56 protein-coding genes and 1 tRNA gene (2 of these 57 running past the window's edge) are annotated in these 56,622 nt (G+C 66.0%); 22 read left to right on the plus strand and 35 right to left on the minus strand.

Annotated elements, in window-relative coordinates; genetic code table 11:
- On the minus strand, window positions 1–602 hold the 5' portion of the coding sequence (selD, locus tag ACRCUN_RS02915; RefSeq protein WP_462140172.1) for a selenide, water dikinase SelD. It extends 391 nt beyond the left edge of the window; the window shows 602 of its 993 coding nt (coding positions 1–602); its start codon is at window positions 600–602; its stop codon lies beyond the left edge, outside the window.
- A gap of 39 nt (window positions 603–641) precedes the next feature.
- On the opposite strand from selD, the gene ACRCUN_RS02920 reads away from it, so the two are divergent.
- From ACRCUN_RS02920 to nrfD, 6 genes are all read left to right on the plus strand, one after another.
- Window positions 642–736 (plus strand) — tRNA-Sec (locus tag ACRCUN_RS02920).
- A 54-nt stretch (window positions 737–790) separates the two neighbouring features.
- Entirely contained in the window at window positions 791–2,068 is a 1,278-nt protein-coding gene (gene selA / locus ACRCUN_RS02925; RefSeq protein ID WP_462140173.1) for an L-seryl-tRNA(Sec) selenium transferase, read from the plus strand.
- Window positions 2,059–3,738 (plus strand): SelB domain-containing protein, encoded by a 1,680-nt coding sequence (locus ACRCUN_RS02930; RefSeq protein WP_462140174.1) that lies wholly within the window; start codon window positions 2,059–2,061, stop codon window positions 3,736–3,738. The genes selA and ACRCUN_RS02930 overlap by 10 nt, the downstream gene beginning before the upstream one ends.
- A gap of 84 nt (window positions 3,739–3,822) precedes the next feature.
- Window positions 3,823–7,089, plus strand: coding sequence for a formate dehydrogenase (gene fdh / locus ACRCUN_RS02935; protein WP_462140175.1), 3,267 nt, complete (start codon window positions 3,823–3,825; stop codon window positions 7,087–7,089).
- On the plus strand, window positions 7,086–8,003 hold the full coding sequence (locus tag ACRCUN_RS02940) for a 4Fe-4S dicluster domain-containing protein (RefSeq protein WP_462140176.1): 918 nt from the start codon (window positions 7,086–7,088) through the stop codon (window positions 8,001–8,003). The genes fdh and ACRCUN_RS02940 overlap by 4 nt, the downstream gene beginning before the upstream one ends.
- Window positions 8,004–8,035: 32 nt before the next feature.
- Window positions 8,036–9,034 (plus strand): NrfD/PsrC family molybdoenzyme membrane anchor subunit, encoded by a 999-nt coding sequence (nrfD, locus tag ACRCUN_RS02945; protein WP_462140563.1) that lies wholly within the window; start codon window positions 8,036–8,038, stop codon window positions 9,032–9,034.
- A 68-nt stretch (window positions 9,035–9,102) separates the two neighbouring features.
- Here nrfD and ahcY read toward each other — a convergent pair whose 3' ends face one another.
- From ahcY to ACRCUN_RS02975, 6 genes are all read right to left on the minus strand, one after another.
- Window positions 9,103–10,572, minus strand: coding sequence for an adenosylhomocysteinase (ahcY, locus tag ACRCUN_RS02950; RefSeq protein WP_462140177.1), 1,470 nt, complete (start codon window positions 10,570–10,572; stop codon window positions 9,103–9,105).
- Between the two features lie 71 nt (window positions 10,573–10,643).
- A complete protein-coding gene (locus ACRCUN_RS02955) occupies window positions 10,644–11,186 on the minus strand; it encodes a TetR/AcrR family transcriptional regulator (RefSeq protein WP_462140564.1) in 543 nt (180 codons plus the stop codon).
- Window positions 11,187–11,308: 122 nt separating this feature from the next.
- The gene (locus ACRCUN_RS02960; RefSeq protein ID WP_462140178.1) at window positions 11,309–11,491 is read right to left on the minus strand and encodes a rubredoxin; all 183 of its coding nucleotides are present in this window, start codon (window positions 11,489–11,491) and stop codon (window positions 11,309–11,311) included.
- The gene (locus ACRCUN_RS02965) at window positions 11,488–11,661 is read right to left on the minus strand and encodes a rubredoxin (protein ID WP_085147138.1); all 174 of its coding nucleotides are present in this window, start codon (window positions 11,659–11,661) and stop codon (window positions 11,488–11,490) included. Before ACRCUN_RS02965 ends, ACRCUN_RS02960 begins: the two co-directional genes overlap by 4 nt.
- Window positions 11,658–12,815 carry an alkane 1-monooxygenase gene (locus tag ACRCUN_RS02970; protein ID WP_462140565.1) on the minus strand — a complete coding sequence of 386 codons (1,158 nt, stop codon included), beginning with the start codon at window positions 12,813–12,815 and terminating at the stop codon, window positions 11,658–11,660. The genes ACRCUN_RS02965 and ACRCUN_RS02970 overlap by 4 nt, the downstream gene beginning before the upstream one ends.
- Window positions 12,816–13,039: 224 nt before the next feature.
- Complete coding sequence (locus tag ACRCUN_RS02975; protein ID WP_462140566.1) at window positions 13,040–14,515, minus strand: amino acid permease; 1,476 nt, start codon at window positions 14,513–14,515, stop codon at window positions 13,040–13,042.
- Between the two features lie 61 nt (window positions 14,516–14,576).
- Between ACRCUN_RS02975 and ACRCUN_RS02980 the strand changes: the two genes are divergently transcribed.
- On the plus strand, window positions 14,577–15,962 hold the full coding sequence (locus ACRCUN_RS02980) for an FAD-dependent oxidoreductase (RefSeq protein ID WP_462140179.1): 1,386 nt from the start codon (window positions 14,577–14,579) through the stop codon (window positions 15,960–15,962).
- 11 nt (window positions 15,963–15,973) lie between these two features.
- Here ACRCUN_RS02980 and manA read toward each other — a convergent pair whose 3' ends face one another.
- From manA to ACRCUN_RS03000, 4 genes are all read right to left on the minus strand, one after another.
- A complete protein-coding gene (gene manA, locus ACRCUN_RS02985; RefSeq protein ID WP_462140180.1) occupies window positions 15,974–17,200 on the minus strand; it encodes a mannose-6-phosphate isomerase, class I in 1,227 nt (408 codons plus the stop codon).
- Window positions 17,201–17,204: 4 nt separating this feature from the next.
- Window positions 17,205–18,275, minus strand: a complete 1,071-nt coding sequence (locus ACRCUN_RS02990; protein ID WP_462140181.1) for a TobH protein — start codon at window positions 18,273–18,275, stop codon at window positions 17,205–17,207.
- Window positions 18,272–19,660, minus strand: a complete 1,389-nt coding sequence (locus ACRCUN_RS02995) for a phosphomannomutase/phosphoglucomutase (protein ID WP_462140182.1) — start codon at window positions 19,658–19,660, stop codon at window positions 18,272–18,274. The genes ACRCUN_RS02990 and ACRCUN_RS02995 overlap by 4 nt, the downstream gene beginning before the upstream one ends.
- An 86-nt stretch (window positions 19,661–19,746) precedes the next feature.
- Window positions 19,747–20,166: a DUF3499 domain-containing protein gene (locus ACRCUN_RS03000; RefSeq protein WP_462140183.1), complete on the minus strand. Its 420-nt coding sequence runs from the start codon at window positions 20,164–20,166 to the stop codon at window positions 19,747–19,749.
- A gap of 131 nt (window positions 20,167–20,297) precedes the next feature.
- Here ACRCUN_RS03000 and ACRCUN_RS03005 point away from each other — a divergent pair, with 131 nt between their 5' ends.
- Window positions 20,298–20,720, plus strand: a complete 423-nt coding sequence (locus ACRCUN_RS03005; RefSeq protein ID WP_462140567.1) for a metallopeptidase family protein — start codon at window positions 20,298–20,300, stop codon at window positions 20,718–20,720.
- Between the two features lie 9 nt (window positions 20,721–20,729).
- Here ACRCUN_RS03005 and ACRCUN_RS03010 read toward each other — a convergent pair whose 3' ends face one another.
- Window positions 20,730–21,119, minus strand: a complete 390-nt coding sequence (locus ACRCUN_RS03010) for a WhiB family transcriptional regulator (protein ID WP_067854759.1) — start codon at window positions 21,117–21,119, stop codon at window positions 20,730–20,732.
- A gap of 293 nt (window positions 21,120–21,412) precedes the next feature.
- Between ACRCUN_RS03010 and cofD the strand changes: the two genes are divergently transcribed.
- The 3 genes from cofD to ACRCUN_RS03025 are packed head-to-tail and all read left to right on the plus strand — an operon-like array spanning window position 21,413 to window position 24,281.
- Window positions 21,413–22,405, plus strand: coding sequence for a 2-phospho-L-lactate transferase (gene cofD / locus ACRCUN_RS03015; RefSeq protein ID WP_462140184.1), 993 nt, complete (start codon window positions 21,413–21,415; stop codon window positions 22,403–22,405).
- Complete coding sequence (locus tag ACRCUN_RS03020; RefSeq protein WP_462140185.1) at window positions 22,402–23,745, plus strand: coenzyme F420-0:L-glutamate ligase; 1,344 nt, start codon at window positions 22,402–22,404, stop codon at window positions 23,743–23,745. The genes cofD and ACRCUN_RS03020 overlap by 4 nt, the downstream gene beginning before the upstream one ends.
- Complete coding sequence (locus ACRCUN_RS03025; RefSeq protein ID WP_462140186.1) at window positions 23,742–24,281, plus strand: NUDIX domain-containing protein; 540 nt, start codon at window positions 23,742–23,744, stop codon at window positions 24,279–24,281. The genes ACRCUN_RS03020 and ACRCUN_RS03025 overlap by 4 nt, the downstream gene beginning before the upstream one ends.
- Here the strand turns inward: ACRCUN_RS03025 and manB are convergent.
- From manB to rfbD, 3 genes are read right to left on the minus strand one after another with little or no spacing between them, the layout of a single operon-like run.
- On the minus strand, window positions 24,278–25,369 hold the full coding sequence (gene manB, locus ACRCUN_RS03030) for a mannose-1-phosphate guanylyltransferase ManB (RefSeq protein ID WP_462140187.1): 1,092 nt from the start codon (window positions 25,367–25,369) through the stop codon (window positions 24,278–24,280). The genes ACRCUN_RS03025 and manB overlap by 4 nt on opposite strands.
- On the minus strand, window positions 25,366–26,268 hold the full coding sequence (locus ACRCUN_RS03035; RefSeq protein ID WP_462140188.1) for a glycosyltransferase family 2 protein: 903 nt from the start codon (window positions 26,266–26,268) through the stop codon (window positions 25,366–25,368). The genes manB and ACRCUN_RS03035 overlap by 4 nt, the downstream gene beginning before the upstream one ends.
- Window positions 26,265–27,143 (minus strand): dTDP-4-dehydrorhamnose reductase, encoded by an 879-nt coding sequence (rfbD, locus tag ACRCUN_RS03040; RefSeq protein ID WP_462140189.1) that lies wholly within the window; start codon window positions 27,141–27,143, stop codon window positions 26,265–26,267. The genes ACRCUN_RS03035 and rfbD overlap by 4 nt, the downstream gene beginning before the upstream one ends.
- Window positions 27,144–27,210: 67 nt before the next feature.
- Here rfbD and ACRCUN_RS03045 point away from each other — a divergent pair, with 67 nt between their 5' ends.
- The 3 genes from ACRCUN_RS03045 to ACRCUN_RS03055 all read left to right on the plus strand — a co-directional run bounded on the left by ACRCUN_RS03045 (window position 27,211) and on the right by ACRCUN_RS03055 (window position 29,896).
- On the plus strand, window positions 27,211–28,695 hold the full coding sequence (locus ACRCUN_RS03045; protein ID WP_462140190.1) for an LCP family protein: 1,485 nt from the start codon (window positions 27,211–27,213) through the stop codon (window positions 28,693–28,695).
- Window positions 28,683–29,399 carry a TIGR03089 family protein gene (locus ACRCUN_RS03050; RefSeq protein WP_462140191.1) on the plus strand — a complete coding sequence of 239 codons (717 nt, stop codon included), beginning with the start codon at window positions 28,683–28,685 and terminating at the stop codon, window positions 29,397–29,399. The genes ACRCUN_RS03045 and ACRCUN_RS03050 overlap by 13 nt, the downstream gene beginning before the upstream one ends.
- Window positions 29,400–29,548: 149 nt before the next feature.
- Window positions 29,549–29,896 (plus strand): hypothetical protein, encoded by a 348-nt coding sequence (locus ACRCUN_RS03055; RefSeq protein WP_462140192.1) that lies wholly within the window; start codon window positions 29,549–29,551, stop codon window positions 29,894–29,896.
- 89 nt (window positions 29,897–29,985) lie between these two features.
- Here the strand turns inward: ACRCUN_RS03055 and ACRCUN_RS03060 are convergent, their stop codons facing one another.
- The gene (locus ACRCUN_RS03060; RefSeq protein WP_462140193.1) at window positions 29,986–31,155 is read right to left on the minus strand and encodes an acyl-CoA dehydrogenase; all 1,170 of its coding nucleotides are present in this window, start codon (window positions 31,153–31,155) and stop codon (window positions 29,986–29,988) included.
- A gap of 135 nt (window positions 31,156–31,290) precedes the next feature.
- Here ACRCUN_RS03060 and ACRCUN_RS03065 point away from each other — a divergent pair, with 135 nt between their 5' ends.
- Entirely contained in the window at window positions 31,291–31,944 is a 654-nt protein-coding gene (locus ACRCUN_RS03065; RefSeq protein ID WP_462140194.1) for a TetR/AcrR family transcriptional regulator, read from the plus strand.
- Between the two features lie 17 nt (window positions 31,945–31,961).
- Here the strand turns inward: ACRCUN_RS03065 and purE are convergent, their stop codons facing one another.
- The gene (gene purE / locus ACRCUN_RS03070; protein WP_462140195.1) at window positions 31,962–32,483 is read right to left on the minus strand and encodes a 5-(carboxyamino)imidazole ribonucleotide mutase; all 522 of its coding nucleotides are present in this window, start codon (window positions 32,481–32,483) and stop codon (window positions 31,962–31,964) included.
- Window positions 32,473–33,678: a 5-(carboxyamino)imidazole ribonucleotide synthase gene (locus tag ACRCUN_RS03075; RefSeq protein WP_462140196.1), complete on the minus strand. Its 1,206-nt coding sequence runs from the start codon at window positions 33,676–33,678 to the stop codon at window positions 32,473–32,475. Before ACRCUN_RS03075 ends, purE begins: the two co-directional genes overlap by 11 nt.
- Before the next feature lie 123 nt (window positions 33,679–33,801).
- On the opposite strand from ACRCUN_RS03075, the gene ACRCUN_RS03080 reads away from it, so the two are divergent.
- Window positions 33,802–34,467, plus strand: coding sequence for a GtrA family protein (locus ACRCUN_RS03080; protein ID WP_462140197.1), 666 nt, complete (start codon window positions 33,802–33,804; stop codon window positions 34,465–34,467).
- Here the strand turns inward: ACRCUN_RS03080 and ACRCUN_RS03085 are convergent.
- The 3 genes from ACRCUN_RS03085 to ACRCUN_RS03095 form a co-directional block, all read right to left on the minus strand.
- Window positions 34,422–34,940, minus strand: coding sequence for a PH domain-containing protein (locus tag ACRCUN_RS03085; RefSeq protein ID WP_462140198.1), 519 nt, complete (start codon window positions 34,938–34,940; stop codon window positions 34,422–34,424). The genes ACRCUN_RS03080 and ACRCUN_RS03085 overlap by 46 nt on opposite strands.
- Before the next feature lie 9 nt (window positions 34,941–34,949).
- Window positions 34,950–35,753, minus strand: coding sequence for a biotin--[acetyl-CoA-carboxylase] ligase (locus tag ACRCUN_RS03090; RefSeq protein ID WP_462140199.1), 804 nt, complete (start codon window positions 35,751–35,753; stop codon window positions 34,950–34,952).
- A gap of 426 nt (window positions 35,754–36,179) precedes the next feature.
- Window positions 36,180–37,628 (minus strand): sugar transferase, encoded by a 1,449-nt coding sequence (locus ACRCUN_RS03095; protein WP_462140568.1) that lies wholly within the window; start codon window positions 37,626–37,628, stop codon window positions 36,180–36,182.
- Window positions 37,629–38,140: 512 nt separating this feature from the next.
- Here ACRCUN_RS03095 and ACRCUN_RS03100 point away from each other — a divergent pair.
- Genes ACRCUN_RS03100 through ACRCUN_RS03110 form a run of 3 tightly spaced genes read left to right on the plus strand, consistent with a single transcriptional unit; the run spans window position 38,141 to window position 41,430 of the window.
- Window positions 38,141–39,499: a nucleotide sugar dehydrogenase gene (locus ACRCUN_RS03100; RefSeq protein WP_462140200.1), complete on the plus strand. Its 1,359-nt coding sequence runs from the start codon at window positions 38,141–38,143 to the stop codon at window positions 39,497–39,499.
- A complete protein-coding gene (locus tag ACRCUN_RS03105) occupies window positions 39,492–40,481 on the plus strand; it encodes an NAD-dependent epimerase/dehydratase family protein (protein WP_462140201.1) in 990 nt (329 codons plus the stop codon). Before ACRCUN_RS03100 ends, ACRCUN_RS03105 begins: the two co-directional genes overlap by 8 nt.
- 7 nt (window positions 40,482–40,488) lie before the next feature.
- Window positions 40,489–41,430, plus strand: coding sequence for an NAD-dependent epimerase/dehydratase family protein (locus tag ACRCUN_RS03110; protein ID WP_462140202.1), 942 nt, complete (start codon window positions 40,489–40,491; stop codon window positions 41,428–41,430).
- A 4-nt stretch (window positions 41,431–41,434) separates the two neighbouring features.
- Here the strand turns inward: ACRCUN_RS03110 and ACRCUN_RS03115 are convergent, their stop codons facing one another.
- From ACRCUN_RS03115 to ACRCUN_RS03140, 6 genes are all read right to left on the minus strand, one after another.
- Window positions 41,435–42,664 carry a glycosyltransferase family 4 protein gene (locus tag ACRCUN_RS03115; protein ID WP_462140203.1) on the minus strand — a complete coding sequence of 410 codons (1,230 nt, stop codon included), beginning with the start codon at window positions 42,662–42,664 and terminating at the stop codon, window positions 41,435–41,437.
- A complete protein-coding gene (locus ACRCUN_RS03120) occupies window positions 42,661–43,221 on the minus strand; it encodes an LbetaH domain-containing protein (protein ID WP_462140204.1) in 561 nt (186 codons plus the stop codon). The genes ACRCUN_RS03115 and ACRCUN_RS03120 overlap by 4 nt, the downstream gene beginning before the upstream one ends.
- A gap of 60 nt (window positions 43,222–43,281) precedes the next feature.
- A complete protein-coding gene (locus tag ACRCUN_RS03125) occupies window positions 43,282–43,668 on the minus strand; it encodes a hypothetical protein (RefSeq protein WP_462140205.1) in 387 nt (128 codons plus the stop codon).
- Window positions 43,665–44,063, minus strand: coding sequence for a hypothetical protein (locus tag ACRCUN_RS03130; RefSeq protein ID WP_462140206.1), 399 nt, complete (start codon window positions 44,061–44,063; stop codon window positions 43,665–43,667). The genes ACRCUN_RS03125 and ACRCUN_RS03130 overlap by 4 nt, the downstream gene beginning before the upstream one ends.
- On the minus strand, window positions 44,063–44,635 hold the full coding sequence (locus ACRCUN_RS03135; RefSeq protein ID WP_462140207.1) for a YdcF family protein: 573 nt from the start codon (window positions 44,633–44,635) through the stop codon (window positions 44,063–44,065). Before ACRCUN_RS03135 ends, ACRCUN_RS03130 begins: the two co-directional genes overlap by 1 nt.
- A 69-nt stretch (window positions 44,636–44,704) precedes the next feature.
- Window positions 44,705–45,934, minus strand: a complete 1,230-nt coding sequence (locus ACRCUN_RS03140) for a lipase family protein (protein WP_462140208.1) — start codon at window positions 45,932–45,934, stop codon at window positions 44,705–44,707.
- Window positions 45,935–46,371: 437 nt separating this feature from the next.
- Between ACRCUN_RS03140 and ACRCUN_RS03145 the strand changes: the two genes are divergently transcribed.
- Both ACRCUN_RS03145 and ACRCUN_RS03150 read left to right on the plus strand, forming a co-directional pair.
- Complete coding sequence (locus ACRCUN_RS03145) at window positions 46,372–47,469, plus strand: lipopolysaccharide biosynthesis protein (RefSeq protein WP_462140209.1); 1,098 nt, start codon at window positions 46,372–46,374, stop codon at window positions 47,467–47,469.
- Window positions 47,466–48,518 carry a polysaccharide pyruvyl transferase family protein gene (locus tag ACRCUN_RS03150; RefSeq protein ID WP_462140210.1) on the plus strand — a complete coding sequence of 351 codons (1,053 nt, stop codon included), beginning with the start codon at window positions 47,466–47,468 and terminating at the stop codon, window positions 48,516–48,518. Before ACRCUN_RS03145 ends, ACRCUN_RS03150 begins: the two co-directional genes overlap by 4 nt.
- Here ACRCUN_RS03150 and ACRCUN_RS03155 read toward each other — a convergent pair.
- The 6 genes from ACRCUN_RS03155 to ACRCUN_RS03180 are packed head-to-tail and all read right to left on the minus strand — an operon-like array spanning window position 48,515 to window position 53,724.
- Complete coding sequence (locus ACRCUN_RS03155) at window positions 48,515–49,234, minus strand: SGNH/GDSL hydrolase family protein (protein WP_462140211.1); 720 nt, start codon at window positions 49,232–49,234, stop codon at window positions 48,515–48,517. The two genes, ACRCUN_RS03150 and ACRCUN_RS03155, sit on opposite strands and share 4 nt — an antisense overlap.
- A 15-nt stretch (window positions 49,235–49,249) precedes the next feature.
- Window positions 49,250–49,990: a class I SAM-dependent methyltransferase gene (locus ACRCUN_RS03160; protein ID WP_462140212.1), complete on the minus strand. Its 741-nt coding sequence runs from the start codon at window positions 49,988–49,990 to the stop codon at window positions 49,250–49,252.
- A 55-nt stretch (window positions 49,991–50,045) separates the two neighbouring features.
- Complete coding sequence (locus tag ACRCUN_RS03165; RefSeq protein ID WP_462140213.1) at window positions 50,046–51,113, minus strand: HTTM domain-containing protein; 1,068 nt, start codon at window positions 51,111–51,113, stop codon at window positions 50,046–50,048.
- A complete protein-coding gene (locus tag ACRCUN_RS03170) occupies window positions 51,110–51,637 on the minus strand; it encodes a hypothetical protein (protein ID WP_462140214.1) in 528 nt (175 codons plus the stop codon). Before ACRCUN_RS03170 ends, ACRCUN_RS03165 begins: the two co-directional genes overlap by 4 nt.
- On the minus strand, window positions 51,634–52,956 hold the full coding sequence (locus tag ACRCUN_RS03175) for an O-antigen ligase family protein (RefSeq protein ID WP_462140215.1): 1,323 nt from the start codon (window positions 52,954–52,956) through the stop codon (window positions 51,634–51,636). Before ACRCUN_RS03175 ends, ACRCUN_RS03170 begins: the two co-directional genes overlap by 4 nt.
- Before the next feature lie 9 nt (window positions 52,957–52,965).
- Entirely contained in the window at window positions 52,966–53,724 is a 759-nt protein-coding gene (locus ACRCUN_RS03180; protein WP_462140216.1) for an SGNH/GDSL hydrolase family protein, read from the minus strand.
- Between the two features lie 405 nt (window positions 53,725–54,129).
- Between ACRCUN_RS03180 and ACRCUN_RS03185 the strand changes: the two genes are divergently transcribed.
- The gene (locus ACRCUN_RS03185) at window positions 54,130–55,506 is read left to right on the plus strand and encodes a tyrosine-protein kinase domain-containing protein (protein ID WP_462140217.1); all 1,377 of its coding nucleotides are present in this window, start codon (window positions 54,130–54,132) and stop codon (window positions 55,504–55,506) included.
- Window positions 55,507–55,510: 4 nt separating this feature from the next.
- Here the strand turns inward: ACRCUN_RS03185 and ACRCUN_RS03190 are convergent, their stop codons facing one another.
- Both ACRCUN_RS03190 and ACRCUN_RS03195 read right to left on the minus strand, forming a co-directional pair.
- Entirely contained in the window at window positions 55,511–56,077 is a 567-nt protein-coding gene (locus ACRCUN_RS03190; RefSeq protein WP_462140218.1) for an SGNH/GDSL hydrolase family protein, read from the minus strand.
- Window positions 56,078–56,282: 205 nt separating this feature from the next.
- Window positions 56,283–56,622 carry the final stretch of a UDP-glucose dehydrogenase family protein gene (locus tag ACRCUN_RS03195; RefSeq protein WP_462140219.1) on the minus strand. The gene runs 989 nt beyond the window's last position, so 340 of the gene's 1,329 nt are visible here — the last part of the coding sequence; its start codon lies beyond the right edge, outside the window; the stop codon is at window positions 56,283–56,285.

The raw sequence follows: 56,622 nt of genomic DNA on the forward strand, positions 1-56,622 counted from the left end.
TCGATTGCCTGGGGGAAGATCTCCCCGGTGTTCTTGTGCCTGCTGTTGAGCACGCCGACACCGAGCGGCTTGGTGAGTGACAACGGGACACCGGCCTTGCCGAAGTCATTGCGCAGCAACCGGTTCGGGTCCGCGATGCCGGTGACAGCCAGGCCGTACTTGGGTTCGGGATCATCGACGCTGTGTCCACCGGCGAGGTGACAGCCCGCGGCACCGCAGACGTCGAGCCCACCGCGCAAGGTTTCAGCTGCCAGTTCGAACGGCAGCACCTCACGCGGCCAGCCGAGCAGATTGACCGCGACGACAGGCCGCCCACCCATGGCGTAGACGTCCGACAGGGCGTTGGCGGCGGCAATACGGCCCCATTCGTACGGATCGTCCACGACAGGTGTGAAGAAATCCGTCGTCGCGATCAGCGCAGTCCCACCCTCGATGCGCACAGCCGCCGCGTCATCGCCGGCATCGAGGCCGACGAGCAACTCACCCAGCGGATCCCGGGGTTCCGCGTGGGTCAGCCCGCGAACGACCTCCTCCAACTCGCCGGGCGGAATCTTGCATGCGCAGCCGCCACCGTGGGCGTATTGGGTCAGTCGGTAGGCCATGAACCCCATGGTGCCTGTCATGATGGGGCGATGGGTCAGGGAGGCGTATCCGGTCTGGTGACCGGCACGGTCTTCAAAATCGCTGAGCGGCAGTTTCTGCCGCTGGCGGGTTCGATTCCCGTCCGCCTCCGCCATATTGCTCCTCACGTCCGCCTCCGCCATATTGCTCCGCACCCCCCACCCGCCACATGACCGACCCTCGCCGTCGGGTGCCCCGCACCGACACGCTGCTGGCCGATCCGCGTCTCGCCGAAGCCGAGCGGACATTGGGCCGCGCATTGGTGAAATCGGTGATCGCCGAAGCACAGCAGAAGGCACGCAGTGGGGAGATCTCTCCCGACCGCGTCGCCGATTTCGCTGTCGCGGCACTGCCGTCGAGCGCCTCGAGCCTGCGGCCGGTGATCAACGCCACGGGTGTCGTCGTGCACACCAACCTCGGGCGGGCGCCGTTGTCGACCGCGGCGATCGACGCCGTGGTGACGGCGAGCGGCGCCACCGACGTCGAATTCGACCTCAGGACGGGCCGTCGTGCGCGCCGGGGCCGCGGTGCGATGGCCGCCCTGGCGCGGGCCGTCCCCACCGCGGGCGGCGTCCATGTGGTCAACAACAATGCGGCCGCGCTGCTGCTGACCGCGATGACGCTGGCACCCGGCAAGGAGATGATCGTCAGCCGGGGTGAGCTCATCGAGATCGGTGACGGATTCCGCCTTCCGGCGTTGATGGAATCAACCGGCTCCCGCATCCGTGAGGTCGGCACCACCAACCGCACCCATCTGCGTGACTACGCCGACGCGATCGGGCCCGACACCGGCTTCGTCCTGAAGGTTCATCCGTCGAACTATGCGATGAGCGGCTTCACGTCATCGGTTCCGGTCGCCGAACTCGCGACGCTGGACGCGCCGTTGGTGGTCGACATCGGCTCGGGATTGCTGACCCCGCACCCGCTCCTGCCCGACGAACCGGACGCGACGACTGTGCTGGGCGACGGCGCTGACCTGGTCACCGCCTCCGGCGACAAACTGCTCGGTGGCCCGCAGGCGGGTCTGCTGTTCGGCCGGGCCGAAATGATCGAGCGGATACGTCGGCATCCGGCCGCGCGTGCCCTGCGGGTGGACAAGATGACGCTGGCCGCGCTGGAGGCCACGCTGACCGGTCCACCACCGCCGGTCGCCGAGGCGCTGAGCGCCGACGTGGAAACGCTGCGGGTCCGGGCCGCGCGGCTCGCGGCCCGGCTGCCGGGCGCGGGCGCCGTGGACTGCATCGCCGCCGTCGGGGGCGGTGGTGCCCCCGGCGTCGCGCTACCCAGCGCCGCCGTGAGCCTGCCCGAGTCGTACGCTGCGGCGCTGCGCGTGGGCAACCCGGCAGTGGTCGGGCGGCTCGAGAACGGCCGCTGCTTGCTCGATCTGCGGACGGTGGCTCCGGCCGACGACGACAACTTGGTGCACGCGGTGCTGGCATGTACGTAATCGCGACGGCAGGCCACGTCGATCACGGCAAATCCACCCTCGTGCAGCGGCTCACCGGCATGTGGCCCGACCGGCTCGCCGAAGAGCAGCGCCGCGGACTCACGATCGATCTCGGGTTCGCCTGGACGACGATCGACGGCCGCGACATCGCGTTCGTCGACGTGCCGGGCCACGAGCGGTTCGTCGCCAACATGCTGGCCGGGGTCGGGCCGGTTCCGGCGGTCATGTTCGTCGTCGCGGCGACCGAGGGCTGGATGCCGCAGTCGCAGGAGCATTTCGCCGCGGTGCGGGCACTCGGCGTCGAGCACACGCTCGTCGTGATCAGCAAGGCCGACCTTGCCGATCCGGCCCCTGCCGTGGCGCAGGCGCGGGAACGGTTCCCCGACGCGCGTGTGGTGATCGGCACCGACCTGGATCGGGTACGCACCGAACTGATCTCGCTCGTCGACGGGCTGCCTGTCCCCGACCCCGACGCCGATGTGCGGTTGTGGGTCGACCGGTCGTTCACCGTGCGTGGTGCCGGGACGGTGGTGACGGGAACACTCGGGGCGGGAACGATTCGCGTAGGCGACGAGCTCGAACACGACGGTGGGCGGGTCACCGTACGCGGCCTGCAGTCGCTGGGCCGGGCTGAGAGGACGGTCAGCGGGGTGGCACGGGTCGCGGTGAACCTGCGCGGCGTCGACCGGAACCTCATCGGCCGCGGGCATACCGTGCATACGCCCGGCGCATGGCTGGACACCTCGGAGGTCGACGTGGTGTTGCGGTCGGCGGACAAGCTTCACCAACGGTTGATGCTGCACATCGGGTCGGCCGCGGTGCCGGTGCACGTGCGCCCACTCGACCATACCGCCGCGCGGCTGCGACTGGCGCGTCCGCTGCCCTTACGAATCGGCGATATCGGGCTGTTGCGGGACCCTGGTGAGCACCGGATCGCGGCGGGCGTGCAGGTGCTCGATGTGCGCCCCGCGCCGTTACGCCGACGCGGTGACGCCGGGGCCCGCGCTGCCGAACTCGCCGCCGGACGGGCCGCGCCGCCCGTCTGCGCAACGGCAAAAGAGTTGTACGCCATGGGGTTTGCGGCCGAAGGTGAGCGAATCGGCGACTGGGTGGTCGACGAGCAATGGTGGGCGCAGCGCCGCGAGCACTCGCTCGAGGTCGTGGCGCGCTGGTTCGCCGAGCATGACGTCGCGGCAGGTATGCCGCTGGAAACCTTGCGCTTGCAGGTCGGGTTGCCCACGTTGGAACTGGTTGCCGCCCTGCTCGCCGGCACGGGCCTGCAGGTGCGGGACGGGCTCGTACAGCGGCCGGGCGCGCAGCTGCCACCACGGGTGGACGAGGCCGTGCGAGCTGTGCAGAAGTGCCTGGCGGCAGCGCCTTTTCGGGCACCGGACGCCGACGAGCTCGCCGAGTTGAAGCTGGGCCCCAGGGAACTTGCCGCGGCGGTGCGGGTGGGCCGGTTGACGAGGCTCGCCGAGGGCATCGTGCTCGGTCCGGACGCATTCGACCGCGCCGTCGACGTTCTCAAGACCCTCCCGCAGCCGTTCACCGTCGCCGACGCCAAACGCGCGCTGAACACCACGCGGCGGGTCGCGGTCCCACTGCTCGAACAGCTCGACGCCCACAGCTTCACCCGACGTGGCGACGACGGCACCCGCCACATGCTCTGACGGCTCGCCCACGAACCACGCCGACTCGCAGGCAACAACCAGCCGACGATGGTTTGATTGCGGACAAGTGGGTAGGAGGACGCCATGGACTTCCGGAAGCTGATCGAGTCGTGGCCGGTGTACCGGCAGCTCACCGGCCCCGACAGGTTGGGCCGCGGCCGGGCCGCCCAGTCGAAACGCTCGCTGACACTGACGCCGCGGACCGCCGATGCCGACGAGATAGCGCACTCAGTCTGCCCGTTCTGCGCCGTCGGATGCGCGCAGAAGGTCTACGTCAAAGACGGCAAGGTCACCCAGATCGAAGGCAACCCGGACAGTCCGATCTCACGGGGACGCTTGTGTCCCAAGGGATCTGCGAGCAAGCAACTCGTCACCGGTCCGCAGCGGCTGACGAAGGTCCGCTACCGCGCGCCGTACGCCACGCAGTGGCAGGAACTCGACCTCGACACCGCGATGCACATGGTCGCCGAGCGTGTTCTCGACGCCCGCGACAAGGGCTGGCAGCAGTTCGACGCCGACCGCAACACGCTGCGCCGAACCATGGGCATCGCCAGCCTCGGCGGCGCCACGCTGGACAACGAAGAGAACTACCTGATCAAAAAGCTGTTCACGGCATTGGGCGCGTTGCAGATCGAGAACCAGGCGCGTATTTGACACAGCGCAACGGTTCCCGGTCTGGGGGCCTCCTTCGGTCGCGGCGGGGCGACGGATTATCAGCAGGACCTCGTCAACTCCGACTTCATCGTCGTCATGGGCAGCAACATGGCCGAAGCCCATCCGGTCGGCTTCCAGTGGGTGATGGAAGCCAAGGCGCGCGGCACCGGGGTGGTCCACATCGATCCGCGGTTCACCCGCACGAGCGCGCTGGCCGACCGCCACATACCGCTGCGCGCCGGCAGTGACATCGCGTTCCTCGGCGGGGTGATCAACTACATCCTGTCCAATGACCTGGACTTCCGCGAATACGTCACCGCCTACACCAACGCGTCGTTCATCGTCGACGAACGCTTCCGCGATGCCGAGGATCTCGACGGGCTGTTCTCGGGTTATGACGACGCCACCGCGTCATACGACCCGTCGACCTGGCAGTACGAGCGCACCGACGCCAACGAGGGCGGCGCGGCAGCCAAAGAGCACGGCGCACCGGAGCGGTCCGGCTCTGGTGGTCCGCCGATCGAGGGCGGTGCGGGTGACATCCCCAACGACCCGACCCTGCGCCACCCGCGGTGTGTGTACCAGATCCTCAAACGGCACTACGCCCGCTACACGCCGGAGATGGTCGAGCGGATCTGCGGCGTGCCCGCCGAGCAGTTCCTCGAAGTCGCGCGCAAGTGGACGGAGAGCTCCGGCCGCGAACGCACGACCGCGCTGGTGTACAGCGTCGGCTGGACGCAGCACACGATGGGCGCACAGTTCATCCGCGCCGGGGCGATCATCCAGCTGCTGCTGGGCAACATCGGCCGGCCCGGCGGCGGGGTGTTCGCCCTGCGCGGGCACGCCAGCATCCAGGGCTCTACCGACGTTCCGACGTTGTTCAACCTGCTGCCGGGCTATCTCGCGATGGCGCACGCCGGCCAGGAGACGCTCGCCGACTACCTCGACGACATCAAGAGCCGCAACCAGAAAGGGTTCTGGCACAACGCCGATGCCTACATGGTGTCGTTGCTCAAGGAGTACTGGGGTGAGCATGCCACCGCCGACAACGACTTCTGCTTCGACTACCTACCGCGCATCAACGGCGACCACGGCACGTACCGCACCGTGATGGACATGATCGACGGCAAGGTGTTCGGCTATTTCCTGCTGGGCCAGAACCCGGCGGTCGGGTCCGCCCACGGACGGTTGCAGCGGCTCGGCATGGCCAACCTCGATTGGCTGGTGGTGCGCGACCTCGTCGAGATCGAGAGCGCGACGTTCTGGAAAGACGGTCCGGAAACCGAGACCGGTGAGATCAGTGCGGAGACGTGCCGCACCGAGGTGTTCCTCTTCCCGGCCGCATCGCACGTGGAGAAAGCCGGCACGTTCACCCAGACCCAGCGCATGCTGCAGTGGCGCGAGAAAGCCGTCGAGCCGCCGGGCGATGCCCGCTCGGAGCTGTGGTTCTTCTACCATCTGGGCCGCATCCTGCGCGAAAAGCTGGCCGGTTCCACCGATCAGCGGGACCGGCCGCTGCTCGACCTGTGGTGGGACTATGTGCTGGACGGCGACGAACCTTCGGGTGAAGATGTGCTCCGCCGGATCAACGGCGTCGATCTGACCACCGGGCGAGCCGTCGACAACTATCTGTCCCTCAAGGCCGACGGCAGTACGGCCTGTGGGTGCTGGATCTACAGCGGTGTCTACGCCGACGACGTCAATCAGGCCGCCCGTCGCAAACCGCACACCGAACAGGGGCCATACGATGCCGAATGGGGCTGGACGTGGCCGATGAACCGCCGGGTGCTCTACAACCGCGCGTCGGCCGATCTGGCCGGGAAGCCGTGGAGCGAGCGCAAGAAACTCGTCTGGTGGGATCCGGACACCCGCGAGTGGACGGGTTACGACGTCCCCGACTTCGAGAGGGCCAAACCACCCGACTACCGGCCGCGCGCCGGGGCCGTCGGCGTCGAGGCGCTGCGCGGTGACGACCCGTTCGTGATGCAGGCCGACGGCAAGGCATGGCTGTTCGCCCCGAGCGGGCTGGCCGACGGCCCGCTGCCGACGCATTACGAACCGCACGAATCCCCGGTACGCAACGCCCTGTATCAGCAGCAGGGCAATCCGGCACGCAAAGTGTATGGGCGCGAAGACAATCCGTCGAACCCGTCGTGGCCCGACGCACACGGCGACGTGTTCCCGTTCGTGTTCACCGCGGCCCGGTTGACCGAACATCACACGGCGGGCGGGATGAGCCGGCAGTTGCCGTACCTATCCGAACTGCAACCCGGCCTGTTCGTCGAGGTGTCACCTGAGCTCGCGGAGCTTCGCGGTCTGACGCACATGGACTGGGCGCACGTCGTCACGAGCCGAACAGCGGTCGATGCCAGGGTGTTCGTGACGAGCCGGATGCGCCCGCTGCGAATCGAGAACCGGATGGTGCACCAGATCTGGATGCCCTACCACTGGGGCAACGCCGGCCTCATCGACGGCGACGTCGTCAACGACCTGCTCGGTGTCGTCGCCGACCCGAACGTGTTCATCCAGGAGAGCAAGGTCGCGACCTGTGACATCCAGCCGGGACGCCGGCCGCGCGGGCCACAGCTGCTCGAGTACGTCCGCGCCTACCGTGACCGCGCGCAGATCACCCCGCAGACGGGTACTCACCTGGACACCACGAAGCGCTCGCCGGGCCACACCGAGGAGAAACCATGAGTGAGAACAGCTTCTACGGTCCGCTGGCAGACCCCGCGGGCGACGCCGGCTACGACGAGCATCCACCGCGCGTTGGATTCTTCACCGACACGTCGGTGTGCATCGGATGCAAAGCGTGCGAGGTCGCGTGCAAGGAGTGGAACGGCGTGCCCGAAGACGGCTTCAACCTGCTCGGCATGTCGTTCGACAACACGGGCAACCTGGGTGCCAACTCGTGGCGGCACGTGGCATTCATCGAGCAACCCGCGGATGGGCGAGAAGGCTTGAGCGGCAACCGAAGCGAGCCCGTCGAGCTCGGCATGCCGGGTTTCGAACGCCCGGGCGATGCGATGGGCGCCGATACCCGTCAGGACTTCCGCTGGTTGATGGCATCGGACGTGTGCAAACACTGCACGCACGCCGGGTGCCTGGATGTCTGCCCGACCGGAGCACTGTTCCGTACCGAGTTCTCCACTGTCGTTGTGCAACAAGACATCTGCAACGGGTGCGGCTATTGCGTGTCGGGCTGCCCCTACGGGGTCATCGAACGCAGAGAAGGTGACGGCCGGGCATGGAAGTGCACACTGTGCTACGACCGGCTGCACGACGGCTTGGAGCCGGCTTGCGCCAAGGCCTGCCCGACGGACTCCATCCAGTTCGGTGTGCTCGACGAGCTGCGGGAGCGGGCCGCTCACCGGTTGTCCGAATTGCACGAGCGCGGCGTGACCGAGGCTCGGCTGTACGGCGAGGATCCCAACGACGGGGTCGGCGGTGACGGCGCGTTCTTCCTGCTGCTCGACGAGCCCGAGGTGTACGGGTTGCCGCCCGACCCGGTGGTGCCGACGCGCGACGCCGGCGCGATGTGGCGGTATGCGGGGATGGCGGCCTCGGCGTTGGTGGGCGTCGCGGTATCGGCGTTTCTGGGGCGCTCATGAAGGAAAAGCTCAGCGACACCGACGCTTCGGACATGCATGCGCAGACGCGGCACCGCAGACGAGGCAACGACGACATGGCCGTGGCGCCAGCCGATTTCCGGTCGTACTACGGGCGCCAGATTCTCAAGACGCCGGTATGGAACTGGATGATCGCGGCCTACCTGTTCAGCGGCGGGCTGTCAGCGGGTTCGGCACTGCTGGCCGCCGGTGCCGACCTGACCGGTCGGCCGCGGCTGCGCAAGGTGTCGCGACTCGGCGCCCTGGCAAGTCTGTTGGCCAGCATGTATTTCCTCATCGGCGACCTCGGCAGGCCCGAGCGGTTCCACCACATGCTGCGGGTGGCCAAGCCGAGCTCGCCGATGAGCATGGGGACCTGGCTTCTCGGCGGGTACGGGCCGGGCGCCGGCGTGGCGGCGGTCGCGGAACTGATGCCTGCGCGGTTGCGCCGGACCCGGCTGGGCCGGATGGTGAATTGGGCGGCGCGTCCGGCGGGTCTGGAGGCCGCCGCGGTCGCGCCCGGCGTTGCGTCTTACACCGCAGTGTTGTTGTCGCAGACGGCCGTTCCGGCGTGGCGGGAAGCACACCCATATCTGCCGTTCGTCTTCACCGGCTCTGCCGCGGCGAGCGGGGCCGGTCTGGGGATGCTGCTCGCCCCCGTATCCGAGAGCGGCCCGGCCCGGCGGATGGCGGTGACCGGCGCGGCGCTGGAGGTGGTGGCGTCGCGGACGATGGAGCATCGGCTGGGTCTGGTCGCCGAGGCCTACACGACCGGCAAACCTCACCGGTTGCGGCAGTGGTCGGAGATCCTGACCGTCGGCGGCGCAGTCGGTGCGATGGTGTCCGGTCGCAGGCGATGGGCGGTCGCAGCGTCGGGCGCGGCGTTGTTGGCGGGCAGCGCGCTGCAGCGGTTCGGCGTGTTCGAAGCCGGTGTGCAGTCCACCCGCGACCCCAAGTATGTCGTTGTGCCACAACGCCGGCGACTTGATGAGGGCCGGCCGGCACGAGGCGACGACCGGCACAGTGATCGGTAGGCCCAGACGCGAAAGTCCCCGAAACGCTGGGCAATACCCAGGTTTCGGGGACTTCGCGTGAAGCTAGCTCAGTAGCGGTAGTGCTCGGGCTTGTAGGGCCCTTCGACGTCGACGTTGATGTACTCGGCCTGCTCCTTGGTGAGCTTGGTCAGCTGACCGCCGAGAGCCTCGACGTGGATGCGGGCGACCTTCTCGTCGAGGTGCTTGGCCAGCCGGTAGACCGCGTTGTCGTACTCGTCGTTCTTGGTCCACAGCTCGATCTGGGCGATGACCTGGTTGGAGAAGCTGTTGCTCATCACGAACGAGGGGTGGCCGGTCGCGTTGCCGAGGTTGAGCAGACGGCCTTCGGACAGCACGATGATCGACTTGCCGCTGTCGAAAGTCCACTGGTCGACCTGCGGCTTGATGTTGATCCGCTTGGCGCCGGAACGCTCAAGCGCGGCCATGTCGATCTCGTTGTCGAAGTGGCCGATGTTGCCCAGGATCGCCTGGTCCTTCATGGACTTCATGTGGTCGAGGGTGATGATGTCCTTGTTGCCGGTCGCCGTGATGACGATGTCGGCCTCACCGATGGCGTCCTCGACGGTCCGGACGTCGAACCCGTCCATGAGGGCCTGCAGCGCGTTGATCGGATCGATCTCGGTGACCGACACGCGGGCGCCCTGCCCGGCCAGCGACTCCGCGCAGCCCTTGCCGACGTCGCCGTAGCCGCAGATCAGCACCTTCTTGCCACCGATCAGCACGTCGGTGCCGCGGTTGATGCCGTCGATCAGCGAGTGGCGGGTGCCGTACTTGTTGTCGAATTTGGACTTGGTGACCGAGTCGTTGACGTTGATCGCCGGGAACGGCAACTCACCCGCGGCTTCGAACTGGTAGAGACGCAGCACGCCGGTGGTGGTCTCCTCGGTGACGCCCTTGACCGACTCCGCGATCTTCGTCCACTTGTCCTTCTCGGATTCGAAGCGCTCGCGAATCAGCGCCAGGAACACCTTCCATTCGGCCGGATCGTCGTCCTCGGCGGGCGGAACCACACCGGCCTTCTCGTACTGCGCACCGCGCAGCACGAGCATGGTGGCGTCACCGCCGTCATCGAGGATCATGTTGGCGGGCTCGCCTTCCCAGGTGAGCATCTGCTCGGCGGCCCACCAGTACTCCTCGAGGGTCTCGCCCTTCCACGCGAACACCGGCACGCCCTTGGGCTCGTCGACGGTGCCGTGCGGGCCGACGACGACGGCGGCGGCAGCGTGGTCCTGGGTGGAGAAGATGTTGCACGACGCCCAGCGGACTTCGGCGCCGAGCGCCACCAAGGTCTCGATGAGGACCGCGGTCTGCACGGTCATGTGCAGCGAGCCGGACACGCGCGCACCCTTGAGCGGGGCCACGTCTGCGTATTCGCGGCGCAGTGCCATCAGACCGGGCATCTCATGCTCGGCCAGCCGGATTTCCTTCCGGCCGAAGTCGGCCAACGACAGGTCTGCGACCTTGTAATCGATGCCGTTGCGTACGTCTGCCGTGAGCTTCTGCTCAGTCGTCGTCATGTGATTCCTTACTCTGCGCGCATCGTAATTACTTAGCTAAGTTACACATTAGCTTCGCGGGGTGGGCGGCTCTAATTCTCTTCGATCACACCGTAGCGCTCGGCGAACGGTGTCATCAGTCTGGCCAGGTCACCGGCCACATCATGATCCGCCTCCGGCGGCATGGAGACATAGCTCATCGCAAGCCGCACGATCGCGCGCGCGAGCACGCCGGCATCCTCGTCACTGGCCTTCATCCAGCTGTTCTGGAACGTGCCCGTCAGCCGTTCCGAGCACCGGCTGATGATGGGACCGCTGCCCGTCGTGATGATCTGCAGAAGATCCGGCTTGGACGCGCCCGTCAGCAGCGAGATCACGAGCGGGTCTGAGGCCGACTCGATGAAGAACGACCGAAACCCCTCCAGGAACGCCGCATGCACGTCACCGACGTTGTGGTTGATCGCGTCGTCGACGGCGTCGACCAGCCGGTCGGCCAGCCGCATGGCATATCCCTCGGCCAGGCCCTGGCGTGATCCGAACTCGTTGTAGATCGTCTGCCTGCTGACGCCTGCGGCCTGGGCCACGTGCGACAGCGTGATCGCCGACCAGTCCCGGGTCAGCAGCAGATCCCGCATACCGTCCAGAATCGAATCGCGCAGCAGCACCCTCGACGCCTCTGCGTACGGGATGCGTTGCTTGTCACGCGGACGACTCACACGCGCGACAATATCGCTTCCGAACGCAGAGCAGGCCGCTGTCACGGCCGGGCGACCTCCACCATTTCGAAATCGGACTTGGCCGCACCGCAGTCGGGGCAGCTCCAATCGTCGGGAATGTCGTCCCAACGAGTGCCCGGGGCGATGCCGTCCTCAGGCCAGCCCTTCTCCTCGTCGTACTCGAATCCACACTGCACGCATACGTACAACTTGTAGTCAGTCACCGCGAAACCTCCACACTCTCGAAATCGACCTTCTCCCGCACCGCGCAGTCCGGGCAGCACCAGTCATCGGGCACGTCATCCCACGGCGTTCCGGCCGGAAAGCCTTCGCGCGGTGCACCTTTGGCCTCGTCGTACACGTAACCGCAACCGGGACACCGATAGGCGCTCATCGAGCGGCTCCAGCCGCTCCGTAGCGGGCCAGCACCTTGTCGCGCAGCCGCGGCTGGATGTTGACGCGCGTGATGTCGCCGTCGTAGTGCTCCAGCACCCGGTGGTCCATCACCTTGCGCCACAGCGGCGGCAGGTATGTCAGCCCGATCAGCGAGGCGTAGCCGCTGGGCAGATTGGGAGCACCGTCAATGCTGCGCAACGTCTGGTACCGGCGTGTCGGATTCGCGTGATGATCGCTGTGCCGCTGCAGGTGGTACAGGAACAGGTTGGTCACGATATGGTCGGAGTTCCAGCTGTGCACGGGCGCGCACCGCTCGTAGCGACCGCTCGGCGTCTTCTGCCGCAGCAGGCCGTAGTGCTCCAGATAGTTCACCGACTCCAGCAGGCTGAATCCGTATACGGCCTGGATGACCATGAACGGGATGAGGCCGACGCCGAAGATCGCGATGAGCACACCCCAGAACACCACCGACATCGCCCACGCGTTCAGCACGTCGTTCGACGGATGCCACGGCGACTTGTTCTGCCTGCGCAACCGCGCCGCCTCCAATTCCCACGACGACTTCAGGCTGCCGAACACGCTGCGCGGCAAGAACTCCCAGAAGGTCTCACCGAACCGGGCCGACGCCGGATCCTCCGGAGTGGCCACCCGGACGTGGTGCCCGCGGTTGTGTTCGATGTAGAAGTGGCCGTACCAGGTCTGCGCGAGCGTGATCTTGGACAGCCAGCGTTCGAGCGAATCACGCTTGTGTCCCATCTCGTGCGCGGTGTTGATGCCCACCCCTCCGAGCACACCCACCGACAGCGCAATGCCGATCTTGGCCGGCCAGCCCAGACCGCCCTCGAAGCCGAGCCAGCTCAGGTCCGACGCTGTGAACAGGTAGGCGCCCAGGATCACGCTCGCGTACTGGAACGGAATGTAGACGTAGGTGCAGTAGCGGTAGTACTTGTCGTTCTCCAGCTGCTCCATGACCTCGTCCGGCGGGTTCTGCCCGTCCGGGCCGAACCGCAGGTCCAGCAGGGGAAGTAGTACGTAGAGCAGGATCGGGCCGATCCAGAGCGGGATCTGCGCGGCGATGTGCCAGCCGAGCTGGTTCAGCGCCCACACGAGCGGCAGCATCACGAACATCGCGGTCGGGGCGATCAGGCCCATAAGCCACAGATGCCGCTTCTTGTCCCGCCACTGCGGGGCCGCCGAAGTACCCGGGCCGCCTGAGAGTTCCGCTACCACGTCGAGCCTCCTTTGTGAGAGCCATCACTGCAATGACTTGACTATAGGACGGCATATGTCGTCTGTCTAGACACAGAGCGCCTCTTTGTAAACCAAGGTAGGCCGCCGCGGATCGACGACGACAACAGGAGAAGGGCGCTAAACCGCTAGACGGTGGTCGTCACGTCGCGGTTGGCCAATACCGAATGCCGCCGACCGTAGAGCGCGTACACGACGACGCCGATCGCCATCCAGATGAGGAACCGGATCCACGTCACCCCGGTCAGGTTGAGCATCAACCACACGCACGCCACGATCGCGGCGATCGGCAGCAGCGGCACCCATGGCGCCCGGAAGCCGCGCGGCAGGTCCGGGCGGGTACGGCGGAGGACGATGACGCCTGCCGACACGAGCACGAACGCGAACAGCGTGCCGATATTCACCATCTCCTCGAGCTTGCCCATCGGGAACACCGAGGCGGCGACTGCGACGAGAACGCCGACGATGACCGTGATGCGTACCGGCGTCCCGTGCGGCCCGGTGGTCGCCATCTGCCGCGGCAGCAGTCCGTCGCGCGACATCGCGAACAGCACCCGCGTCTGCCCCAGCATCAGCACGATCACGACCGTCGTGAGACCCGCGAGAGCGCCGATCGAGATGACCTTGGCCGCCCAGTGCACGCCGTTGAGTTCGAATGCCGTGGCGAGATTGGCCGAGGAGCCGTCGCCGCTCTTGAGGTCGAGGTAGGACACCATCCCGGACAACACGACCGCCACCGCGACGTAGAGAACAGTGACGATCGCCAGCGAGCCGAGGATGCCGCGCGGCACATCACGTTGCGGGTTTCGGGTTTCCTCGGCCGTGGTGGCGACGATGTCGAACCCGATGAAAGCGAAGAACACGATGGAAGCCCCGGCCAGCACGCCGTACCAGCCGTAGTGACTGCCCTCGGCGCCCGTCATCAACGAGAACAGTGACTGCTCGGCACCGCCGGCACCTTCCGCCGCCCCCTCGCCGGGCGGTATGAACGGGGAGTAATTGGCCGCCTTGATGTAGAACGCGCCGACGACGACCACGAGCAGCACCACCGACACCTTGATGATGGTGATGGCCAGGCTGAAGCGCGCGGACAGTTTGGTGCCCATCGCCAGCAGGTAGGTGACGAAGGCGATGATCAACAACGCCCCCCAATCCAGCGTCAAGCCCCCGAACTGCGCGGTGCCGCCGCCGAACCCGAACACCGTTCCCAGATAGCTCGACCAGCCCTTGGCCACGACCGCCGCGGCGACCGCGAACTCGAGGATCAGATCCCAGCCGATGATCCAGGCGACGAACTCACCGAAGGTGGCGTAGGAGAACGTGTAGGCGCTGCCGGCCACCGGCACGGTCGATGCGAATTCCGCATAACAAAGGGCGGCGAGACCGCACGCGATCGCAGCAATGATGAACGAGATAGAGATCGCCGGTCCGGTGAGGTTGCCGGCGGTCGACGCGGTGATCGTGAAAATACCCGCGCCGATCACCACGGATACCCCGAAAACGGTCAGATCCCACCAGTTCAGATCCTTTCGCAGCCGGGTCGACGGTTCATCGGTGTCAGCTATCGACTGCTCGACGGACTTGGTGCGCCATCTGCCGTTCATAAGTTGCATCGCCTCCCATTCGTGCCCGCTTCACGTCATGTTCCCACTACCGTGGCGGTCGATGAGTAGGACACGAGAACTCGCCTCCAGAGATGCCGTCGTCATCGGAGGCAGCATCGCCGGCCTCTGCGCAGCCCGCGTGTTGGCGGACCACTTCGACCAAGTGACGCTCTACGAACGCGACGAATTACCCGATCAGCCGGTCAACCGCAGCGCCATACCGCAGGGTCAACACGTCCACCTCCTGATGGCGCGGGGCGCCCAGGAACTCGAGAAGATCTTTCCCGGACTTCTCGACGAGATGGCCGACGCCGGTGTGCCGGTCGTCGAGAACCGTCCCGAGTCGATTCACTTCACCGCCGCCGGGCACGTGCTCGGCACCGGCCAAACCCTTGAGTCCAACTTCACCGCATACGTCCCGAGCCGAGGACAACTGGAATGGCAAGTACGCAAACGCACCCTCGCGCTGCCGAATGTCACCGTGGTGCAGAACGGGGTGGTTCAACCGCAGTTCGACCCGGCCACCGAACGGGTGACGGGGCTGCTCCTCGACAACGGTGACACCGTGCCCGCCGACCTCGTCGTCGACGCATCCGGACGTGGCAGCCGTCTGCCGGTGTGGTTGGAGGAGTGGGGCTTCGAGCGTCCGCGCGAGGATTCCGTGAAGATCGGCGTGACGTACGCGTCGCACCGGGTGCGGATCCCCGACGGGATGATCGCGGAGAAGATGGTTCTGGTGAGCGCCTCGCATGACGAGGGCCTGGGCATGGGCATGCTCTTCCACGAAGACGGCATCTGGACCGTGACCGCGTTCGGAGTCGCCAAGGCCGAGCCACCGCAGGACTTCGCCGGGATCTGCGCGCAAGCCGATACGACCGTTCCGCCGCACATCAGCACGGCACTCCGGGCGGGTGAGCCGGTGGGCGGGATGGCTTTCCACCGCTATCCGGTGGCCAAGTGGCGGCGCTACGACAAATTGCACCGGATGCCCGCCGGAATCTTCCCGTTCGGTGATGCGGTTGCGAGCCTCAACCCCACCTACGGCCAGGGCGTGACGATGACGGCGCTGCAGGCCAGCAATCTACGCAGCGTGCTGTCGAGCGGCAGGCAGAATCTCATCAGGCGCCTCGCCTACAGCACCGCGCGATCGACCTATCCGGTGTGGCTCATGAACGCCGTCGCCGACCACATCGCGCACGGCGCAGAAGGCGACAAACCGCGGTGGTACCGGCCGATGTACGGACTTTTCGATCAGTTCCTCGGCGCGGCCGAGACGGATCCTGTTCTGGCGGAATGGTTCCTACGGCGAACCAGCCTGCTCGACAGCCTGTATCTGGCACCGTCACCGCGCCTGATCGGACGTGCGATCCGGACCAACATGCGAGCCTTCCTGGCCGAGCGCGGCGGGCCGGGCAAGCAGAACGACGAGATCCTCGCCGCGCTCTGAGCCGCAGCCGGCTAGATCCCGACGGTCACCCGGAACAATTTGGTCGGCTCGTCGGCGGTCAGCCGGATCGGGCCGTCGTCAGCGGACACCCACGCGGCCGCACCCCGCGCCAGGGCCAGCCGGCTGCCCTTGCCGTGAACGACTGCCGAGCCTTCGGTGCACAGCAACAGCTGAGGTCCGTCATGCCGCGACTGGGCATCGATTTCGTGACCGAGCTGGTCACCCTCGACACACAGCACCGACACCGCGAACTCCGGCGCAGGCGTCTGGTAGATGAGTTCGGTGCCGTCCCTGACTATTTCGGGACGCAGTCGATCTTCGGGGGTCGGGGTGAAATCCAGTACCCGCAGAAGTTCCGGCACGTCGACGTGTTTGGGTGTGAGTCCGCCGCGCAACACGTTGTCGGAGTTGGCCATCACCTCGACCCCCACGCCGTGCAGATAGGCGTGCAGATTGCCGGCAGGCAAGTACAGGCCCTCCCCCGCCTGCAGGCTGACGCGATTGAGCAACAACGCGGCCAGCACGCCGGCATCGCCCGGGTATCGCTCGCCGAGTTCCAGCACGGTCTTGGCTTCCGCGGCGAATTTCTTTTTGCCCGAACGGATGTACTCGATGGCACCGTCGAGTACCGCGGGCACGAGCACGTCAAGGTCGGGCTGGGGGGCGGTGATCCAGGTGGTGAACAACGCACGCAAACCGTCGCCGTCCGACTGACCCGACAACAGGTTGATGAACGGGTCAAGGTCCGATACAGCCAGCGCCCGCATGAGCTCGACAGTGCGCTCCACCGGGCGGAATCCCGCCAGCGCGTGGAATTGCCCTAACGCAACCAGCAATTCGGGCTTGTGGCTGCGATCGCGATAGTTGCGGGTTGGCGCAGAGATCGGGATCTCCAGCCGATCCTCGCGCTCGAACCCCTCCTGGGCCTGCTGCGCACTCGGATGGGCCTGCAGCGACAACGGTTCGTCGGCGGCCAAGACCTTGACGAGAAACGGCAGCGCATCCCCGAACCGGGCGATCGTGGCGGGGCCGAGTTGGCCCTCCGGATCGTCGTGCACCGCTTCCAGCAGCGACTGCTCGCCGTGCTCGTTCTGCAGCCAAGCCGGATCGCCCGGATGCGCACCGAACCACAGCTCGGCCTCCGGATGTACTGTGGGACTTGGCCTTCCAGTGAAATCGGCAATCGCAGTCCGCGAACCCCACGCATAGGTTCGCACCGCTCCCCGTAGCAGATGCACTTCGTTAACCTCGAACCAGTTTCAAATAGACGGCGGTCATCTCCAAGCGGACCGCCATGATCGCCAGTTGTTGTTCCGGACGTCCTACCGGCAGAGCCGTTCCGGCCAATTCGGGAACGTCCTCGGCGCCGATAACGGAGATGTCGGCGAAACCAGCGATCCGGGCCGCCACATTCGGTCGTTCGACGTCGGTGCTCACCACGAACGTGCGCATCCGGCGCGGCAGCGGTCCGTCGATCTGCTCGTCGTGGAACAGTGATCGTTCAGCGGTCGATCCGGCCGCACCACTGCCTTCGGCAGCCAACACGTCGGCCAGGCCGGCGGCCGCCACCACTTCACCCGCCACCCGCAACATCGTGATCGATCCGTGCCGGGCGAGCGCGAGCGTCGCCGCGGTGTCGCCGGCCAGGACGACGTCACTCCCAGACATCCGCTCCGCCAACGTCTTGGCGGGGTTCGTGAACAGCTCGCGTCCGGCACTGTTGCGCAGCGCCTCGGCGTCGAGCTCGTCGGCCAGCGCCGAGAGATCGACGCGCATGCCCGCATCCAGCACGTGCAGGACGGCCAGGCCGGCAGCCAGGTAACGCGTCAAGCCGAACTCGTCGGGCACCCATAGACGCGGGGCCAGCGCAACGGCCCGTCCGGCCGTCACATCGCGTAACGGACCCTCGTACGGCCCGACCACGAGCACCCTGGCGCCCCGCCGGACGCCGGTGGCCGCGGCATTCACCATTGCCGGATCGCCCGGATCGTCGCCGGCGACGATCAACACGTCGAGCGCACCGATCCACGGCGGGGTCTCGGCGGCGACGACGATCGGGGTCGCCACCGACCCGCCGAGTGCAGCAGCCAGCATCGCGCCCGCGGTCTCGGCCACACCGCGGCCGGCCACCCAGATCACCGTGCGCGGTGGATGGTCGGACCGCAGCGGTTCGAGCGTCCCCTCCGAGAGCGCAGCGGCGGTCGCGCGAACCTGCGCACCGGCCATGGCCGCCGCGCGCAGCAGACCGTTACGGTCGGCGGCGAGAAGTCCGTCGCCGTCGTCGAGATCCACTGTGGCGTCGACGGCGTTCACGTCGCCACCTCACTCACCGTCCGGATCTGGGTAGCGACCTTGTCCACGATCGCCTCGACGTCCTCGGTGGTGCGTGCCTCGACGTTGAGTCTCAACAGCGGTTCGGTGTTGGAGGTACGCAGGTTGAACCAGCTGCCGCCGCCCAGATCGACGGTCACGCCGTCGAGATGGTCGATCGAGTGGATGCCGGAGCCGAAGGACTTGAGCACGGCGTCCACACACGCCGCGGCGTCGGCGACGGTGAAGTTGATTTCGCCGGAGGCCTCGTATCGCTGATAGTCGGCCATGATCTCCGACAGCGGTCGCTCTTGTTCGCCGAGCGCGGCCAGTACGTGAAGTGCGGCGAGCATGCCGGAATCGGCACCCCAGAAATCACGGAAGTAGTAATGCGCCGAATGCTCCCCGCCGAAGATCGCACCGGTGTCGGCCATGAGCCCCTTGATGTAGGAATGTCCGACTCGCGACCGCACCGGCGTGCCGCCGCGCTCGACCACCAACTCGGGAACCGCGCGCGACGTGATCAGGTTGTGGATGACCGTCGCGCCGATCTCGCGGGTGAGTTCACGCGCGGCCACGAGCGCGGTGACCGCCGAGGGCGACACCGGCCTGCCGAGTTCGTCGACCACGAAACAGCGGTCGGCGTCGCCGTCGAACGCCAGACCGATGTCGGCACCCGTCTCCAGGACGTAGGCCTGCAGGTCGACCAGGTTGGCCGGATCCAGCGGGTTGGCCTCATGGTTGGGGAACGTCCCGTCCAACTCGAAGAACAGCGGCAGCACGGTGGCGCCGGGGATGGGACCGAGCACCGCGGGCGTGGTGTGACCGGCCATGCCGTTGCCCGCGTCGACCGCGATGCGCAGCGGCCGTAATTCACTGAGATCGACCAGCGAGCGGAGGAATTGGCCGTAGTCGGCCAGCACATCGCGGTCGGTGACGGTGCCCGCCACGCCGTGGTGGGCCGGTACTCCGTTGATCACCTCGTCGGCGATCACCGACAGGCCGGTGTCCTTGCCGACGGGTTTGGCCCCGGCCCGGCACAACTTGATGCCGTTGTAGGCGGCCGGGTTGTGGCTCGCGGTGAACATCGCCCCCGGGCAGTTCAACTTGCCGGAGGCGAAATAGAGCTGATCGGTGGACGCAAGTCCGATCCGGATGACGTCGAGCCCCTGGGAAGTCACGCCTTCGGCAAACGCCGCGGACAACGATGGCGAACTGGATCGCATGTCGTGTCCGATTACGACCTGTCCTGCGCCCTCGGCCCGGACCAAGCGGGCAAACGCGCCGCCGACATCGGCGACGAAGGCGTCGTCGAGCTCCGTGCCGACCAAGCCGCGGACGTCATAGGCCTTGATGACACTGTGAACAGCCGCTGCTGGCCGAGACATAGAACTCCTTGTGAAACGGGATCGTTGGCGCCAGCCTAACCGTCTTGCGGCAACAACACGTTCACTACTCTTGGCCCGACCGGCTTCTAGTCATTGAGGTCGGGCAACACCCGCAGGTGGCCACGTCGCCGCCCGTTCGATTCCGGCGGCCGCGCCGCCGGTGCCATGACCGCGCCACCGCTGACTCCGGTGGCGGGATCGGAGAACCCGGCAACCACACCGCCGCGCGGTACGGTGCCGGCCTGGCCCTCTCGTACCGCGTCGGCGAGCGCCACCAGATCGTCTTCATCGGGATGTGTCGGCAGCGGGCCGGCATGGCGAACGAGCTCCCACCCGCGCGGCGCCGTGATCCGGCTGGCATGCCCGACGCACAGGTCCCAGGAATGCGGTTCGGAGACCGTGGCCAGTGGACCGACGACAGCTGTCGAGTCCGAATAGACGAAGGTCAGCGTCGCCACGGCATAGTGCGGGCACCCGGGCCGGCAGCAGCGACGGGGAACATTCACGCACCAGAGATTATCTCGGACGATCGCCGCACGCTGCCGGACACGCGCAGCCGCGGGGTGCCCGATCCCGAACCGTTACGATCGTGCCCGTGGCCCAGCGGAACCATTGGCGATCGCGGCGCGGCCGCGATATCCGCGGTCCGCTGCTGCCGCGGTCGGTCCCCGGGTGGCGCAGCCGGGCCGAACGGTTCGACATGGCGGTGCTGGAGGCCTACGAGCCGATCGAGCGCCGGTGGGCCGCTCGGGTCAACGCGCTCGACGTCGCAGTCGACGAGATTCCGCGGATGTCCCCGAAAGATCCGGACAGTGTGCAGTGGCCACCGGAGGTGGTCGCAGACGGTCCCATTGCGCTCGCCCGGCTGATACCGGCCGGCGTTGATGTCAGGGGAAATTCGACCCGGGCGCGAATCGTGTTGTTCCGCAAGCCCATCGAGCGCCGGGTCAAAGGATCCGATGAGCTGGCCGATCTACTGCATGAAATCCTGGTGGCCCAGGTGGCCACCTATCTTGGCGTCGAACCCTCGGTCATCGACCCAACGATCGACGACGAGTGACGCTGCGGCTCAGATGATGCCGCGCTTGAGGCGCCGGCGTTCCCGCTCTGACAAACCTCCCCAAATTCCGAAGCGCTCATCGTGCGCAAGCGCGTATTCCAGGCAGGCGTCGCGAACTTCGCAACCCTGGCAGATGCGCTTGGCCTCGCGGGTAGACCCGCCCTTCTCCGGGAAGAAAGCCTCCGGATCAGTCTGCGCGCACAGCGCGCGTTCCTGCCATTGGTCATCTTCGGTTGCCGGATCAACATCAATTTCATCGGGCACCAAACTCAGTTGGGGACGTCCGGTTGCCCCCATCGGTGTCGGCCCGGTGTTGATGTGCGGTGCGTTGTCTACCGAGCCGAGTAGCCGGCCGTCAAACCGGACCACACGATCGAAATCGCCGCTCTCATAAGACATATCCCCCGCCTCCTCACTCGGTCTCGTAGATCCCTCAGTGGAGCCCACTATTGTGATGTGCGGCCATTCCATTCGAACAAATGATCGAATCACGGTCCGCGACACCGGAATCGGTCACCAACCGAAAAATGACACTGCTGTGATTACACACGTGTTAGCTGCTGGGGTCAAGCGCTGGAACAGGAATTCATACCATCCCGTGATGTCAAATCGGCGCGTCGCAACCTCGGCGTGTCCTGCCCGTGACGACGTCGTTTCCGTGCGCGGCACCTCAACGCCTAGTGTCGGTCGTTGTGAAGATCACCGTTCTGGTCGGCGGCGTCGGTGGCGCACGGTTTTTGCTGGGCGTGCAGAACCTGCTGCGCCTTGGAAGCTTCTCCGACGACCCTGGCAACCCCGGCGAGCACGAACTCACGGCGATCGTGAACGTCGGCGACGACGCCTGGATGCACGGCGTCCGGATCTGCCCCGACCTCGACACCTGCATGTACACCCTCGGCGGCGGCATCGACCCGGAACGGGGCTGGGGGCATCGCAACGAAACCTGGCACGCCAAAGAGGAACTCGCGGCCTACGGGGTCCAACCGGACTGGTTCGGCCTCGGTGACCGCGACCTGGCCACCCACCTCGTGCGCAGTCAGATGCTGCGGGCGGGCTATCCCCTGTCCCAGGTGACCGAGGCGCTGTGTAAGCGCTGGTCACCAGGGGCCCGACTGCTGCCGGTCACCGACGATCGCAGCGAGACACACGTCGTGATCACCGACCCGGCCGACGGCGAGCGGAGGGCCATCCACTTCCAGGAATGGTGGGTGCGCTACCGCGCCAACGTGCCGTCGCACAGCTTCGCGTTCGTCGGGGCCGAGCAGGCAACCGCAGGGCCCGGCGTAACCCAGGCCATCGCCGAAGCCGACGTGGTGTTGCTGGCGCCGTCCAATCCGGTCGTCAGTGTCGGCCCCATCCTGCAGATACCCGGAATCCGGGGAGCGCTGCGCTCGACCGCGGCCCCGGTCATCGGCTACTCGCCGATAATCGGCGGAAAACCGTTGCGCGGCATGGCCGACGAGTGTTTGTCGATCATCGGCGTCGAGTCCACGTCGGAAGGCGTGGGCCGCTGGTTCGGCGCGAAGTCGGGCACCGGACTGCTGGACGGCTGGCTGGTACACGAGGGCGACCATGCCGAGATCGAAGGCGTTGAGGTTCGTGCCGTACCACTGTTGATGACCGATCCCCCCACCACCGCCAAGATGGTCCGGGCGGGGCTCGACATCGCCGGAGTGACACTGTGAATGCCGAGCACGGGTCGGCCGACCGCGTCGAGATTCTGCCGGTGCCCGACCTGCCGGAGTTCCGTCCCGGCGACGATCTGGCCGCCGCACTCGCCGCCGCGGCGCCGTGGTTGCAAGACGGCGATGTGCTTGTTGTCACAAGCAAGGTCGTGTCGAAGTGCGAAGGCCGCATCGTCGTCGCGCCCTCCGACCCAGAGGAGCGGGATACACTGCGGCGCAAGCTCATCGACGACGAGGCCCTTCGCGTGCTGGCCCGCAAGGGCCGCACGCTGATCACCGAGAACGCCATCGGCCTTGTCCAGGCGGCCGCCGGTGTCGACGGTTCGAACGTGGATTCCACCGAACTCGCCCTGCTACCCGTCGACCCCGACGGCAGCGCCGCGGCGCTGCGGGACGGAATCCGTGACCGACTCGGCACGACGGTGGGCGTAGTGATCACCGACACCATGGGTCGGGCTTGGCGGAACGGCCAGACCGACTTCGCAATCGGCGCAGCCGGTTTGACGGTTCTGCACGGTTACGCCGGCGCGCGCGACCGGCACGGCAACGAATTACTTGTCACCGAAGTCGCGGTGGCCGACGAGATCGCGGCTGCGGCCGACCTCGTCAAGGGCAAGCTGACCGCGATCCCGGTGGCAGTGGTCCGCGGACTACGCCTGCCCGATGACGGATCGACTGCGCACACGCTGGTGCGCGCGGGTGAGGACGATCTGTTCTGGCTGGGCACGGCCGAGGCAATCCAGTTGGGCCGCAGCCAAGCTCAACTGCTTCGCCGGTCGGTCCGCAGGTTCAGCGGCGAAGCCGTCCCGCACGAACTCATCGAAGCGGCCGTCGGTGAGGCACTCACCGCACCGGCTCCGCATCACACCCGGCCGGTGCGCTTCGTCTGGGTGCAGGACACGGCGACGCGTACTCGGCTGCTGGACCGCATGAAAGACCGGTGGCGAGCCGATCTCGCCGGGGACGGCAGAGCGCCCGACGCCGTCGAACGCCGGGTCAGTCGCGGCCAAATCCTCTACGACGCACCCGAACTGGTGATCCCCTTCCTGGTGCCGGATGGCGCACACAGCTATCCCGATGACGCGCGCACCGCAGCCGAGCACACGATGTTCACCGTCGCGGTCGGCGCGGCGGTACAGGCGCTGCTCGTCGCCCTGGCGGTACGGGACGTGGGTAGCTGCTGGATCGGCTCGACGATCTTCGCAGGCGATCTGGTCCGAGCCGAGCTGGATCTGCCCGGCGACTGGGAGCCGTTGGGCGCCATTGCGATCGGCTACCCCGATGAACAGCAGCCACCGCGCGACCCGGTGCCCACCGAAGGGCTGCTCCTGTACCGATGAGCCTGCACGCCTCCGCCGTCGATGTGCTCACGCATTGGCGGACAACCGATCCGACGCAGGATTCACTGCGCCACGCGGTGTTGTCGTTTCTGGCTGCCCGGCCCGATGCCTGCATGCGGGAATGCGCGCCTGGACACATCACCGCCTCGGCGCTCGTCCTCGACCACACCGGAACACAGACCTTGCTCACCCTGCATCCACGGTTCGGCCGGTGGCTGCAACTGGGCGGGCACTGTGAGGCCACCGATCCCGACGTGCACGCCGCGGCACTGCGCGAAGCCGCCGAGGAGTCCGGCATCAACGGGCTGACCATCGATGCGGAACTGGCGGCACTGCATGTGCATCCGGTGAAGTGCTCACTGGGCGTGCCGACCCGTCACCTGGACATGCAGTTCTTGGTGCGGGCCCCGGAAGGCGCCGAAATCGCCCGCAGTGACGAGTCTTTGGATCTGCAGTGGTGGCCGCTTGACGCGCTGCCGGCCGACACCGACTTCGGGCTGGCTCAGCTCGCCCGAGCCGCCACCGACGGAAGCTAGACGTCCGTCGAGTAGCGGATGCCGCCGTCGGGAATCGCAACCCCTGGCCACACCCGCGCACCACGCAAGAGCTCGCAGCGGGCACCGATGTCGGCACCGTCGCCGATCACCCCGTCGCGGATCAGTGCGCGCGGGCCGATCCTGGCACCGAAGCCGATGATGGAGCGTTCGATCACCGCGCCGGCCTCGACGCGCACGCCGTCGAAGATCACCGCACCGTCGAGACGCGCGCCTGCACCGATCTCGGCGCCCCGCCCGATCACAGTCCCGCCGATGAGCAGCGCGCCAGGGGCGACCGCCGCACCCTCGTGCACCAGTGACTCACCGCGCTGGCCGTTGAGTGCAGGCGACGATGCGATGCCGCGCACCAGATCTGCCGAACCCCGCACGAAGTCCTCAGGCGTGCCCATGTCGCGCCAGTACGACATGTCTACGTACCCGCAGACGCGCAAGCCGTCGGCCAGCAGGCCGGGGAACACCTCACGTTCGACCGAAAGTGCCCGGCCCCTTGGAAGTTTGTCGATCACCGCCCGCTTGAACACATAGCAGCCTGCGTTGATCTGATCGGTCGGCGGATCCTGGGTCTTCTCCAGGAACGCGGTGACGAGGCCGTCGGGATCGGTCGGAACACATCCGAACGCCCGCGGATCGCCCACCCGAACCAGGTGCAGCGTGACGTCGGCGCGGTGCTCGTCGTGCGCCTCCAGCAGCGCGCCCAGGTCGGCGGCTGACAGAACATCGCCGTTGAACACCATCGCGGTGTCGTAGCGCAGTTTGTCGGCGACATTGGCGATGGCCCCGCCGGTGCCCAGAGGCTCGGTCTCGGTGACGTATTCGATCTCCAGTCCGAGTTCGGAGCCGTCGCCGAACGCGTCCTCGAAGACCTCGGCCTTGTACGACGTCCCCATCACCACGTGCTTGATGCCTGCCGCGGCGATCCGCGACAGCAGATGGGTCAGGAACGGCAGCCCGGCGGTGGGCAGCATCGGCTTGGGCGCCGACAGCGTCAGCGGCCGAAGGCGGGTGCCCTGACCACCGACCAGTACGACGGCATCCACTTCGCCAGGATTGGTCCCCGGATTTGTCACTGCAACGCCCCCCTCTTCGACTGCATACGCCGCGACTTACCGACCACGAGCCCCGCGCGTACGGCCAACGCCCCCCGGATCGTCCACCGCAGCGGCGCCTGCCATATCGCGGGGTACCGATCTGCCAGGAAAGTGTATGTGCTGCGGTGATGGGCGGCCAGGTTTCGCGCCGGGTCACGACCGGTGGAGTGGCCCTTGTAGTGCAGCACCTCCGCGGACGGCACATAGACATTCGGCCAGCCGGCCCGGCTCAACCGGTCACCGAGGTCGACGTCTTCCATGTACATGAAGTAGCGCTCGTCGAATCCGTCGATCGCATCGAACGCCGCCCGGCGCAGCAACAGACAAGAGCCCGACAACCAGCCGACCTGACGTTCGCTGGGCTCCTCCCGCTCCTGGCGGTAGGCCGCGGTCCACGGATTGGATTTCCAGAACGGGCCGACCACCGCGTGCATGCCGCCTCGGAGCAGGCTCGGCTGATGGCGCGCCGACGGGTAGACCGAGCCGTCGGGGTCGCGGATCAGCGGACCGAATGCGCCCGCGTCCGGCCAGCGCTCGGCGGCTTCCAGCAGGAGGTCGATCGAATGGGGCCCCCACTGCACGTCGGGGTTGGCCACCACGAAAAACTCCGAGCAGTCGGTGTCCGGCGAAATCTCCGCCGCGGCGCGGTTCACCGCGCTGCCGTATCCGAGGTTGGCGCCGGTGCGCAACAGACGCACGTTCGGGTAGCGCTGCTCGGCCTCTTCTGGCGCGCCGTCGGTGGAGCCGTTGTCGGCCATGATGACCGTCACCGGTCGGTCCGTCGCCAACGACAGCGACGCCAGGAACCGGTCCAGGTGCGGCCCAGGCGAGTACGTCACCGTCACCACCACGAGCGGGCGGAGGCCTTCCTCAGTCACGGCGTAGAGGGTAGCGGGCCGTCGGAGGACGCTGCCGAGACCGCCGCGACGAGCGCCTCGCGCCACGGCCGTAGCGGAGTCAGCCCGGCCGAAATCGACCGCTGCGCCGACAACGCCGAATAGGACGGCCGCGGCGCCGGCCGCGGATGCCGGTCACTGCCCACGGGCCGGACCCGATCGGGGTCGGCGCCGACCGCCTCGAAAGTTGCCCGCGCTTGGTCGAATCGACTGGCTTGCCCCGCATTGGCGGCATGCACCACAGCGGCGTGCACCTTGCCATCGGCGACTTGCAGCAAGGCCGTGACCAGGTCACCCACATACGTGGGCGAGCCGATCTGATCGGCGACCACGTCGACTTGCCGGTCCTCGGCCGCGAGCCTGCGCATGATTGCCACAAAATCGCCGCCATCGCCGCCCTCGTACACCCAGGCGGTCCGGACGACATGAGCATCGGGCTTTGCGGTCAGCACTGCCCGTTCCCCCGCGAGTTTGGTACGGCCGTACACACTGACCGGTGCGGTCGGGTCGTCGACCTCATATGGAGTGTGACGGTCACCACCGAATACGTAGTCGGTTGAGATGTGTACCAACCCGGCCCCGACCGCCGCACACGCCTCGGCCACATTCCCGGCGCCGACGGCGTTGACCGCATGCGCCCGGGCCTCGTCAGCCTCGGCGGCATCGACCTGCGTATAGGCCGCGCAGTTGACCACCACGTCCCCGGCAGCAACGAAATGCCGCACCGCGCCGGCGTCGGTGATGTCACATTGCGCCGAGGTCAGCGCCAGCACATCGCGACCCTGCTGACGGGCCTGATCAGCCAATACTCGCCCGACCAGGCCGCCTGCCCCGGTGATGACAATGCGCTGCGACATGCGACCGAGTCTGGCACGCCGGTCCGCGTTACCCGGCTCACGTCCGCTCCGCAAGTAGCCTGGGCACGTGCCGATCCACCTACTCCGAACCATTGCTGTGACCGCAGCGTCAGCCGTGGTGCTCGGGACGGGTGTGGCCTGGACTCAGATCCGCTCGTTCGAATCGGGCATCAATCACATCAGTTCGCCTGCGCTCGGCGATGGCGGCGAGGACGGCGCGATCGACATCCTGTTGGTCGGGATGGACAGCCGCACCGATGCGCACGGCAACCCGCTGTCCGCCGAGGAACTCGCGACGCTACGAGCCGGCGACGACGTGTCGACCAACACCGACACGATCATCCTGATCCGCATACCCAACAACGGGAAGTCGGCCACCGCGATCTCGATCCCCCGCGACTCCTACGTCGAAGCACCGGGGTGGGGCAAGATGAAGATCAACGGCGTGTTCGGCGACGTGAAGCTCGACCGGATGAAGCAGCTGGTCGAGGTCGAGGGCGAGGATCCCGCCACCGCAGAGCCCAAAGCGGTCGAAGCCGGTCGCGAGGAACTCATCCAGACCGTCGCCAACCTCACCGGTGTCACCGTCGACCACTACGCCGAAATCGGCCTGCTGGGCTTCGCGTTGATCACCGATGCCCTGGGCGGCGTCAACGTCTGCCTGAAAGATGCTGTCTACGAACCTCTTTCGGGCGCCGATTTCCCAGCGGGCTGGCAGAAGCTCAACGGCCCGCAGGCGTTGAGCTTCGTACGGCAACGCCATGACCTTCCGCGCGGCGACCTCGACCGCGTCACCCGTCAGCAGGCCGTCATGGCGTCGCTGGCCCATGAGGTGATCTCAAGCAAGACACTGTCGAGCCCGGCGACGCTGGGGCGGCTGCAGGACGCGGTCCAGCGGTCGGTGGTGATCTCCGACGGTTGGGACATCATGGATTTCGCCGATCAACTGCAGAAGCTCGCTGCGGGCAACGTGGCATTCGCGACCATCCCCATCCTGCGCGAGGACGGTTGGAGCGACGACGGCATGCAGAGCGTCGTGCGGGTGGATCCCACCGAGGTCCACGAATGGGTTTCGAGCCTGCTGCAGGACCAGGACGAGGGCAAGACCGACGAAATCTCGTACTCGCCGGACAAGACCACCGTGGAGGTGGTCAACGCGACCGACATCAACGGGTTGGCGGCCGCGGTATCCCACGTGCTGACCACCAAGGGCTTCACGCCCGGCAGCACCGGCAACCACGACGGCGCTCCGCTGTCCGGCAGCCAGGTGTTGGCCGCCAAGACCGATGACCTTGGCGCTCAGGCGGTTTCGAAGGATCTCGGCGGACTGCCGGTCAACGAGGATTCGTCGGTTCCGGCCGGCTCGGTGCGGGTGGTCCTCGGCGACGACTACACCGGTCCGGGTTCGGGGCTCGACGGCAGCGATGTGACGCTCGGAGCGGTCGATCCCGCTGCCGCCGACACCGGCGGCTCGTCCGACACGGCTGAGGCACCGCCGCCGCCGTCGCCGGTGCTCACCGCAGGGTCCGATGATCCGGAGTGTGTGAACTGACGACGACAATCAGCGCCGCAATTCTCGATCCCCTGCTGGCCTCGGATCCCGCGGGCCCGCGGATCACCTACTACGACGACGCGACCGGCGAGCGCATCGAGCTGTCGGCCGTGACGCTGGCCAACTGGGCGGCCAAGACCGCCAACCTGTTGCGCGACGAGATGGGCGCCGGTCCTGGGACGCGCGTGGCCGTGCTGCTGCCCGCGCACTGGCAGACCGCGGCCGTGCTGTTCGGCGTGTGGTGGATCGGCGCCGAGGTGGTGCTGTCCGGTGCCGCCGACATCGCTCTGTGCACGCGGGATCGTCTCGACGAGGCCGACGACGCGGTGGCCGGCGGCGAGGTCGCGGTGCTGTCGCTCGACCCGTTCGGTAAACCGGCCGCCGACCTCCCCATTGGGGTGACGGATTACGCCACGTCGGTCCGCGTGCACGGGGATCAGATCGTGCCCGAGCGCCGGCCGGGCCCGGCCCTCGACGGTCGCTCGGCCGCCGATGTCCTGGCCGCCGCTCAGCGTTCGGCAGCCACACAAGAGATCACCGGCGTCGATCGCGTGCTCTCGACAGCCGCCTGGGACGACCCCGACGCGTTGGTGGACAACCTCGTCGCGATCTTCGCCGTCGGCGCATCCCTCGTGCAGGTCGCGCACCCGGAATCCGCCGCACAGGAGCGACGCCGGCAAATGGAGAAGGTCACCCGCGGGTGACGCTGCCCAGTTGGGCGTTCACATCCGCTTCTCAGTTTTTTGCAGTACCTTTGGTCAAGTTCGTGACTTGTTCGCGAGACTGAACCATGCGGCTTTTGCACCGGATGGCTCACCACAGCCAACATCACCACAAGTGACTCAGGACCCCGATGGGCTCGACCCTAGCCGCGATCATCACGTTACTGGGACTGCTCGGGTGGCACCTGCGAACGCGACGCCACCCGAGCTGGTCGGTCAGTTCCGATGCGCGGTTCTACATCTACAGCGGTTACCCGCTGGTGGCCATCGCGGTGTTCTGGCTGACGAAAGCGACCACCGGAACCGATTGGGAATGGGTGATCGGCAACGTGTGGGCGTTCGCCGCGATGGTGATGTTCGTTCGCGGATTCAACGCGCTCAGTGTCGCGACCGCACAGCAGTACACGACGTCTCGCGCGATCGAGTCGATCGAGAAGACGCGTGAAACCAAAGGCGCGCAGACGCCGCGGTCCGACTAGCCCTGTTCAATCTCGCGAGTGTGCGGTTTCATACGCGCGCAGCGGCGAGTCGCGTACGAAACCGCACATTCGACACAACTTCCGGGCAGTTACTTGAGCAGCGCCCGGCTCATCACGACGCGCTGGATCTGGTTGGTGCCTTCGTAGATCTGGGTGATCTTGGCGTCGCGCATCATGCGTTCGACCGGGAAGTCGGCGGTGTAGCCGGCCCCGCCGAACAGCTGCACCGCATCGGTGGTGACCTCCATGGCCACATCGGAGGCAAAGCACTTCGACGCCGCCGAGATGAAGCCCAGGTTGCCTTCGCCGCGCTCGGCGCGCGCGGCGGCGTGGTAGACCATCAACCGCGCGGCCTCCAGTTTCATCGCCATGTCGGCGAGCATGAACTGCACGGCCTGGAAATCGCTGATCGCCGTGCCGAACTGCTTGCGGTCCTTGGTGTAGGCGATCGCGGCGTCCAACGCACCCTGCGCGATACCGACGGCCTGCGCCCCGATCGTGGGCCGAGTGTGGTCGAGCGTGGCCAGCGCGGTCTTGAACCCGGTGCCCGGCTCGCCGATGATCCGATCCCCCGGGACGCGGCAGTTCTCGAAATACAACTCGGTGGTCGGTGAACCCTTGATCCCGAGCTTGCGCTCCTTGGGGCCGACCGAGAAGCCCTCGTCATCCTTGTGCACCATGAACGCCGAGATGCCGTTGGCGCCCTTGTCCGGATCGGTCACCGCCATGACCGTGTACCACGACGACTTGCCGCCGTTGGTGATCCAGCACTTGGTGCCGTTGATGATCCAGTCATCGCCATCGGCTTTGGCGCGTGTGCGCATCCCCGCCGCGTCACTGCCCGCCTCCCGCTCACTGAGCGCGTAGGAGGCCATCGCCTCGCCTGACGCCAGCGATGGCAACACCTGCTTCTTCAGATCATCGGAGCCACGCAGGATCAAGCCCATCGTGCCCAGCTTGTTGACCGCCGGGATCAACGACGCCGACGCATCGACCCGCGCGACCTCCTCGATCACGATGCATGCGGCCACCGAGTCGGCACCCTGGCCGCCGTACTCCTCGGGCACGTGCACGGCGTTGAATCCCGACGCGTTCAGCGCATCCAGTGCCTCCTGCGGGAACCGTGCCTGCTCATCGACCTCGGCGGCATACGGGGCGATCTCTTTTTCGGCCAACGCCCGAATCGCCGCACGAAGCTCCTGATGCTCCTCCGGCAACTGGAACAAATCGAAAGATGGGTCACCGCCCCAACCAGCCATGATCTTCTCCTTAGCGCTGTTGGTTCTCTTGGTTTCAATCGTTGCCCGGACTGCACATCGAGTACACCGCCCTGCTACGTTTGGTACTCAGTACCATAGCATCGGAACTCAGTACCTGACGAGGGAGGTGCGCGAATGACCGACCTGCCGACCACGCGCGAGCGCCTGGTGAGCGCGGCATTCGACCTGTTCGAAGAACGTGGTTACGAGGCCGCGAGCGTCGATGAGATCGCGGCACGGGCCCGGGTGGGACGTACCACCGCGTTTCGTCAATTCGGATCGAAAGAGGCGTTGATCTTCCCCGATCACGAGGCGTTGCTGCGCCGCGCCGACGAGAGGTTGTCGACGGTTCCGACCGAAGCGCTCGCCGCAGAAGTGATCGCGGTGGCGACCTCGGTGTTCGAGCACTACCTCGCCGAGGGCGAGCGCGCCCGCACGCGGTATCGGCTCACCCGCTCGGTTCCCGCCCTGCGCGACTTCGAGACGGCCGTGGTGTCGCGGTACGTCCGGCTGTTCACCAAACACCTGCGGACCGCGCCAACCGAGGATTGGACGGCGGACCTGCGCGCAGAACTATTCGCCAACGCCGTGGTCGCCGCTCACAACCATGTTCTTCGTCGATGGCTGCGCGGTGACGTGACCAATCCCCGGTCGGACCTGGCAGAGGCGCTGGCCGCGACATGGCCGATCTACCGCGGCGGCAGCGGCCGCACCGCGGTTGTGGTGATGTCCACCGATGAACCGATCGAGTCCCTCACGCCCCGCATTCGCGAGCTGATCGGCGATTGACTCAGCCTGCGACTCAGTCAGCCCAACAGGCGATCGCGCAGGGCCGCATCTTTGGCCAGCACCATGGCTTCCAGGTCGGCCTGGAATTTCACCATCCGCGCCCGCAACCCCGCATCGGCGGAGCCCAGCATTCGCACGGCAAGCAAGCCCGCATTGCGTGCTCCGCCAATGGAAACCGTGGCCACCGGCACCCCGGCCGGCATCTGGACGATCGACAGCAGCGAATCCATCCCGTCGAGGCGGGCCAGCGGCACCGGAACGCCAATCACGGGCAGCGGTGTTGCCGAGGCCACCATGCCCGGCAGGTGCGCGGCCCCGCCCGCGCCGGCGATGATCACCTCGATGCCGCGGTCCGCGGCGGTCTTCGCGTAGTCGAGCATCCGGCCGGGCGTCCGGTGCGCCGAGATCACCCCGACCTCGAACGGCACCTCGAACTCGGCGAGTGCCTCTGCCGCATCCGACATCACCGACCAGTCGCTGTCGCTGCCCATGATGAGCCCGACCCGTGCCGATGCGCGATTCTCCGCATCACTCGCCATGTTCATCCCATCCGTCCGTCCACTCCGCATGCGAAAGCCAGTGCGCTGCACGAACTGCCCGTTCGCGCAGATCGGCCATGTCCGATCCGATCACGTTGACGTGCCCGATCTTGCGGCCGGGCCGCTCGCCCTTTCCATAGAGATGGACCTTGGCCTCGGGCATCCGCGCGAACAGATGGTGCAGCCGTTCGTCCATCGACATTTCTGGCGTCTGCGGCGCACCGAGCACGTTGGCCATCACCGCGGCCGGCGCGATAGCCGAGGTGTCACCGAGCGGGTAGTCCAGCACCGCGCGCAGATGCTGTTCGAACTGGCTGGTGACCGCGCCGTCCATGGTCCAATGCCCGGAATTGTGCGGGCGCATGGCCAACTCGTTGACCAGAAGCCCGCCGTCGCCGGTCTCGAACAACTCGACAGCGAGCACCCCAACCACGCTCAGCTCGTTGGCCAGTCTCAGGCCGAGTTCCTGTGCGGCAGAACCTAGTTCATCGGAGAGATCGGGCGCGGGCGAATACACCTCGACGCAGATCCCGTCGCGCTGCACGGTTTCCACCACGGGCCAGGCCGCGCCCTGCCCGAACGGTGAGCGCGCCACGAGGGCGGCGAGTTCGCGCCGCATCGCGACACGTTCCTCGGCGAGCAGCGCCACCCCGTCGGCGAGATAGCGCTCGACGATCTCACGGGCCTGGGCCAGATCGTCGGCCATCATGACGCCCTTGCCGTCGTAGCCGCCGCGGACGGTCTTGATGACCACCGGACCGTCGATGAGCCGCACGAAATCCTCGATGTCGGCGACCGAACCGATGTCGGCGAACCGCGGAACCGGCGCGCCGAGGTCGTGCAGCCTGCGCCGCATCAGCAACTTGTCCTGGGCATGCACGAGGGCCTGCGGCGGGGGCGCCACCGTGACGCCCTCGGCGACGAGTTGCTCGAGGTGTTCGGTGGGGACGTGCTCGTGGTCGAACGTCAGCGCCGAGGCGCCCGACGCCGCCCGGCGCAGCGCGTCGAGGTCGGTGTGTTTCCCGATGACGACGTCGGGAGTCACCTGGGCAGCGGGTTCATCCGGTCCGGAGGCCAGCACCCGCAGGGTCTGGCCGAGTGCGATCGCCGCCTGATGGGTCATCCTGGCGAGCTGACCGCCACCGATCATCGCGACGACCGGCGGTTGCTTGGGAGTAGTCGGCACGGGGTCCATCGTTTCACGTCGCAGCGGGATGCCGTTCGTGTCCTCGCCGTGACCGGTGCATTGACCTGCGGTTAAGGTGGGGCTGCGCAGCGATGCGGCATCGTGACGCGCGCTTACGTACACTGCCTACCTGTGTCCTTCGCTGATGCGACGATCGCGCGACTGCCGCGATTCATCCGTCCGTACGCCGAGCAGCATCACGAACTGATCAAGTTCGCGATCGTCGGCGCAACGACGTTTGTGATCGACTCAGTGATCTTCTACACACTCAAGCTCACGGTGCTCGAGCCCAAGCCGGTGACCGCCAAGATCATCGCAGGCATCGTCGCGGTGATCGCCTCCTACATCCTCAATCGGGAGTGGAGTTTCCAGAACCGCGGCGGCCGAGAGCGCCATCACGAGGCCCTGTTGTTCTTCGCGTTCAGTGGCGTCGGCGTGCTGCTGTCGATGGCGCCGCTGTACTTCTCCAGCTACGTGCTGGGGCTGCGCGTGCCCGAGGTGTCGCTCACCATCGAGAACATCGCCGACTTCATCTCGGCCTACATCCTGGGCAATCTGCTGCAGATGGCGTTTCGGTTCTGGGCGTTCCGCCGCTGGGTCTTCCCCGACGAGTTCGGCCGCGATCCCGAACGGGCGCTCGAGTCCACCCTCACCGGCGGTGGAATCGCCGAGGCCTTGGAGGACCAGGCCGAGCTGACGCGCGCGGGCACGGTGACGCCGCTGCGCAGGCCGAGCCGCCGCGCCCGCGCGCGTCAGCTCGGTGACTCTTCAGAACCCAGGGTGTCGAAGACTTCGTGATACAGCAGTGAATGCACTTGTTCCACGCGCGGTATGTCGTGGAATTCCAAGGGATCCTGCGACGCCGATTCGATGATCAGCGTTCCGGTGCGTAGCAGCCTGTCGGACAGGCCGTGCCGGAACTCCACGCTGTTGATCCGGGCCAGCGGGATATCGATGCCCGAGCGGGTCAGAACGCCTTGGCGGAACATCACGCGGCGGTCGGTGATGACGAAGTGCGTCGTCCACCAAGTCAGGAACGGCCAGATCGTCAGCCAGCCGACCACCACGAGCCAGATCACCCCGATGACGATGAACAGCACGTTCTTGGCGGTGGTCTGCCAGTCCATGGTGTTCACCACCGCGGCGACGAAGGCCGCCGCCGCGCTTGCCAGGATCAGCACGAACGCCGCCCCGATCAGGCGTTTCCAGTGCGGGTGCCGATGCAGGACCACCTGCTCGTCGTTGGCCAGCACGTTCTCCGGGTAACCCACGGCAGAACTCTACGACTCCAGCCGACGCAGGTGCGTGATATCGCCGGCCGACACCGTGACCCGATCCGCGCCGGTGTCGATCACCAACCGGCCCAGCTCGTCGACCGCCTCGGCGATGCCGTCCACGGTCCGGTCGCCCGGCAGGCTCGCGCGCACGCTGCTGCCGATCGTGACGCTACGCGCGCGGTAATCGGCGGCCAGGCCGGGATCGCCCGCGCGCCAACTGTCCAACCGCGTCGCGAGGTGGCGGAGAAGAGCGTGAGCCAAGCGGTTGCGGTCCAATCCCGGCTCGGGAGCACCGAGTTGCGCCAGTGACACCGCGCGTGGATCCGGCGCCTCGTCGGCGGTCATCGTCACGTTCAGCCCGAGTCCGACCACGACGACCGGCGCAGGCGACGCCACCTCGGCGAGAATGCCCACGAGCTTGCCCGCCGATTCGGGCGGGCCGACGAGCACGTCGTTGGGCCACTTGAGGCCGGCATCGATACCGGCGACTTCGGCGACGGCATCGACGACGGCGACGCCGGTGGCCAGCGGCAGCCAGCCCCACGCGGCGGCCGGGACGCCGGTCGCGTCGACCCCGAACGAGAACGCCAACTGTGAGCGGACCGGCGCCGACCATTGCCTGCCGTGCCTGCCACGGCCCGCGTTCTGGTATTCGGCGAACAACACCGCGCCCGCGATGTCTTCACCGCCCGCGGCCCGGGCAAGCAGATCGGCGTTCGTGGAGCCGGTTTCTTCGACGACGTCGAGTTGCCGCCAGGGCGCGCCGAGGTGGCTGCGCAGGAGGTCTACATCCAATGGTGTTCGCATGACACCAGCCACAATAGAACCTGCGCATCGACTCACCGCAGCCCGGTCACGGCGCTCGCGTACCGCGAGCCCGCAGTAACGCCCTCGGCGTCGTCGGCACCGAAACACGCAACGGCACAACGCTTTCAAATGTCCAGCGCGCTTGTCCAACCAAACCTGCTGGCGCCCAGGCGATGTGATGCCAGGTGTGCAGCGCGTCGAAATGGGTTCTCACACAACCGCTGCGGCGCCCGATCCCATACGCAACGTTACGAAGAACGAGCGAAGCAGCCACACCGCCCGAGCACTTCTCTCACGTGCGATTTCCGTCCGAATTGGTCGCTCCAGGCAATGGAGTGGTGAAGATTGACCAAAAATGAAGCATGGGTTACACGCACATATCGCAAATTTATGCGAGCACCATTGAAATTTGCTGAAATTGCAGAATTAGTACGCGCCGGACCCCGCGACCATCGCTTTGACGGTCTTCACGACGATCAGAAGGTCGCCGACCATCGACCAGTTCTCGACATAGAACAGATCCAGCCGCACCGAGTCCTCCCACGACAGGTCCGACCGCCCGCTGACCTGCCAGAGCCCCGTGATGCCCGGCAGCACCAGCAAACGCCGTTTGACGTAGTCGTCGTACGTGTTGACCTCGCGTGCGAGCGGGGGCCGTGGGCCGACGACGCTCATGTCCCGCTTGAGCACATTGATGAACTGCGGAAGCTCGTCGATGCTGTACTTGCGAAGAAAGCGGCCGACGGTCGTGACGCGCGGATCCTTGCGGATCTTGAACAGCACGCCGCCATCGCTTTCGTTCAGCTCCGCAAGCGAATCGACCATCTGGTCGGCGCCGTCGACCATGGTGCGGAACTTGATCATCTCGAACGGCTTACCGTCCAGGCCGATCCGTTCCGAGCGGTAGAACACCGGGCCCCTGCTGGTGAACTTGACCGCCGCCGCCACGGCGAGCAGCAAGGGCAGCCCGAGCAGCAGCACCAGGCTCGCGAAGACGACGTCGAAGGCCCGCTTCTGGAACCTCTTGGCCCCGTTGTACTGCGGCTTCTCGACATGGATGAGCGGGAATCCGGCCACCGGCCGCATCGTCAGGCGCGGACCCGCGACGTCGACGACGCCCGGCGCGACCATGAGATCGATGTCGAGGTTCTCCAGTTCCCAGGACAGGTTGCGGATGCCGCGCCCGTCGAGGCGTTCGGTCGCCGTCAGCGCGACCGCATCGCACCCCGTTTCGGCCAACGCGTCCACGACGTCGGTCTCGTCGCCGTGCACGGGCACGAACCCGACCCCTGGCACATCGATCTTGCTGCGGTGATAAAGCCCGGGCACGCACGCACCGACCACCTGGTAACCGGCTTCGGGATCCCGCGCGATCGACTGCACGAGATCCTTGACGGCGGGCCCGTTGCCCACGACGAGCACCTTGGTCATGCAGCTGCCGAGCTTCTTGCGGCGCGCGGCGACGATGCGCCGTGCCGCAAACCGCCCGAGGAGCAGAAACACCACGCCCGCAGGCAGCGCGATCATCAGGTAGCCGCGCGCGATGTCCAGCTTGAACAGCATCGACACGATGGCCACGCCGCCGAACACCGAGATGGTCGCCAGCCACACGCGCCGGTACTCCTCGGCGCCGGCACCGATGATCCGCGGCGACCGGGTCCGATAGATCGACAACAGCAACAGCCAAGCGCCCGCGATGGCGAGCGACACCGTCGTGTAGTCGAAGTCCCGGTAGGTAGCCGCCGTTCCTGGCAAACCTCCGAAGCGCAACCACTGCGCAATACCCACGGCGGCCGACACCCCGAACAAGTCAACGGCTACCAATCGGCGCGCGTAAGTATGGCGCCATAAGCCGGGCCGGAGTCGCGGCTCCATGGCTTTTGCTGCAGCGCCGGATTCCACATTCGCGATACTCAATTTGTCCCCCTCTTAGTCCCCCAGGACCGGACAGGCTCATATCCTTTCAAGATATTGCCGGTTTCGCTCGCCGAGCGGGTAATCATTGGCTTAATTCCTCGGCAGGCGGAGCCCGTCCAGATCGTCCCCCACTTTGTCGCAATAGTGCCATGCACCAGCGACGAACGGATCATCACGAATTTTTTTTCGACGTGGCGCGACTCGCAACTCGCAACAAAAACGTCATTCCAGCAATGACATTCAAACGGGTCGCCGGGTCGCTAACCTGCGAAACACCCCGATTACGGTCGTATAGCGACAAATTCGCGGTCGGCGGCGGGAACCTCGGAGGCGCTGATACGGCGCGTCCGGCGCCGTGCAGCGGTGGAAGAGCGGCTGAATTTCCGACAAGATGTCCGCTAGAACAGCGGCCCCAACGACGTGGATGAGATCTTCACTGCCGCATTCTGGACTCAGGGAGGGGACCCGGGGTGGTTGAGCGCATCAAAACAGGCGACGCGACATTCGACATCGGCATTGTCGGTCTCGGCTATGTCGGGCTGACACTCGGCACCGTCCTGGCCGAGGCGGGTACCAAGGTGGTCGGTGTCGAACGGCGGGCCGAGGTCGTCGACCTGACGAACGACGGAGTGCCACATTTCTCCGAATCCGGTCTCCCGGAGGCACTTTCACGGGTGACAAAATCGGGACGACTGGTGGCCATGCAGCAGTTCGACCACAACACGTCGTGTGACACCTACATCATCACCGTCGGCACACCGCTCTCGACCGACGGTGTCGCACGCCTCGACATGATCGAAGCCGCATCGCGCGAGGTCGCCGAGAACATGCCTGACGGCGCGCTGGTGATCCTGCGGTCGACGGTGAAGGTCGGGACCACCCGTGACGTCGTCTCACCGATCCTGGCCCAATCCGGCAAGCGGTTCGACATCGCGATGTGCCCGGAGCGGACCCTGGAAGGCCGGGCACTGCAGGAACTCCGGGAGCTGCCGCAGATCATCGGTGCGGACGATCCGGCGGTCGCCGACCGCGCGGCCGCGGTGTTCCGCCGGCTCACGAGCTCGATCGTCCAGGTCTCCAGCCCGGAGAGCGCCGAGATCGTCAAGCTCGTCGACAACACGTATCGCGATGTGCACTTCGCCTTCGCCAACGAGGTCGCACGTGTCTGCGACGCCTTCAATGTCAATGCGCACGAGGTGATTTCGTCGGGAAAGCTCGGCTACTCCCGCACCAACGTCCCGCTACCCGGCCTGGTCGGCGGACCGTGCCTGGAGAAGGACCCGCACATCCTGATGCAGAGCGCCAAGGGGCGGGGCATCGATCTGGAGATCACGTCGGCGAGCCGGCTCGTCAACGAGCGACAGCCGTATGAGACCGTCGCCTTCATCAGTAGTGAAGTCGAGCGCCGGAATCTGCCTTCGCCGCTGAAGATCTCGATCCTGGGCATGGCGTTCAAGGGTGTGCCCGCCACCGACGACCTCCGCGGATCGATGTCGGTCAAGGTGCTGGATGCCCTGAAGAAAGGGCATCCGGACGCCGAGATCAGTGTCTACGACCCGGTCATCGAACCGACGGACCTCGCGAGCGCGTTCCCGGACGTCAACACCTGCGGCCGGATCGGGGATGCGGTGAGTGGCGCATCGGTCGTGGTGATCGCCAACAACCATCCTGCGCTGGGAACGATCTCGCCGCGGACGATCGGCGAGTTCATCACACCCAACGGGTTCGTCTTCGACTACTGGAACCACTTCAGTCATCTGCCGTCGGCCGAGCTGGGTGATTCCTATTTCGCGGTGGGAAAGAGTGGATTGGTGCCGGTCGATGCCTAAGCGCGTAGTGGTTACCGGCGGCGGTGGTTTCATCGGCGCCTACCTGGTGAAGCGGCTCGTCCGCGACGGCTGGGACGTCGCCGTGGTCGACACCATGGTGCGTGGTGACGCCAGCCGGTTCGCCGAGGTCGCCGACGACGTCGAGCTGTTCAGCATCGACGTGCGCGATGAGCAAGCACTGTCGACGGCTTTCGCCGGCGCCGACGTGATCATGCATCTCGCGGCGATCAACGGAACCGAGAACTTCTACAAGCGCCCGGAGTTGGTGCTCGACGTCGGCCTGCGCGGCGCGCTGGCGGTGGTCAACGCCGGCCGTACCGCGGGCGTTCCCGACTTGGTCGTGGCATCCAGTGCCGAGGTCTACCAGACACCCGCGACAGTGCCGACACCCGAGAATGTCGCATTGACGTTGCCGGACAGTCTCAATCCCCGCTACTCGTACGGGGGGTCCAAGATCGTCAGTGAGCTGATTGCCTTCAACTACGCGCAAGAGCACTACCGGCAGGTGCAGGTGTTCCGGCCGCACAACGTGTACGGACCCGACATGGGTTTCAAGCATGTGGTGCCGCAGTTCATTCTCCGGGCGCTCCGAAACGGCAGCGAAAACCCCGATGGTGCCGTGCCGTTCGAGATTCAGGGGGATGGCACGGAAACGCGGGCCTTCTGCTACGTCGATGACATCGTCAGCGGCGTACTCACGATGTACGAGAACGGCGGGCACCGCCAGATCTATCACATCGGCAACGACGAAGAAGTCACGATCCGTGATGTGGCCGAGCGAATCGGCAAGCAGCTCGGGCTCGAACTGGACATCCGGGTGGGTGAGGCGGCCGAGGGCGGTACCCCACGCAGATGCCCGGATATCAGCAAGATGCGGTCGCTGGGCTACGAGCCCCAGACCCCGCTCAGCCGTGGCCTCGAGTTGACCACCCAGTGGTACGTCGCGCACCGAAACGACGTTGCCGGCAACGAACTGATGTGAGGGCCTGATGGATACCGATTCACGAATCTATGTCGCCGGTCATCGCGGGATGGTCGGCTCGGCGATCCATCGCCGCCTGCTCGACGAAGGCTACTCGAACGTCATCACCCGCACGCATCACGACCTGCCGCTCGATGACCCGGCTGCGGTGGAACGGTTCTTCGCCGCGGAGCGGCCGGATTTCGTCGTCCTGGCCGCCGCGAAGGTGGGCGGGATCGTGGCGAATTCCACGCAGGGCGGCGATTTCATTCGGGAAAACCTCAAGATCCAGACGAACGTGATCGACGCCGCGTACCGGTACGGTGCCCGCAAGTTGCTGTTCCTCGGATCCAGTTGCATCTATCCCAAGCACGCCGAGCAGCCCATCGTGGAGGAGGCGCTGCTGACCGGGCCGCTGGAGCAGACCAACCTGCCCTACGCCGTAGCGAAGATCGCGGGCAAGACGATGTGCGACGCGTACCGAGCCCAGTATGGTTTCGACGCATTCACGGTGATGCCGTCGAACGTGTATGGCGTCGGCGACAACTTCCACCCCGAGCATTCGCACGTCGTGGCCGGCATGATGGCCCGTTTCCACGCCGCCAAACTCGCCGGTGCGGACAAGGTCGTGGTGTGGGGCACGGGGTCGCCGCTGCGTGAGCTGATCGACGCCGACGACCTCGCCGATGCCTGTGTCTTCCTGCTCCGCTCCGATTTCTCCGGCGACATGATCAATGTCGGTTCGGGCGAAGAAATTTCGATTCGCGATCTGGCGTTGCTCATGAAGTCGATCGTGTCCTTCGACGGCGACGTCGAGTTCGACACGACCCGGCCCGACGGAACCCCGCGCAAGATCATGGACAACACAAAGCTGACCGCGCTCGGGTGGCGCCCGACGCACAGCATCGAAGCCGGTCTCAAGAAGATGTACGCCTGGTTCCTCGAAACCGAGGCGACGCGCAGCCGCTGACGGCCTATCGGCTGCGCGCGACCAGGTCTGAGCACCACCGTTCGTAACGGTCGATGGCCGACGACTCATCGAGAACATCTTTGGCATAGCGCTGGCCGGACTGCCCCATCTGCAGTCCGGCCGCTTTGTCGGCGCCGATCCGATGTGCGGCCGACACCAATGTCTCGGGATCGTCAGCGGGGACGATCACGCCGGCGCCCGACGACCGCACCTCGTAGGCCGTCGCACTACCGTCCGAAGTCGCCGCCACGACGGGCCGTCCGGATACGAAGTAGGACGTGAGCTTGCTCGGCACCGCCATGTCCGCGACATCCGGCTTCTCGTTCACCAACAACACATCGGCGGCCTTGAGCACCTTGGTGAACTCGTCTGCGGGCACCGGCCTGATGAACTGCAGGCTCTTCGCGCCGACGGCGGCTTCTTCGAGCTTCTTGCGCTGATTGCCGTCACCGAGTAACACGAACCGGAGCGGAGCATCCGATCGATCGACGAGTTTGGCTGCCGCGACGACGTTCTCGAGTCCCTGCTTGGCGCCCATGTTGCCGGCGTGGACCACCACGACCTCGTCGGGATTCCAGCCGTACTTCGCCCGCACATCCCGGGTTGAGTCGGAATCTTCGGTGGGGATGTCGATGTGAGTCCAGTTCCGCACGACGGTGATCCGGTGGCGGTCCACGCCCAGTTCGCTGAGGACATCGGCGAATCGATCGTGGATCACCGAGACACCGGTGGCGTGGCTCAGCATGCCGACCTCGAGTTTGGTGGTCGCGGCTGCGCCCCGACCGCCCATCGCGCTGGTCTCGACGACACCCTTGCCGTACAGGTCCTGTACGACGACACCCACCGGGATGCGTTGTGCCCGGGCTCGGCCCACGACGGCGCACGAGGCCAGCAACGGCGGGCTGACCGTGAGGACCACGTCTGGACGGTTCCATCCGCTCCGCGCCGCGGCCAGCGCAAAGCTGGCCTCCATGCGCACCCGCCCCTTCGTGCTGGGCGTCTCGGGCATGACGTGGCGCACTCTGCGGATCGTCACGCCGTTGATCACCTCGACCGAGGAACGTGGTGCGTTCGCGTACGCGTCGGCGATTCGCCATTCCGGGTAGTGCGGAAGCCCGGTGACCACCGTGATGTCGTGGCCGCGGGCGGCGAGGCCCTCGGCGAGCCCCGTGGTGTACGGAGCGATACCGGTGACCTCGGGCGCGTAGTTGATCCCGATGATGGTTATTCTCAAGGCCGTTCACCGTTCCGCGCGCGAGGCGCCAGTATCGTCGCCCCTGGTGGGACATCGCTCGTGACGAGGGCGGTCGCCCCGATCGTCGCATCGTCGGCGACGGTGACGCCCCGCAGCACCGTTGCGCGGGCCGCGATCCACACGCCATCGCCGATCGTTATGGGGGCGTTGTCGAATTCGAAGCTCGGGCTGCGCCGGTCATGGCTGCCGGTGCAGAGTAATGCGTCCTGAGAGATGCACGTGTTCGACCCGATCGTCACGGTCTCGAGATTGAGGATCCATGCTCCCTCCCCGACCCAGGTATCGGAACCGATCTCAAGTTTCCACGGCCAGTGGATCTTGACGTCATGCCGAATACGGGTGCCTCGACCGATTTTCGCGCCGAACATGCGAAGGATGGCCGATCGCACTCGGATCGGGCACCACCATGCCATCAGGAAGCTGCGCGAAACCAGCAGCCACAGGACCTGGATGGCGACCGGCCGGCCGATGTCGTAACCGGCACCGGTGAATTCACCAAGGGCGAATCGGGTGCTGCGCTCTCTGAGCTCAGTCATCGCCGGATGCCCCGTGTGCGGTCAGATTCCATGTTTCGATTCCTCCCCCGTAATCCTGGTTCATCCGTATACGGCTCTGATGAACACGTGCAGCACCGCCTGAACCATCAGGTTGCCCGCGAGCGCGAACGTGGCGCCGAACACTGTTATCGCAGTCAGTGACCGGGTTGTCCGGCGGATCAATGTCCGTACCTCGGCGTGGTCCTGCAGGGTCGGCAACGGGACGAGAGCCGCCAGCGGCGTTGCCAACGTGACCAGAAGTCCGTAGCCGATCAGTACGGCCAACCCGCCCGTGGGCCGAGGCACGGCGGCGGTGAATCCACCGATCAATGCACAGACCAAACTCGTGCTGGCCACCACGAAGAACAGCGATTGCCCGCGTGCAAACCACACCAGCGCGATGCCCGCACCGATCGCACCGCCCAGAGCGGCGAACGCGACATTCATCGTTCCCGCCCCCCTACCGGCTCGCGACGCCGTACGCCGAGCGCAACGCCAAGCGAGGCACCGGCCCACAGCCCGCCGATCACCGCGGCCGGTGCGGCGACGATCACTGCCCCCATTGTCCAGGGAGCTTCGCCGATGCCGATTGCGATGTAGCCGCTGATGCTCGCCAGCGCGCCGGCCAGCCCGGCCAGAAACGCGCGGACGACGCCGCCCACGGATGATGCCAGCGCATAACCCAGCACTCCGAAACCTGCCAGAATGCAGCCAACGGTTGCGGTGACCAGCGCCACCGGTGTCGACCACAGTTCGTGTACCTGAAATCTTAGCGCTGCACCCAGCCCGCCACCGACGATGAGAGCGGTGACATCGTTTGAGCCACGCCGTAATCCGGCCATCACTGCTCCCCGGCACATTCGGGCTGAAGCGCATTCTTGACCGTGCTGATGTTCTGGTAGAGGTACGTGAACTGCCACTCCGCAATGGAGAAGTCATAGTCCCTTGGCACGGCGCGCATGACGAGCGCGCCTGGATCCGGCGAAAAGCACTGCTCGAAAATTCGGCGTGCGCGCGGAAGGTGGTAGCGCCAGCTGACCACTATCACCGACTTCCAACCGCGCTCCTGTGCGAGCTGGTGGGTCAAGATCGCTTCGCCGCGCGTCGTCAAGAGTTCCGGCTTCAGGCAGAGGATCTCGACATTGGTGACCGTCTCCTGGCAGACCCGCCGCATGATCCGGTCGGAAGCGGGATAGGGGTCCGAGAGCACCAGCACGGGGGCAGCGCCGTCGCGGACAAGGCTCAATCCATAGTCCTCTCGACCGTCGTGTTCACCGCCGAGCACGATCACGGCATCGGCCTTTCGCAGCTGGTCCTCGCGTGCATTGCTGTACAGGAACGCTCCACTGACGCCGGATACGACCAGAATCGCCGCCAAGAGTGCGCCGCCGACGAGAAACACTTTGCGTCGCATCAGAGATCCGAAATCGTTGACATGTAATTCAACCGCCATATCCCCCACCGCTGCAGCGCGGCCGAATTCTCAGCAATCACGCGAGACCGCCTTCCCCGCGAAACGGTCTTCGAGCCATTGCGCCTGGTCTGCGGTATCCACATCGAGATGTCCCTTGCCGCTTTCCAAGCGCGAATTCACGATACCGCCCGATGCGCATGCGCGCTGGACTGCTTGCGTGGTCCATTCGTGGTCCAGATAGGCGTCGTTGTCGCCGTATACCACCGAAAGTGGCCCACTCAGTGGCCGTTGTGGCAATGCCCAGCGCTGCAACAGTTCGCGTAGCTGGGCGGCAGCTGCCGGGGTTTGTGGGGCCAGGTCGTCCGGGTTCAATCCGTCCAGCGCGTCGGAACGTTCCGCCGAGAACGAACACTCCGACAACGACATCCAGGATGCGGTGGCCGTGCCACGCCGGAAATCGTCGAGGTTCAAATCGGGATGGAGTCGGTTCAACGACACCAGAAGCCACTGGAGCACGCCGGCCTGTTCGAGGCTCAGTCCGCCGTCCGTGGCTTTGGCAACCACTCCGGTGACGTCAGCGGCAGGCGAAATAGCAACGCTGCCAACGAAGTCGAGTTCCGGCGCATACTCGGCGGCCTGTTCGTTGGCGGCCCATGCCGCGCCGCCGCCCAGCGAGCCGCCGTAGGCCGCCCAGCGCTTCGAGACACCCGGGAATGTGGCGCGCAGGGCGCGCACGGCATCGATCATGTTCAGCCCCGCGGTCCGCGCATCGGTGAACGGGTGAACACCTTGCGCACCGAGCCCCTGGTAATCGGGAAACGCAACGGCATAGCCACGATCGAGCAACTCGACAACCGGTGCCCATTGCCCCAGCAGATCGTTGTACGAGGACGGGGCGCACGACGCGTCGACGCCGGTGGCTCCGTGGCCATAAGCCACCACGGGCCAGCCCGCCGCGGGCGGTTGACCGCCCGGCACGAACACGGTGCCGGATACCACCGTCTCCGTTCGCGTGTCACCGTCGCTGGAACGGTAGGAGATCCGCGCGGTCTGCGCACCGGTGTCGTCGATCGCGCTGATGAGATTCGGCATGGATTCCGCGCTGAGAAGACTCCCCGGCCCCCTGCCGCTCAGATCCGCCGAGAGGATCGTGTTTCCCTCCGCCATCGCCGCACGGCCGGCCGGACGAAAGCAACTGGCGTACAACGTCGTCACGACCACCAGCAACACCACGATCACAATGCCGGCACGCACCGCGCGACGCCGGCGGCTTCTCGCCGGATTCGCCGCAACACGCACGGACCCAGTGTAGGGGCACATGTTTCAGTCATCTCGCCCACGCAGAGACGCTTCGGATTACGGCTGTTTCGGCCACGCCGCTCAGATTCGCTGTAGGCCAGCGGAATAGGCGGTTTCACAGGACAAGCAACTCGTGGACGCCACGAATACGTTGCTGAAAATGCAGCGTCGGGCAACGGCTGCAGCCGGTCGAGAAGCATGGTGCAATATCACAGGGGGCATGGGGGAACCTTTCTCCGGTTTCATCGGCGAAACACGGCTGCCGATGTCGGAATTCACCGTGAGGAGACACTTCGATCGGCCTTAAGCAACAGTATTCGTGGATCCTGGCGGGCCGGCTGACCGGAGCCGCGGTTCAGGCTGCCAGCCTGACTCTCGTCGCCCGGTGGAGCGGGCCAGCCGAGTTCGGATTCTTCGCGGCCGCATACGGAATCGCGTTGGTAACGCAGACCGTTGCCGATCTCGGACTGACGAAGTACATCGTCCAGTTGCGGGTGTCCGACCGGTCGGACGGCGGCATCGGTGCAGCACTGCGCCTCGGGCGCAACATCAGCATCATCAGCACCGCGGTCGGAACCGTTGCGCTCGTCGCCGTTGGCACTCAGATCCCGGCCGTGATGGCCTTGTGCCTGATGCCACTCTGGATGTCATCGGAGAAACAGGTCGAAGCCTGGCTCGGGGTGTCCCTCGCCGACGGCAAACTGTGGCACAACGCAACATCATTGGTGTTCCGGCGGTTGGGCGCGTTGATCGTGTTGCTGATCGCGCACGCGGCCGGGCTCGACCCGGTTCCCAGTTATCTCGTCGGCCTGACGTTGTTCTCGCTACTGGCGTGGTGGCACGTCCGCATCGTGACCGACGATGTTCGCACCGATCGGACCGTGCGAGCAAAGAGCCTGCTGGTCGGCGGCCGCCACTACTGGTTCAATTCGCTTGCCGTGCAGGCCATGAACTTCGACGTCACAGTCGTGGCGGCCATGGCGAGTGCCCAGTCGGCCGGTTACTACGCCGCAGCAAGCCGGCTGACCACCCCGCTGCGGATCGTGCCGACCTCGTTTGCCACATTGCTTTTCCCTGCCGCCGCGAAAGCACAGCTGAGCGGCGCGCGGCCCTTGCTCAAGGCCGTGGGCGGGCTGATCGCGATCACCACAGTCATGTACATCGGCCTGGCCGTCGCATTACCCATACTGGTTCCGCTCGTGTTGGGGCCGAGCTTTGACCCCGCGGCTCCCGTGATCCAGGTCGTCTGCGTCGGACTGATCTTCGCGGCGATCACCTCACAGTTCAATTCGCTCATGCAGGGCTGGGGATACCTGCGCGCGGTGACGATCATCTCGACAGCTTCGACGCTGCTGAGTTTGATCGCCATCGCCATCGCCGCCGCGCACTGGGGCGCGCTGGGTGCGGGCTTCGCGCTCGCCGGCGGATACGTCGTTCAACTGGCCATCCAGGCCGTGACCATCGGGTCGATTTTGCGTAAACAGGGGAGACAATGGGCAGAACAGCCTTCATCAGCGTCGCTGCAGCCGAAATGAATCTGGGTGACGTGTTCATCCGACGCGCGATCACCCGGCATATCGCAGCCAACGGTCACCATGCCGTCGCGTACACAGGGTCGATGGGTGAAAGCTACGTCGGGGCGTTCGATCTACCCGATACCTGGGTGGTCACCGGTTCTCCACGCCGATTCCTGCCCCTGCTGCTGCGTGCCTGCGTACGGCGCGAGGCATTGGTCATCATGGCCCCGGCGCCGGCGCGCCTGGATCGCACGGGTTTCTATCTGGCCAAGCAAGTCGGTGTCGCCTGTCTGCTCGCGCTGACGCGCCTGTCCGGTAACCGGGTGGTCGTGATGGGCCGTGCGCTGCGGGGCTCCGGCCGTCTGGCGGTGATGGCCGAACGGATGACGGCCCGCATCAGCTCTCTCTATCTCGCTCGGGATCCGCAGACTGCCGAACTGATGGGCGCCAACGCGCAATTCAAGCCGGACTTGGGTTTTGCCGACATCGCGGCTCAACCTCGGCCGGACGTGACGGCGAATACTCCCCGCACGCTGGTCGCGCTGTCCCTTCGGTACGACCGTCCACCGGTCACCGAACTCGTCGTCGATTTCGTCGAACGCGTACGCGCCCAGGGCTTCGAGGTGGTCATGGTCACCCAGGTGCGGCAAGATCGCGCAATCAACCAGAAACTGGCGGACGCATGCGATATCGGCCACGTCGATTGGCCGGACAACCGCAGCCACCTCGACCAGGAGTCAGCCGTCGTCGACGTCTACTCACGATGCGTCGCCGTTGTCAGCAACCGGTTGCACGCCCTGGTGATCGGAGGGCGCTACGGTGCCGTGCCGATCATCGCCGACGAGGTGGACGAGAGCAAGCTGCACGCCACCCTCGACGACTTGCTCAAACCGCAATCGGTCTGGCTGCACAGTCCCGGCGACGAGCAACCGATCGACGTTTCCGAAGCCGAGGTTGACCGCATGCGCTCCCAGTTCGCCGCTGCCGCGGATTCACTTGAGCCGGCACTGCAAGAACTTGACGTCCTGCTGGGATCGCCTACCGGCGCGAGTGTGCCCGCGCGCTAGCGACAACTCGGTTGCAGGCCCGCGAGTTTGAGTTCTTCGATGAGACGGCGCGCGTATTCCTCATAGCCCGACGGGTTGAGGTGATAGCCGTCGTCGACGAAGAACTTGGGGTCGTGAACCCATTGAGCTTTGGCGGCGTCGATGTAGCGCACACCGGTCACGCGGGCAGCTTCTTCCAGCGCCGCAGACACCCGCGCGACCTCGTTCGGGTCCGTGCGCGGAGTCACCACCGGACCGACCGCGATTATCTGGCCACCGCCGATCCCGGCCTTGATGTCATTGAAGGTCGCGACCGCTGCACTCGTGATCTTCTCGGATGCCGCAGCCAGGTCGTTCAGGCCGCCCTGCACCAGCACGATCTCGGGCCGGCCTGCGGTGACATTCTGGACGCGACGCGGAAAGTCGGCAGAACCGGGCGTCTGCCGGGACGCGGACACGTAGCCGGTGCCGCCTTGTGCCGACACTTTGACCAAGGTCCAACACATATCGTCGCTGACGCGGGTCACCCAGCCGTTGTCCCAGCTGCCCGCGCCTGCGCCCTCGGTATACGAGTCGCCGAGAACGGCAAACGTCCGGTCGAGCGAAATCGCCGCGGCCGGCGGCGGTTTGATCTGGTCTCGGCTGGACAGCCACAACAGTCCGCACAGCAGCGCGAGCACCGCCAGCCCCAGCCCTGAGACGACCAGCCAATTGATGCGTTTAGTCTGCCCCGCCATGCCGGCGCATCCTTTCTAACTCATGTCACGCTTGCGCACATAGACCAACAGCAGTGGCTGCAGGGCTTCGGGAAGATGCTTGTTGAACCACTTCGTCACTCGATACACGAACGGGTGCCCGAAGTGATAGGCCGGCTCCGACGACCTGCGCGCGACAAACACTTCGGCATTCGGACCGAAGGCGCGGCGCAGTGCACTCGGCGTGTTCAGCCCATAACAGGTCGGGAACACGTCCTGCGCTTTCCGGCCCGGCTGAATCGAATTCAGCGCGCGCACATGCAATCGGTTGGGCACCGCGCGGGCAGCCAACGCGATATAGCCGAACTTGTTCGGTGTGATCGCCGCGATCAGTCCACCCGGTTTCAGGACGCGCAGCAGTTCCCGGCCCAGCCACTGCGGGTCGGCGACGTGCTCGAACACGTACCGGGCGACGATGACGTCGAAGCTGTCGTTGTCATATGGCAATGGAGCGTCGGTGCGGATCACCTCGGCATGATCGAGAAACGGGTTCTGCAATACGGATTCATCGATGTCGCAACCCTCGACGTGCGCACATCTGCCCTGCAGATTGCTGATCGAGCGGCGGTAGTCCACGGGATCGTCCAACAGGGGCTCACCGCGTCCGGCGCCGAAGTCCAGCACTCGGTCGGTCGGCCGCAGCACGGCGGCAACCTGATTGAACATCGCCACCGGGCCGTCGATGTGGCTGAAGCCGCCGATGTTCGCTTCCGGAAAGAATTTCCGTTTCAGTTCCATACCGTCCATCAATGGTCGGGGATGCGGTATCCCCTCCCCCTCTCCAAGTCGGCGATCATTGTCGAACGAGACGCGGCCGTGCTCTGACGATCAGTTTCACCAGATAGCCGAGGCCGATGGCTCCGGCGATCAGAATCGCGATGAGATAGAGGGTGCGCACGAACCACTCCGGTCGCACCGCGACGAGCGCCAATCCCAGGACGGCGATCACCGTGCATACCGCCACCCGCAGCCAGAGGTTCGACGCAAGCCGCGCAGCGAGCGCGTCGAGTCGGTCGACCGGGACCGCACTCCACCGCGACCACGGCACGAACGCGGCGTACACCATGAGGTTGTAGGGAAACAGAATTCCCAGTACGACACGTGCCAGCACATGGAACACCGACAGGCCGGCAATCGCCACGTAGAACAGCCGCCAGCTCAAGGCCGCAAGAATGACACCGCATTCCATCACGATCGTGGCGTAGTCCATCAACTCCCACAGGACCGGGTGATCGATCGGCCACCACATGGCGGAGCCGTCCAGCGGGGTGTTGAGCACATCCTCTCGGATGATGGCGTAGCCGTACGTGGCCTGCGAACTCCAGTCGAGCCAACCGCCATGGACCTTCGACAGTCCGGCCGTGAGCATCCCGACACCCAGAGCGACCGCGAGGCAGCGCGGCACCCACGAATTCCCGGCCAGGCCGGCGCTACCCCGTTGCGAATCGACCGAATAACTCGAACCCCACGCCGAGAACGCCAGTAGCAACGCGACGAAGGGCAGGAAGATCGTGTGGTCGATCTTGCCGAAGCTGTAGCCGATTCCGTACAGGACGATTTGGAGTATGCCGGCAGCCAGCGCCGAGAACTGTGTGCGCCAACCGATTGCGAGCGTGGCCAGCGATACGCACAGCGCCGCCTGGATCAGCCAGATCACCGCGGCCGACGGTGCGCCACCGAGCAGTGCGAAAGGGCCGACCGGTGGATCGAAGGCCGCGGGCGGAAGGTTGGCCGCGTAGTCGGCCCGGTACATCGTCAGCAGGACGAAGAACGCATAGACGATCCGGAACAGCGACAGATCCCGCCCGGAGACCGGCGAATCCGTCAGCCACGCGTCGAATTGCCGCCTGGTGACCCTCATTCCACGTCCCCCAGCGGAATATCCGTCGTCTCGGCAGCCGAGATCGGGTACGCACGGTTCTCGCTCAGCCGGTACTCGCGTTCCTGCGTGACCACCCGCAGGTACGCGAGATCGGCACCGGCAGGCACATGTCTGCTGACCTCGTCGCGCAGCATGGCACGCGACCGGCTGTCGAGCTCGGGTTGCGATGCGATCGCGTCGATCACGAACGAGCCCTGATTCCAGCTGTCGGAGAAGAGCTCATCGGCATCGAGCGGCACCGAGGACCCATCCGCGAGCACCGCGGTGAGGGTTTCGGTGCGTCCGGACAGCGTGCCGTCCGCGCCGGGAACCGTTTTGAACGGCGGCTGCGTCAGTGCCGGGTACGGCTCGGAAGACATGAACATGTACCACGCCGCCTGCACCGGCAGCGACAGCACGATCAGCGCAAGCACCACCCAACCCCACACCACGGATTTCCGCGGTGTGTCTTCGCTGACTTGTGCGGTTTCGCCGGGCTTTTCACCCTTCTCGGCGCGCGTCATGTTCGCACCACCGTCAGCTCCGCGTTCTCATCCACCGGCCGGAGCACGGTTGCAACGGTGAGCGCGGCCACACAGCCCACGGTGTAGTACATCTCGGGACCGGTCAGGTAGGTCCCCGCTTGGCCGGCGATCAACCAGGTTGCGATCGAGATGAACAGGAATCGCGCGTAATAGTTGCCGCCCTTGATGAGCCGCCAACAGTCCCGGAAGACATAGGCGAAGTACGCGATCATCCCGGCCGCCAGCACGATACCGCCGGCTGCCAGGAGTTGCAGCGTGATGTTGTGCGCCTCGGTGACGTGGCGAATACCGGCGCCGAAGATCGGATAGGTCATCCAGTCGTTGAGCGCCTGCTGGAACAGGGTCAACCGGGCCTCGTTGGCGCGTTCGGCACCGCCGGCACCTTCACCGGTGAACCTCAGGATGTCGGCCTGCTTGTCGGCCAGGACGGTGAAGAGCAGGACCGTCCCCACCCCCACCATGCCCACGAACGCCGTCGCCACCACGCGAAGCGCCGCCCGCCTGTTCGGCAGGCACATGGCTGCCGCCAGCACGCACAACGGCGCAAGCCCCTGGGCGCTGCGGGATCCGGTGGCAAGTAGTCCGCACACCATGATCACGAGCGCGAGCCCGGGTATCCACTTCTGCCGCATCTTGCTCAAGAAGTAGATCAGGAACGGCAGCGAGATCAGAATGGTGTAGCCGAGATTGTTGGGGTGATCGGACAGTCCGGAGAACCGGCGGTCCGACCAGCTGTAAGTGATTGCCGCATAGTCGAGTTCGGTCCTCACGTGGGTGAGTCCGATGAGGTCGGTGAAGGCCACGACGCAGGACACCGTGACGCCGGCGGCATAAGCGCCCATCACCCATTCCACGACTCTCGGTTCGATCCTCGAGGCGGCGATGACCGCGATCGGCACGATGTAGATCGCCGCGAGCCACAGCATCGCCTTGCCGAAGCTCTCGGGGTGGTACTGCTGCACCTGCAGCCGCAACACTCGCCAAAAGTACGGCGGCGGATCGATCTGGCGCACCAGCACGCATATCGGAATGACCACGGCGGGAATGAACATCCAGGCCGGAATGGTGAAGCCCCGCTTGCCGATGAACACCAGTGGCAGAAGGGTCAGCAGCGACAGTCCGACGAAGAAGTCACCGAACGAAACCGGCCCCGCGAGATTCAAGATCGCCATGGTCGAGGTGAAGGCCGCCAGCAAGAGCGGCGCGATGGCGAGCCGCACCAACAGTGGCGAAAGCGGTACCGGCTGCTTCGCGTCCTGCGGTACCGACGCCTCCGGCGCCTCAAGTGTTGTCGTCATCTCGCCGTCCTAACCGCAGCTCGGCTTCACGCCGGCCTGAACGAACTTGTCGACGAGACGCTGGGCGTATTCCCGGTAGCCTTCCCGGTTCGGGTTCGTATGGTCGGGACTCCACATCGCGGGATTGACCAGCCAACGTTCGGCGACCGGATCGATGTATGGCACACCGACGTTGTGCGCGGCAGCGGCAATAGCACCGGACACGCGCGCGGCTTCCTCGGGCGGAATGGTCGGATCAGGGGGCGCCACCGGCCCGATGGCGATGAACTCGGCATCGCCCGACTTGGCCTTCACTGCGCGGAACGTCGCAGCCGCCGCCTCGGTGATCACTTCCGATCTCGCAGCGCGGTCGTTGATTCCGCCCTGCACGAGGATGATCTGCGGGTTACCCGCCATCACCGCGTCCACCCGATCGCCGTATCGAAGCTTTCCGATTTCCGCGGCCGCGGTGGTGTAGCCCGTGCCGCCCTGCGCGCCGATTCCGCGCGGCCTCGACGCCGGCAACACCGTCCAGCACATCGAATCGGCGACGAGCTGAACCCAGCCCGTCTGCCAGTCGGCTCCTGCCCCCGACGAGAACGAATCGCCCAGCACCGCAAGCGCCGGACGTTCCGGCGGCGGGGGCGGCTCGAGTGAGACGCGCGCCGGCGGCGACGTCTCGACACGATTGCCCGCACTCGCCCACGCCACCCCGCCGGCGAGAGCCACCACCCCGATAACGATGAGCAAGCCCGCAAGCCAGCGGCCGCGCAGAGAACCAGTAGTCATTTTGCAGCGTCCCCCAAGTACCGCTCGAAAATCGATGCGTGGCCTAAAGATACAACCTGATCTGCGCCCATGTCGGGTCTGAATCGGGCTGTGCAATATCAGCAACCGCAGGCAAACAGCCCGATATCGCGCTAACCGGCATATTGCTTCTCGGCGCGCCGCACTGGCTACGAATGACAGTTTGTCGGTTACTTTTCGAGGGCTCCCGGTTCCCGGCGCAGGAGAACAGGTTTCGCGTCCACGATGGCCGTGATCGGCGGCAATATCGCAGTTGGCGGCACCGTTCCGGGGCCCGGTACTCGACCAGCGCGACACGACGGGAGGCTGTATCGTCATTGCCGGGAAAGTGCATTCACGGACAATCACAGTGTCTGAAGTGGGAAATCCCGGGGGAGACGAGAAGAAATGCTTAATAACGTTGCGGGCCCGACTCCGCGCAACATTCTTACGGTTCTCGCAAAAGGGTGGGTCGTAATACTGGGCACTGCCATTGTTTTCGGACTGGGCGGGCTCGGAATCTCGATGCTGCAGAAGCCGGTATACGAGGCGAGTACAACGCTGTTCATCACCTCGGGCGGTACCGTCAGCCCGACGGCATACGACACCGTCAAGGCGTCCCAAGAACGCGTCGGAAGCTACGCACAGCTTCTGTATTCCGATGCGATCCTCGCGCCCGCAGTCGAATCGGCAGGCTTGGACTGGTCGCTCGAACAAGCCCGCCAAGCCGTCGGCGTCGACATCAACCCGCAGGTGGTGCTCATGACCATCTACGGCCGCGACAACAATCCCGAAGTCGCCCAGCGGTTCACGGCCGCCATCGCCGACTCCATGATCAAGGCGGTGTCCACCCTCGAGGTGCCAGGCAGCGGTTACGAGCCGACGGGCAAGCTCACGGTGGTGACGCCTGCGACGGTCGCCAGCACGCCGGTGGTACCGACCACCCAGGTCAATGTGATTGTGGCGGCGATGATCGGCCTCGTTGTCGGTGCGCTTCTGGTCCTGGCGCGTGAAGCCAGAAACAAGAAGATCCGCAACGTCACCGACGCGGAGATTGCTCTCGGATCACAGCCACTCGCGATCGTGCCGGGTGACGACGAACTCAAGGACGGGCGTCTCATCGACCTGGACGGTGAGCCGACAGCGGCCGTCACAGCATTCCGCGGACTGCGCTCCCAGCTCATGCTGGCACTGCACGAGAAGTCGAATCCCATTGTGGCCGTGACCAGTGCGCGCGCCGGCGAAGGCAAGACCACCGTTGCGGTCAATGTCGGGGCGACTCTGGCCAAGGGCGACAGCTCGGTTGTCGTCGTGGATACGAACATCGACGATCCGCAGGTCGATCAACGTTTCGGGGCCACCGAACATCCCGGCCTGACCGATGTGCTTCACGGACGTGTTCCGCTTGGTGAGGCCGTTCAGCGCGGCGTCACGGGTCTTCAGACTCTGGCCGTACTCGGTGCGGGCCAGAAAGACGTCGACCACCCGGACGATCTGTTCGTGTCAACGGCCTTCAGCGCACTGATTCGTGAGCTGGCAGAGCAGTTCGACTACGTAATCGTCGACTCCCCTGCGTTGTTGGCCAATGCCGGCACCGATGCCATCGTCGGGCTGGCCGACGGTGTCGTCGTGGTGGTCCGGCCGAGCATCTCGTCCACCTCCGATCTCGCCGAATGCCGCAAGCGCCTGACGGCGGTGCGGGCGAAGCTTCTCGGCTTCGTGTACGGAGAATCGCAGGCCACCAGTAGCGGCGGCCGCGCGCCCATCAAGGTCAACGCGCACTGAGGGTTTAGTTCGACACCGGTCCGGCCAGCTGGTCCTTGATAACCGACGAGATCTTGTCGGCAAGGACCTGCTGGCCGGCGTCGTTCGGATGGACGCCGTCGCCCTGGATGAGATCCGGACGCCCGGCGAGCCACCCCTGCTCCAGCGGATCGACAAAAGTGGCGCCCGCACCGCGCGCCTGTTCGCACACCACGTCACGTACTTTCACGATCTCCTGCGGCGCGGGCGCCGTCGGCCACACCGGGCCGATCACCAGCAGGCGCGCGTGCGGTGCCCGTTGTACCGCCCGCTGCAGCGCCTCGTGCACTGCTGACGCGAGCACCTCTGGATCGGTGCCACGGTCATTGCGAGTGCCGAAGAAGACCACCAGTTGGTCGTCCCCGGTCACGGTGCCCGCGACGCGTTGGACGAAGGTAGTGCCCTTCTTGCCGGGTGTGACATAGCCAGATCCGCCCTCGCCGCCGACGTTCGCGTCGACCTTGATGCCTTCGGCAGCGAGACGCTGCCACACCAGACCGGGCCACGGCTTGGCGCCCGCACCGCTCGTGTACGAGTCTCCGATCACAGCCACCCGCTTGACATCCGGATTGACGGCAGATTGCCCAGCATCGGCGAGCGGTCCAACCGAATAGTCACCAGCACGACAGCTCGCAGCGGGAGCAACGGCATCCGCGCTACACGCGCTTGCCGGCAGCAACACCGCGGCGGTGACTGCGAACATCGCCCGACGCGCCGGCCTGCGCTGCACCGGATTCCGGCTGAGCGGCAACCTCAGATCAGGCACACTTCCTGCGCCCGAATCCGCGGTACTCCCACCCCGCATTGACCCATGCCTGGGGGTCGAGGCAATTCCTGCCGTCGATCACCCGAGGATGGCGCACGACTGACGCGAGCCGCGTCGGATCGAGTTCGCGGAATTCCGACCACTCGGTGAGCACCAGTACGACATCGGCGCGGTCACACGCGTCCTTGGCCGAGGTAGCGTAGTCCAGAGTCGGAAAAAGCTTGCGGGAGTTGTCCATCGCCTTCGGGTCGTAGACGAGCACCGAAGCGCCTTGCAGCTGCAGCTGCCCCGCCACGTTGAGCGCGGGTGAGTCACGCACGTCATCGGAGTTC

The organism is Mycobacterium venezuelense (assembly GCF_054919535.1).

Coding starts and splice junctions, on each gene's coding strand:
- ACRCUN_RS03010 (WP_067854759.1), bottom strand. CDS start 21,119: ATGTCTTATGAGAGCGGCGATTTCGATCGTGTGGTCCGGTTTGACGGC.
- ACRCUN_RS02965 (WP_085147138.1), bottom strand. CDS start 11,661: ATGAGCGCCTATCGGTGTCCCGGTTGCGGTTACGTGTACGACGAGGCC.
- ACRCUN_RS03125 (WP_462140205.1), bottom strand. CDS start 43,668: ATGAATGTCGCGTTCGCCGCTCTGGGCGGTGCGATCGGTGCGGGCATC.
- ACRCUN_RS03165 (WP_462140213.1), bottom strand. CDS start 51,113: ATGAGGGTCACCAGGCGGCAATTCGACGCGTGGCTGACGGATTCGCCG.
- ACRCUN_RS03090 (WP_462140199.1), bottom strand. CDS start 35,753: ATGCGAACACCATTGGATGTAGACCTCCTGCGCAGCCACCTCGGCGCG.
- ACRCUN_RS03110 (WP_462140202.1), top strand. CDS start 40,489: ATGGATACCGATTCACGAATCTATGTCGCCGGTCATCGCGGGATGGTC.
- ACRCUN_RS03180 (WP_462140216.1), bottom strand. CDS start 53,724: ATGACTACTGGTTCTCTGCGCGGCCGCTGGCTTGCGGGCTTGCTCATC.
- ACRCUN_RS02970 (WP_462140565.1), bottom strand. CDS start 12,815: ATGGGCCTGATCGCCCCGACCGCGATGTTCGTGATGCTGCCGCTCGTG.
- ACRCUN_RS03155 (WP_462140211.1), bottom strand. CDS start 49,234: ATGGCGGGGCAGACTAAACGCATCAATTGGCTGGTCGTCTCAGGGCTG.
- ACRCUN_RS03135 (WP_462140207.1), bottom strand. CDS start 44,635: ATGCGACGCAAAGTGTTTCTCGTCGGCGGCGCACTCTTGGCGGCGATT.
- ACRCUN_RS03185 (WP_462140217.1), top strand. CDS start 54,130: ATGCTTAATAACGTTGCGGGCCCGACTCCGCGCAACATTCTTACGGTT.
- rfbD (WP_462140189.1), bottom strand. CDS start 27,143: ATGTCGCAGCGCATTGTCATCACCGGGGCAGGCGGCCTGGTCGGGCGA.
- ACRCUN_RS02995 (WP_462140182.1), bottom strand. CDS start 19,660: ATGTCTCGGCCAGCAGCGGCTGTTCACAGTGTCATCAAGGCCTATGAC.
- ACRCUN_RS03160 (WP_462140212.1), bottom strand. CDS start 49,990: ATGGAACTGAAACGGAAATTCTTTCCGGAAGCGAACATCGGCGGCTTC.
- ACRCUN_RS03065 (WP_462140194.1), top strand. CDS start 31,291: ATGACCGACCTGCCGACCACGCGCGAGCGCCTGGTGAGCGCGGCATTC.
- purE (WP_462140195.1), bottom strand. CDS start 32,483: ATGGCGAGTGATGCGGAGAATCGCGCATCGGCACGGGTCGGGCTCATC.
- ACRCUN_RS03175 (WP_462140215.1), bottom strand. CDS start 52,956: ATGACGACAACACTTGAGGCGCCGGAGGCGTCGGTACCGCAGGACGCG.
- ACRCUN_RS02955 (WP_462140564.1), bottom strand. CDS start 11,186: ATGCGGGATCTGCTGCTGACCCGGGACTGGTCGGCGATCACGCTGTCG.
- ACRCUN_RS03095 (WP_462140568.1), bottom strand. CDS start 37,628: ATGGAGCCGCGACTCCGGCCCGGCTTATGGCGCCATACTTACGCGCGC.
- ACRCUN_RS02940 (WP_462140176.1), top strand. CDS start 7,086: ATGAGTGAGAACAGCTTCTACGGTCCGCTGGCAGACCCCGCGGGCGAC.
- selA (WP_462140173.1), top strand. CDS start 791: ATGACCGACCCTCGCCGTCGGGTGCCCCGCACCGACACGCTGCTGGCC.
- ahcY (WP_462140177.1), bottom strand. CDS start 10,572: ATGACGACGACTGAGCAGAAGCTCACGGCAGACGTACGCAACGGCATC.
- ACRCUN_RS03025 (WP_462140186.1), top strand. CDS start 23,742: ATGAGCCTGCACGCCTCCGCCGTCGATGTGCTCACGCATTGGCGGACA.
- ACRCUN_RS03105 (WP_462140201.1), top strand. CDS start 39,492: ATGCCTAAGCGCGTAGTGGTTACCGGCGGCGGTGGTTTCATCGGCGCC.
- ACRCUN_RS03170 (WP_462140214.1), bottom strand. CDS start 51,637: ATGACGCGCGCCGAGAAGGGTGAAAAGCCCGGCGAAACCGCACAAGTC.
- ACRCUN_RS02980 (WP_462140179.1), top strand. CDS start 14,577: ATGAGTAGGACACGAGAACTCGCCTCCAGAGATGCCGTCGTCATCGGA.
- ACRCUN_RS03150 (WP_462140210.1), top strand. CDS start 47,466: ATGAATCTGGGTGACGTGTTCATCCGACGCGCGATCACCCGGCATATC.
- ACRCUN_RS02975 (WP_462140566.1), bottom strand. CDS start 14,515: ATGAACGGCAGATGGCGCACCAAGTCCGTCGAGCAGTCGATAGCTGAC.
- ACRCUN_RS03055 (WP_462140192.1), top strand. CDS start 29,549: ATGGGCTCGACCCTAGCCGCGATCATCACGTTACTGGGACTGCTCGGG.
- ACRCUN_RS03130 (WP_462140206.1), bottom strand. CDS start 44,063: ATGGCCGGATTACGGCGTGGCTCAAACGATGTCACCGCTCTCATCGTC.
- ACRCUN_RS03075 (WP_462140196.1), bottom strand. CDS start 33,678: ATGGACCCCGTGCCGACTACTCCCAAGCAACCGCCGGTCGTCGCGATG.
- nrfD (WP_462140563.1), top strand. CDS start 8,036: ATGCATGCGCAGACGCGGCACCGCAGACGAGGCAACGACGACATGGCC.
- ACRCUN_RS02930 (WP_462140174.1), top strand. CDS start 2,059: ATGTACGTAATCGCGACGGCAGGCCACGTCGATCACGGCAAATCCACC.
- ACRCUN_RS03120 (WP_462140204.1), bottom strand. CDS start 43,221: ATGACTGAGCTCAGAGAGCGCAGCACCCGATTCGCCCTTGGTGAATTC.
- ACRCUN_RS03060 (WP_462140193.1), bottom strand. CDS start 31,155: ATGGCTGGTTGGGGCGGTGACCCATCTTTCGATTTGTTCCAGTTGCCG.